The sequence below is a fragment of the Amycolatopsis sp. A1MSW2902 genome (assembly GCF_017312175.1).
Lineage (GTDB): Bacteria > Actinomycetota > Actinomycetes > Mycobacteriales > Pseudonocardiaceae > Amycolatopsis > Amycolatopsis nivea.
Genome location: NZ_QJPO01000001.1, coordinates 3,997,173 through 4,054,417, shown reverse-complemented (window position 1 = coordinate 4,054,417; position 57,245 = coordinate 3,997,173). Strand labels below are relative to the sequence as shown.

The 57,245-nt window shown below is 70.5% G+C and carries 53 protein-coding genes (2 of these 53 cut by a window edge); 34 read left to right on the top strand and 19 right to left on the bottom strand.

The features are described from left to right. Positions 1-1,287, bottom strand: partial view of an ABC transporter substrate-binding protein gene (locus tag DMP23_RS18670; protein WP_337824411.1) — the 5' portion only. The gene continues 291 nt to the left of window position 1, outside the view; 1,287 of the gene's 1,578 nt are visible here — the first part of the coding sequence; its start codon is at positions 1,285-1,287; its stop codon lies off the left edge, out of view. Positions 1,288-1,611: 324 nt separating this feature from the next. Between DMP23_RS18670 and DMP23_RS18665 the strand changes: the two genes are divergently transcribed. Next, the gene (locus DMP23_RS18665; RefSeq protein WP_337821853.1) at positions 1,612-2,832 is read left to right on the top strand and encodes an MFS transporter; all 1,221 of its coding nucleotides are present in this window, start codon (positions 1,612-1,614) and stop codon (positions 2,830-2,832) included. Position 2,833: 1 nt separating this feature from the next. On the opposite strand, the gene msrA is transcribed toward DMP23_RS18665, so the two are convergent. Further along, entirely contained in the window at positions 2,834-3,334 is a 501-nt protein-coding gene (msrA, locus tag DMP23_RS18660; RefSeq protein ID WP_134670001.1) for a peptide-methionine (S)-S-oxide reductase MsrA, read from the bottom strand. Between the two features lie 38 nt (positions 3,335-3,372). Next, entirely contained in the window at positions 3,373-4,260 is an 888-nt protein-coding gene (locus tag DMP23_RS18655; protein WP_275291938.1) for a LysR family transcriptional regulator, read from the bottom strand. 84 nt (positions 4,261-4,344) lie between these two features. Here DMP23_RS18655 and DMP23_RS18650 point away from each other — a divergent pair, with 84 nt between their 5' ends. From DMP23_RS18650 to DMP23_RS18640, 3 genes are all read left to right on the top strand, one after another. After that, positions 4,345-5,202 (top strand): EamA family transporter, encoded by an 858-nt coding sequence (locus DMP23_RS18650; RefSeq protein ID WP_337821852.1) that lies wholly within the window; start codon positions 4,345-4,347, stop codon positions 5,200-5,202. 124 nt (positions 5,203-5,326) lie between these two features. Further along, positions 5,327-6,358 (top strand): DUF3592 domain-containing protein, encoded by a 1,032-nt coding sequence (locus DMP23_RS18645; protein WP_337821851.1) that lies wholly within the window; start codon positions 5,327-5,329, stop codon positions 6,356-6,358. Positions 6,359-6,407: 49 nt separating this feature from the next. Next, on the top strand, positions 6,408-7,037 hold the full coding sequence (locus DMP23_RS18640) for a DsbA family oxidoreductase (RefSeq protein WP_337821850.1): 630 nt from the start codon (positions 6,408-6,410) through the stop codon (positions 7,035-7,037). Positions 7,038-7,284: 247 nt separating this feature from the next. Here DMP23_RS18640 and DMP23_RS18630 read toward each other — a convergent pair whose 3' ends face one another. Then, positions 7,285-7,776 (bottom strand): hypothetical protein, encoded by a 492-nt coding sequence (locus DMP23_RS18630; protein WP_037814340.1) that lies wholly within the window; start codon positions 7,774-7,776, stop codon positions 7,285-7,287. Between the two features lie 149 nt (positions 7,777-7,925). On the opposite strand from DMP23_RS18630, the gene DMP23_RS18625 reads away from it, so the two are divergent. Next, positions 7,926-8,381 carry a nuclear transport factor 2 family protein gene (locus DMP23_RS18625; RefSeq protein ID WP_337821849.1) on the top strand — a complete coding sequence of 152 codons (456 nt, stop codon included), beginning with the start codon at positions 7,926-7,928 and terminating at the stop codon, positions 8,379-8,381. 164 nt (positions 8,382-8,545) lie between these two features. On the opposite strand, the gene lepB is transcribed toward DMP23_RS18625, so the two are convergent. Together lepB and DMP23_RS18615 are read right to left on the bottom strand one after the other, a co-directional pair. Then, on the bottom strand, positions 8,546-9,430 hold the full coding sequence (gene lepB, locus DMP23_RS18620) for a signal peptidase I (RefSeq protein WP_337821848.1): 885 nt from the start codon (positions 9,428-9,430) through the stop codon (positions 8,546-8,548). Positions 9,431-9,776: 346 nt separating this feature from the next. Continuing rightward, positions 9,777-10,541, bottom strand: coding sequence for a crotonase/enoyl-CoA hydratase family protein (locus DMP23_RS18615; protein ID WP_134670014.1), 765 nt, complete (start codon positions 10,539-10,541; stop codon positions 9,777-9,779). Positions 10,542-10,633: 92 nt separating this feature from the next. On the opposite strand from DMP23_RS18615, the gene DMP23_RS18610 reads away from it, so the two are divergent. Together DMP23_RS18610 and DMP23_RS18605 are read left to right on the top strand one after the other, a co-directional pair. Further along, a complete protein-coding gene (locus DMP23_RS18610; protein WP_337821847.1) occupies positions 10,634-11,182 on the top strand; it encodes an HD domain-containing protein in 549 nt (182 codons plus the stop codon). Positions 11,183-11,267: 85 nt separating this feature from the next. Continuing rightward, the gene (locus DMP23_RS18605) at positions 11,268-11,702 is read left to right on the top strand and encodes a L,D-transpeptidase (RefSeq protein ID WP_037814335.1); all 435 of its coding nucleotides are present in this window, start codon (positions 11,268-11,270) and stop codon (positions 11,700-11,702) included. On the opposite strand, the gene DMP23_RS18600 is transcribed toward DMP23_RS18605, so the two are convergent. Both DMP23_RS18600 and DMP23_RS18595 read right to left on the bottom strand, forming a co-directional pair. Continuing rightward, entirely contained in the window at positions 11,703-12,860 is a 1,158-nt protein-coding gene (locus DMP23_RS18600; RefSeq protein ID WP_337821846.1) for an NAD(P)/FAD-dependent oxidoreductase, read from the bottom strand. Continuing rightward, entirely contained in the window at positions 12,857-13,174 is a 318-nt protein-coding gene (locus DMP23_RS18595; protein WP_037814333.1) for a bifunctional 3-phenylpropionate/cinnamic acid dioxygenase ferredoxin subunit, read from the bottom strand. The genes DMP23_RS18600 and DMP23_RS18595 overlap by 4 nt, the downstream gene beginning before the upstream one ends. Before the next feature lie 280 nt (positions 13,175-13,454). Here DMP23_RS18595 and DMP23_RS18590 point away from each other — a divergent pair, with 280 nt between their 5' ends. Beyond that, positions 13,455-14,576: an aromatic ring-hydroxylating oxygenase subunit alpha gene (locus DMP23_RS18590; protein ID WP_337821845.1), complete on the top strand. Its 1,122-nt coding sequence runs from the start codon at positions 13,455-13,457 to the stop codon at positions 14,574-14,576. 4 nt (positions 14,577-14,580) lie between these two features. Here the strand turns inward: DMP23_RS18590 and DMP23_RS18585 are convergent, their stop codons facing one another. Then, positions 14,581-15,243 (bottom strand): GntR family transcriptional regulator, encoded by a 663-nt coding sequence (locus DMP23_RS18585; protein ID WP_205670319.1) that lies wholly within the window; start codon positions 15,241-15,243, stop codon positions 14,581-14,583. 71 nt (positions 15,244-15,314) lie between these two features. Here DMP23_RS18585 and DMP23_RS18580 point away from each other — a divergent pair, with 71 nt between their 5' ends. From DMP23_RS18580 to DMP23_RS18545, 8 genes are all read left to right on the top strand, one after another. Continuing rightward, positions 15,315-16,559, top strand: a complete 1,245-nt coding sequence (locus tag DMP23_RS18580; RefSeq protein ID WP_337821844.1) for a sarcosine oxidase subunit beta family protein — start codon at positions 15,315-15,317, stop codon at positions 16,557-16,559. Between the two features lie 8 nt (positions 16,560-16,567). Next, complete coding sequence (locus tag DMP23_RS18575; protein WP_009078042.1) at positions 16,568-16,846, top strand: sarcosine oxidase subunit delta; 279 nt, start codon at positions 16,568-16,570, stop codon at positions 16,844-16,846. Then, positions 16,843-19,608: a 2Fe-2S iron-sulfur cluster-binding protein gene (locus tag DMP23_RS18570; RefSeq protein ID WP_337821843.1), complete on the top strand. Its 2,766-nt coding sequence runs from the start codon at positions 16,843-16,845 to the stop codon at positions 19,606-19,608. Before DMP23_RS18575 ends, DMP23_RS18570 begins: the two co-directional genes overlap by 4 nt. Further along, complete coding sequence (locus DMP23_RS18565; RefSeq protein WP_337821842.1) at positions 19,598-20,149, top strand: sarcosine oxidase subunit gamma; 552 nt, start codon at positions 19,598-19,600, stop codon at positions 20,147-20,149. The genes DMP23_RS18570 and DMP23_RS18565 overlap by 11 nt, the downstream gene beginning before the upstream one ends. Further along, positions 20,146-20,991 carry a formyltetrahydrofolate deformylase gene (gene purU, locus DMP23_RS18560; RefSeq protein ID WP_337821841.1) on the top strand — a complete coding sequence of 282 codons (846 nt, stop codon included), beginning with the start codon at positions 20,146-20,148 and terminating at the stop codon, positions 20,989-20,991. The genes DMP23_RS18565 and purU overlap by 4 nt, the downstream gene beginning before the upstream one ends. 19 nt (positions 20,992-21,010) lie before the next feature. Next, positions 21,011-23,434 carry a GcvT family protein gene (locus tag DMP23_RS18555; protein WP_337821840.1) on the top strand — a complete coding sequence of 808 codons (2,424 nt, stop codon included), beginning with the start codon at positions 21,011-21,013 and terminating at the stop codon, positions 23,432-23,434. A gap of 17 nt (positions 23,435-23,451) precedes the next feature. Next, positions 23,452-23,934 carry a hypothetical protein gene (locus DMP23_RS18550; protein WP_336158772.1) on the top strand — a complete coding sequence of 161 codons (483 nt, stop codon included), beginning with the start codon at positions 23,452-23,454 and terminating at the stop codon, positions 23,932-23,934. 138 nt (positions 23,935-24,072) lie between these two features. After that, positions 24,073-24,861, top strand: coding sequence for an aldo/keto reductase (locus DMP23_RS18545; protein WP_037814324.1), 789 nt, complete (start codon positions 24,073-24,075; stop codon positions 24,859-24,861). Between the two features lie 338 nt (positions 24,862-25,199). Here the strand turns inward: DMP23_RS18545 and DMP23_RS18540 are convergent, their stop codons facing one another. From DMP23_RS18540 to DMP23_RS18515, 6 genes are all read right to left on the bottom strand, one after another. Continuing rightward, positions 25,200-25,886, bottom strand: coding sequence for a substrate-binding domain-containing protein (locus tag DMP23_RS18540; RefSeq protein WP_078870511.1), 687 nt, complete (start codon positions 25,884-25,886; stop codon positions 25,200-25,202). Positions 25,887-25,975: 89 nt separating this feature from the next. After that, entirely contained in the window at positions 25,976-26,908 is a 933-nt protein-coding gene (locus tag DMP23_RS18535; RefSeq protein ID WP_337821839.1) for a 3-methyladenine DNA glycosylase, read from the bottom strand. Then, positions 26,905-27,948 carry a hemolysin family protein gene (locus tag DMP23_RS18530; protein ID WP_037814302.1) on the bottom strand — a complete coding sequence of 348 codons (1,044 nt, stop codon included), beginning with the start codon at positions 27,946-27,948 and terminating at the stop codon, positions 26,905-26,907. Before DMP23_RS18530 ends, DMP23_RS18535 begins: the two co-directional genes overlap by 4 nt. Then, a complete protein-coding gene (locus DMP23_RS18525) occupies positions 27,945-29,267 on the bottom strand; it encodes a hemolysin family protein (protein ID WP_443111349.1) in 1,323 nt (440 codons plus the stop codon). The genes DMP23_RS18530 and DMP23_RS18525 overlap by 4 nt, the downstream gene beginning before the upstream one ends. A gap of 771 nt (positions 29,268-30,038) precedes the next feature. After that, the gene (locus DMP23_RS18520; protein WP_443111274.1) at positions 30,039-30,614 is read right to left on the bottom strand and encodes a TIGR03086 family metal-binding protein; all 576 of its coding nucleotides are present in this window, start codon (positions 30,612-30,614) and stop codon (positions 30,039-30,041) included. 10 nt (positions 30,615-30,624) lie between these two features. Then, positions 30,625-31,212 carry a TetR/AcrR family transcriptional regulator gene (locus DMP23_RS18515; RefSeq protein ID WP_037814298.1) on the bottom strand — a complete coding sequence of 196 codons (588 nt, stop codon included), beginning with the start codon at positions 31,210-31,212 and terminating at the stop codon, positions 30,625-30,627. Between the two features lie 145 nt (positions 31,213-31,357). On the opposite strand from DMP23_RS18515, the gene DMP23_RS18510 reads away from it, so the two are divergent. The 4 genes from DMP23_RS18510 to pip are packed head-to-tail and all read left to right on the top strand — an operon-like array spanning position 31,358 to position 34,247. Further along, positions 31,358-31,714: a hypothetical protein gene (locus DMP23_RS18510; protein ID WP_043838036.1), complete on the top strand. Its 357-nt coding sequence runs from the start codon at positions 31,358-31,360 to the stop codon at positions 31,712-31,714. A 34-nt stretch (positions 31,715-31,748) separates the two neighbouring features. Then, positions 31,749-32,534: a WXG100 family type VII secretion target gene (locus DMP23_RS18505; RefSeq protein ID WP_275291955.1), complete on the top strand. Its 786-nt coding sequence runs from the start codon at positions 31,749-31,751 to the stop codon at positions 32,532-32,534. A gap of 24 nt (positions 32,535-32,558) precedes the next feature. Further along, complete coding sequence (locus tag DMP23_RS18500) at positions 32,559-33,287, top strand: ESX secretion-associated protein EspG (RefSeq protein WP_107051067.1); 729 nt, start codon at positions 32,559-32,561, stop codon at positions 33,285-33,287. A gap of 12 nt (positions 33,288-33,299) precedes the next feature. Further along, positions 33,300-34,247 (top strand): prolyl aminopeptidase, encoded by a 948-nt coding sequence (gene pip, locus DMP23_RS18495; protein WP_337821836.1) that lies wholly within the window; start codon positions 33,300-33,302, stop codon positions 34,245-34,247. Between the two features lie 214 nt (positions 34,248-34,461). Here the strand turns inward: pip and DMP23_RS18490 are convergent, their stop codons facing one another. Further along, on the bottom strand, positions 34,462-35,661 hold the full coding sequence (locus DMP23_RS18490) for a Glu/Leu/Phe/Val dehydrogenase dimerization domain-containing protein (RefSeq protein WP_238606623.1): 1,200 nt from the start codon (positions 35,659-35,661) through the stop codon (positions 34,462-34,464). A 120-nt stretch (positions 35,662-35,781) separates the two neighbouring features. On the opposite strand from DMP23_RS18490, the gene DMP23_RS18485 reads away from it, so the two are divergent. From DMP23_RS18485 to DMP23_RS18435, 11 genes are all read left to right on the top strand, one after another. Next, positions 35,782-36,708 (top strand): LysR family transcriptional regulator, encoded by a 927-nt coding sequence (locus DMP23_RS18485; protein ID WP_037814293.1) that lies wholly within the window; start codon positions 35,782-35,784, stop codon positions 36,706-36,708. 192 nt (positions 36,709-36,900) lie between these two features. Continuing rightward, complete coding sequence (locus DMP23_RS18480) at positions 36,901-38,163, top strand: glutamate-cysteine ligase family protein (protein ID WP_337821835.1); 1,263 nt, start codon at positions 36,901-36,903, stop codon at positions 38,161-38,163. Positions 38,164-38,225: 62 nt separating this feature from the next. Continuing rightward, entirely contained in the window at positions 38,226-39,575 is a 1,350-nt protein-coding gene (gene egtB / locus DMP23_RS18475; protein WP_337821834.1) for an ergothioneine biosynthesis protein EgtB, read from the top strand. Positions 39,576-39,579: 4 nt separating this feature from the next. Continuing rightward, on the top strand, positions 39,580-40,344 hold the full coding sequence (gene egtC / locus DMP23_RS18470) for an ergothioneine biosynthesis protein EgtC (protein ID WP_337821833.1): 765 nt from the start codon (positions 39,580-39,582) through the stop codon (positions 40,342-40,344). Then, on the top strand, positions 40,341-41,312 hold the full coding sequence (gene egtD / locus DMP23_RS18465; protein WP_337821832.1) for an L-histidine N(alpha)-methyltransferase: 972 nt from the start codon (positions 40,341-40,343) through the stop codon (positions 41,310-41,312). The genes egtC and egtD overlap by 4 nt, the downstream gene beginning before the upstream one ends. After that, entirely contained in the window at positions 41,305-41,775 is a 471-nt protein-coding gene (locus tag DMP23_RS18460; RefSeq protein WP_134668414.1) for a nitroreductase family deazaflavin-dependent oxidoreductase, read from the top strand. The genes egtD and DMP23_RS18460 overlap by 8 nt, the downstream gene beginning before the upstream one ends. A 489-nt stretch (positions 41,776-42,264) precedes the next feature. After that, positions 42,265-42,669 (top strand): Imm7 family immunity protein, encoded by a 405-nt coding sequence (locus DMP23_RS18455; protein WP_037814282.1) that lies wholly within the window; start codon positions 42,265-42,267, stop codon positions 42,667-42,669. Positions 42,670-42,791: 122 nt separating this feature from the next. After that, the gene (locus DMP23_RS18450; RefSeq protein ID WP_037814280.1) at positions 42,792-44,420 is read left to right on the top strand and encodes an alpha/beta hydrolase; all 1,629 of its coding nucleotides are present in this window, start codon (positions 42,792-42,794) and stop codon (positions 44,418-44,420) included. A 106-nt stretch (positions 44,421-44,526) separates the two neighbouring features. Then, positions 44,527-45,666: an EfeM/EfeO family lipoprotein gene (locus DMP23_RS18445; protein WP_337821831.1), complete on the top strand. Its 1,140-nt coding sequence runs from the start codon at positions 44,527-44,529 to the stop codon at positions 45,664-45,666. Next, a complete protein-coding gene (locus DMP23_RS18440; RefSeq protein WP_337821830.1) occupies positions 45,663-46,823 on the top strand; it encodes a Dyp-type peroxidase in 1,161 nt (386 codons plus the stop codon). The genes DMP23_RS18445 and DMP23_RS18440 overlap by 4 nt, the downstream gene beginning before the upstream one ends. A 17-nt stretch (positions 46,824-46,840) precedes the next feature. Then, positions 46,841-48,445, top strand: coding sequence for a phospholipase C (locus tag DMP23_RS18435; RefSeq protein ID WP_337821829.1), 1,605 nt, complete (start codon positions 46,841-46,843; stop codon positions 48,443-48,445). 627 nt (positions 48,446-49,072) lie between these two features. Here DMP23_RS18435 and DMP23_RS18430 read toward each other — a convergent pair. Both DMP23_RS18430 and acnA read right to left on the bottom strand, forming a co-directional pair. Beyond that, entirely contained in the window at positions 49,073-50,233 is a 1,161-nt protein-coding gene (locus DMP23_RS18430; RefSeq protein ID WP_443111348.1) for an IS30 family transposase, read from the bottom strand. Between the two features lie 204 nt (positions 50,234-50,437). Further along, a complete protein-coding gene (acnA, locus tag DMP23_RS18425) occupies positions 50,438-53,263 on the bottom strand; it encodes an aconitate hydratase AcnA (protein ID WP_240014254.1) in 2,826 nt (941 codons plus the stop codon). 344 nt (positions 53,264-53,607) lie between these two features. Here acnA and DMP23_RS18420 point away from each other — a divergent pair, with 344 nt between their 5' ends. After that, entirely contained in the window at positions 53,608-54,987 is a 1,380-nt protein-coding gene (locus tag DMP23_RS18420) for an NlpC/P60 family protein (protein WP_051728557.1), read from the top strand. On the opposite strand, the gene DMP23_RS18415 is transcribed toward DMP23_RS18420, so the two are convergent. Further along, a complete protein-coding gene (locus DMP23_RS18415; protein WP_337821828.1) occupies positions 54,977-55,771 on the bottom strand; it encodes a GNAT family N-acetyltransferase in 795 nt (264 codons plus the stop codon). The two genes, DMP23_RS18420 and DMP23_RS18415, sit on opposite strands and share 11 nt — an antisense overlap. A 66-nt stretch (positions 55,772-55,837) precedes the next feature. Here DMP23_RS18415 and mobA point away from each other — a divergent pair, with 66 nt between their 5' ends. Then, positions 55,838-56,392 (top strand): molybdenum cofactor guanylyltransferase, encoded by a 555-nt coding sequence (gene mobA, locus DMP23_RS18410; protein WP_337821827.1) that lies wholly within the window; start codon positions 55,838-55,840, stop codon positions 56,390-56,392. A gap of 112 nt (positions 56,393-56,504) precedes the next feature. After that, positions 56,505-57,245 carry the 5' portion of an AAA family ATPase gene (locus DMP23_RS18405; protein WP_037806526.1) on the top strand. It continues 324 nt past the right edge of the window, so 741 of the gene's 1,065 nt are visible here — the first part of the coding sequence; it begins with the start codon at positions 56,505-56,507; its stop codon lies beyond the right edge, outside the window.

Sequence of the window (57,245 nt, the reverse complement as noted above, 5' to 3'; positions counted from 1 at the left end):
GCGGGTGACGTTGTACCAGAGGAAATCGTAGTCGCCGGCCTGCTGCAGGCGGGTGACCTCGGCGTTGGTGTGCAGCTCGATCTTGAGGTCGAAACCGATCTTGCGCAGCTGCTGCTGGATCAGCTCCAGCACGCTCTGGTTCTGGTTGAACACCGGCGAGAACAGCACCGACGCGCCGAGCCGCTGCCCGTTCTTGGTCCGGATCCCGTCCGGGCCGGGGACCCAGCCGTCGGACTGCAGCAGCGCCCGCGCGCCCGCCGGGTCGTAGGCGAGTTCCTGGGACAGATCCGTGTACAGCGGCGTCGCGGAGCCGAGGATGCTCGTGGCGGGCTTGTAGTTCGGGGTGAGCACGGTGCTGGTGACTTCGGGCCGGTTCACGCCCTTCGACACCGCCTGGCGCACCTTCTGGTCGGCGAGGACGCCGCGGGTCACGTTCGCGTGCAGGTTGAACACGATGCCCGGGTTCGGCCGGACCGGCTCGGCGAACCCGTCGCCGGAGAACTGCGGTTCGTCCACCGGCTGCACGTCGGTGATCGCGTCGAGCTGGCCGGACGTCAGGCTGCCCGACCGCACGCCCGGCTCCGGCACCACGCGGAAGTCGATCTTGTCGACGTACGCCTCGCCCTGGTGCCGCCACAACGGCGAACCCCAGTGGTAGCCGGTGCGCTTGCTGAGCACGATGTTCTGGTTCGGCTTGAGGCTGGTGAACACGAACGGACCGGAGCCGATCAGTCCGGTGCCCTGGCAGCGCTGCTCGGCGGTGTGCCGGAACGCCGCGGGCGCGAGCACGCCGAGCGACATCGTCGAACTGGCCTGCAGGAACTGCGCGCTGGGCTGGGTGAAATCGAGCCGGACGGTCGCCGGGTCGACTACCGTCGCGCCGCGGTAGGCGGCGAGGTAGCTGGACCCGAGCAGAGCCTTCGCGCCGAGCGCCTTGATGCCGTCGAAGCTGGTCTTCACCGCAGCGGCGTCCACGGGGGAGCCGTCGGAGAAGGTCGCGCCGGGACGGAGGTGGAAGGTGAAGCTCGTGGAATCGGGGCTGACCGTCCAGCGGTCGGCGAGCCAGGGCGTGATCGCGCCGGTTTTCGGATCCTGGTCGGTGAGCGAATCGACCAGCTGACGGCCGACGTTCACCGAGGCGTTGGTGCTGACCTGCTGCGGGTCGATGCAGTCCGGATTGGACGAGATGCCCAGCCGGAGCGTGCCGCCCGGGCGCGGGGGACCGGCGTCCTGCGAGCCGGCCCCGCCCGCGGTGCCGCACGCGGCGAGCAGCAGCGGAAGGGCCAGCGCGAAGGCGGAACGGGACCGCGCGCGGGCGGGACGGCCGGGTCGGGGCGGGGTGTGGCGGGGCACGGAATTCCTCCAGCGGGGACGGAACGGATGCGTCCAGCTCACCTGTTCGCGGCGGTGCGCTGAAGCCTGTCCCAGCAGGTGAGCCGGTGTCCCGCGATCCGGCCGGGCGCGTCGGTTCCGGTTGACGGGCAAGGAAAGGCGTGGCCCGCGCCCGCGTGATAACCGGAGGGGTTTTGTTCGGCGAGAAGGTCCAGGGAACGGGAGCATCCGGCGGTGTGCTGCGGAAAACCGGTTGCGGCGCGGGGGAGACTGGCGGACATGGCGGGGCGGGATGGGAGCGGGTCGGCTTGGGTCCGGCTGCAAGCGGTGGCGGTGTCGGGTTCGACCTGTGAAGGGCTTTTGCTCGCGGCACTGCCCTTGCTGGCCGTTTCGATCACCACCGACCCGCGTGCGGTGTCGCTGGTGAACGTCGCCGGCCAGGCGCCGTGGCTGCTGCTTTCGCTGTTCGCCGGGGTGGTGATCGACCGGGTCCGGCGGACGACCGTGCTCGCATCCGCGTACGCGGTGCAGATCGTCGCCGCGCTCACCTTGGCGCTGCTCGGTTCCACCGGTTCGCTGAGCCTGCCCGCGCTGCTGGTGGTGGCGTTCGTGGTCACGACGGCGCAGGTGTTCGGCGACGGGGCGGCGGGCTCGGTGGTCCCCGAGGTCGTCACGCCGGATCAGCTCAACATGGCCAACTCCCGGCTGCAGGTGATCGACCGCGGCATGGTCCAGTTCGTGGTGCCTCCGGCGACCGGGCTGCTGATCGGCATCAGCGCGGGGCTGCCCGCGTGGCTGGCGGCCGTCGCTGCCCTGGTCGCGTTGCTGCTCGCGCGCGGGATCCCGTCGGCGAAACCGGTGCGGACGCCCGCGCATCCGCTGAAGGACCTCACGGCCGGGCTGCGCTATCTAGTCGGCACGCCGCTGCTGCGCTCGATCACCATCACGGTTGCGCTCGGGTCGTTCGCGGCGGCGGCGGGCAACTCGATGCTCGTCCTGTACGCCACGCAGGAACTGCATCTCGCGCCGTTCGGCTACGGCGTGCTGCTGGCCTGCCTGGCGGTCGGCTGGGTGGCGTCGTCGTTCTTCGTGGACCGGTTCGTGCGGCGGTTCGGCTACTCGACGGCGATGCGGATCGCGCAGGTGTGCGCGGTGCTGAGCCAGCTGCTGATCGCGATCGTGCCGCCGTGGCCGGTGCTGGTCGGCGCGGTGCTGATCTTCCTGACCTCGACGACGTTGATCTGGAACGTGTGCTCGCAGTCCAGCAGGCAGCGGTTCACGCCGTCGGAGCTGCTCGGGCGCGTGCTGACCAGCCACCGGGCGCTCGCCTGGGGCCTGACGCCGCTGGGCGCGCTCGCGGGCGGGTTCGTGGCCGTGCACTGGAGCTTGCGCGGGGTGTGGGTGATGGCGGCGGCGGTCCAGCTGCTCGGCACGACGCTGGTGTGGCGGCAGCTGACCCCGGCGGCGTTCCGGGACGCGGAGGCCGCGATGGCGCGCTGAGTCAGGCGCGCTTCGGCAGCTTCCAGCCGGGACGCGGGAAGTGGCAGGTGTAGCCGTTGGGGTAGTGCTGCAGGTAGTCCTGGTGCTCCGGTTCGGCTTCCCAGAAGTCCCCGGCGGGGGTCACCTCGGTGACGACCTTGCCGGGCCAGAGTCCGGAGGCGTCGACGTCGGCGATGGTGTCTTCGGCGATCTGCTTCTGCTCGTCGGTGGTGTAGAAGATGGCGGAGCGGTAGCTGGCGCCGATGTCGTTGCCCTGGCGGTTCTTGGTGCTGGGGTCGTGGACCTGGAAGAAGAACTCGAGCAGGGCGCGGAAGTCGGTCTGCTCCGGGTCGTAAGTGACCTCGATGGTTTCCGCGTGGGTGCCGTGGTTGCGGTAGGTGGCGTTCGGCACGTCGCCGCCGCTGTAGCCGACGCGGGTCGCGGTCACGCCGGGCTGGTGGCGGAACAGCTCCTCCATGCCCCAGAAACACCCGCCGGCCAGAATCGCCTTCTCCGTGGCCATTTCGCCTCCTCCGTGCCTGAACCGCTTCCGCCGCCATGCTAGTCGCCGGGCAGCAGCCCGAGGACGAGGGCGAGCGGCGGCCACGCGTCGCGCCCGTGCCGGGTGCAGGCGAAGGCCCGCAGCCGGACGTCCGGCCCGGTCAGCGCCACGACGGCGACGTCGGGCCGGGTCGGCCAGGACTCGGGCAGCAGGCCGACCCCGCCGCCCGCGGCGATCAGGTCCTGGACCAGGTCGAGGTTGTCCGCGCGGTGGGTGAAGCGCGGCGCGAACCCGGCCATCGACGCCAGCGTCCCGACGACCGTCTCGTCCGCGCCGTTGCGGGAGTTGCCGATCCAGTCGCGGTCGCGGAACGCGGCGAAGACCTCCAGCGTTCCGTTGCCCCGCAACCGTTTCGCGTCCGCGCGCGGCACCGCGAGACCCCACGGCGCCGTCCACAGCGGACGGACGGCGAGCGACGGATCGGCGGGCGCGGGCGCGAGGTTGTAGTCGTAGGTGAGGGCGAGGTCGACGTCGTCGGTCCGGAGCTGAGCGAGCGCTTCGGCGGGCTCGTGCTCGCTGATCACCACGCGGACCCGCGGATGCCGCTGCGCGAGGAGATCCGCGACCGGGAGCACCGCGTGCCGCACGCCGGTCCCGAACCCCGCGACCCGCACGGTCCCGGCGGGCTCGGCTTCCGGATCGAGGTCGACCCGGGCGGCCTCGACCGCGCCCAGGATGGTCACGGCGTGCTCGGCGAGCCGTCGCCCGGCGGGAGTGAGCCGCACGCGGCGGCCGTCCGGTTCGAGCAGCGCGACGCCGGTTTCCTTGGCCAGCACCGAGATCTGCTGGGAGACGGTCGACGTTGTGGTTTCGAGCACGTCCGCGACCGCGCGCATCGAGCCGAGCCGCGACAACTCGAGAAGGAACTGCAGCCTGCGGGTGTCCATCGCCCGATTGTCCAGGATATCCGGACGGTACGTCCAGGATTGGCACGTGGACACGAACGGTCCGGATGGGTTCTCCTGGACAGCGTGCTTCCCTCCACTCCCCGGACCGGTGTCGTCCTCGCCGTCGGCGCGATGCTGTCCGTCCAGCTCGGACTGGCGGTTTCGGTCAGCCTCGCGAACCAGATCGGGCCGACCGGCGTCGCGTGGCTGCGGCTCGCGTGGGCCGGCGTGCTGCTGCTGGTGCTCGTGCGGCCGCGACCGTCGGCGTTCCGCCGTCCGGCGTTGCTGACCTGCGTGGTGCTCGGCTTCGCGACCGCCGGGATGACGATCCTGTTCATGGTCGCCGCGACGCGGTTGCCGCTGGGCACGGCGAGCGCGCTGGAATTCCTCGGCCCGCTCACCGTCGCGATCATGCGCGGCCGCGGCGGAACCCGGGTGTGGCCGGTGCTGGCGGCGGCCGGAGTGGTGCTGCTGACCCAGCCGTGGCAGGGCGGCACCGACCTGATCGGCGTGGGCTGCGCGCTCGCGGCGGCGGTGTGCTGGGGCGCGTATATCGTGCTGACGCAACGGGTCGGCGACGAGGTGTCGGGCCTGCGCGGGCTGGCGGTGTCGATGCCGGTGGCTGGTCTGGTCGCCACCTTCGTGCACGCCCCGGCGGTGGTAGGCGACCTGACGTGGCCGCTGGTGCTCGCCGGGCTCGGGCTCGCGGTGCTCGTGCCGGTGGTGCCGTTCAGCCTGGAGATGATGGCGCTGCGGCGGTTGACGACCTCGGCGTTCGGGACGCTGATGAGCCTGGAGCCGGCGATCGCGCTCGTGCTCGGCTTGATCGTGCTGCACCAGGTGCCGAACGTCGCCGCCGCGGCCGGGATCGCGTTCGTGGTGGCCGCGGGCATCGGCGCGGAACGGACCGGGGCGCGGGAGCCGGTGAAAACCGCGGTCTAGGGCGGGTCTGGGAACCTCCGGGCCAAGGGTGAAGCCCCGCGCTGTCCGGCGGAGAATCGCTTTGGTCCCCGAGGGGTTTTCGGGCCTATTCTTGGCCGATGCGACTGGGCGGGGGGGCGGGGCTGTGCGGGGGACGTCGCGATGGTGGCTCGTTGCTGCGGTGCTGGGCGTGCTGGTGTTCGCGGTCTTCACCGCCGGGACAGCCTGGTCGCTGCTGTACCCCCGCTACGTGCTGGAAGACGGTGAGCTGGCGGCCGACTTCGCCGTTCTCGCCGGGTCGTTGTCCTTGGCGGTGTTCGGCGTCTTCCGTGCCAGTCGGCCGGACGGCCGGGTCTCGGCGCGGGCGGACAGGCGGTGGCTGCCGCCGCGCGGCAAGCACGACGGGCAGGCGGCGATCGACTTGGACGCCGAGATCCCGCGGCTGCGGGGCACCGGCGTCAGGGCGTGGGGATTCGCGGGGTGCTGGTTCGTCGTTCTCGTCGGATGCGTCGTGGGAATGGTCCGCATGGAGGCGTCGGCGGAGACCCTGCTGGCCACGGGAGCCCGGACCGCCGGGGAGGTGCTGAGCGTCGACGACCCCGTGAGCGGGCGCGGGGCTTCGTCGATGCGGGTGCGCTACGCGGCAGGCGGCACGAGCTGGACTGCCGAGATCGTGCGGAACTCCGGCCGGAGCTACTCGCCGGGCGAAAGCGTGACGGTGGTCTACGACCCGGCGGACCCCGAAGACGTGCGGACCACCGAGGAACAAAACGACAACCAGGCTCTCGTCGGGCTTTCTGTGGTGCCGGGGATTCTGGCTGTGGTCTGCTTGCCTTTCGCACTGGTGGCGGCCGTGGGGTGGCGCCGCCGGCACCGGGAGGTGCGCCGCACCGGTTGGCGCGCGGCGGAGGTGACGGTCGTGCCCGACCCCGCGCGCAGGTCCCGGCGTGGGCCGGTCGTCCTGGTGCGGTACCGCGACGGCTCCGGAATCCGCTTGCGCCAAGCCATGTCGACTCATGGGTGTGGCCTCGTGCGGGAGGCGCCGGCCTGGGTGGGCGGAACGGGACGGGACATGGTTGTGCTGTTCCCGCACGGCCGGTGGAGGCAACGGCCGAACGCCATGCCCGCCGTCGCCGAGTCCGAGCGAGTCCGGCGCTGGTCCGACCTGCTGTGGTGATCCGACCTCGCCTCCCGGTGCGCGGCGGAAGACGTTCTACGCTGGCGGCATGCAGGTGGAGATCTGGAGCGATGTCGTGTGCCCGTGGTGCTACCTCGGGAAGGCGCGGTTCGAGAAGGCGCTGGCCGGATTCGAGCACCGGGACGAGGTGACCGTGACGTACCGGTCGTTCGAACTGGACCCCGGGAAGACCGGGACCGAGCCGTTGCTGGACATGCTCACCGCGAAGTACGGGCCGCAGGCCGCCGAGATGGAGCAGCGGGTCGCCGGGCTCGCGGCGGCGGAAGGGATCGGCTACCGGACGGACCGGGAGATCGGCAACACCTTCGACGCGCACCGCCTGCTGCACCTGGCCCGCGAAAAGGGGCTGGAGAACGAGATGGTGTCCGCGTTGTTCCGCGCGAATTTCGCCGAGGCTCGGCCGGTGTTCACTTCGGACGTGCTGGCCGATGTCGCCGAGGAGGCCGGATTGCCGCGCAGCGAGGCCGAAGCGGTGCTGGCGGACCCATCCAGGTACGCGGAGGCGGTGCGGGCCGAGGAACGCGAAGCGGCGGAGCTGGGCGCGGGAGGGGTGCCGTTTTTCGTGCTGGGACGACGGTTCGGGGTATCCGGCGGGCAGTCGGTGGAGGTTTTCGCGCAGGCGTTGGAGAAAGCCTGGGCGGCGTCTGCGGGGAGCTGAGCCCGGCTGCTGGGAAGCAGCCGGGCGTCGGTTCCGGTGCGGTTATTCGGACCAGGTGCTGAGGCGTTCGAGCACCTGCGGGTCCGCAGTGACGGGTTCGCCGACCAGCGTGCGCCGGTCGTCGCGGCGGGGGAGGCGTGGGCAGTCGGTGGAGGTTTTCGCGCAGGCGTTGGAGCAGGCCTGGGCGGCGTCTGCCGGGAGCTGAGCCCGGCTGCTGGGGAGCAGCCGGGCGTCGGTTCCGGTGCGGTTATTCGGACCAGGTGCTGAGGCGGTTGAGCAGACGTTCGAGCACCTGCGGGTCCGCGGTGACGGGTTCGCCGGACACGGGTTCGTCGACCAGCGTGCGGCGGTCGCCTCGGCGCGGGAGGCGGACCTGTCCGGCGGAAATCCCGCCGGGCAGCGCCAGTTCGCACCACGTGGTGCGGCCGCCGCGTTCGCCGGGGCGTACGCCGATCCGTTCGTCGCGCGGCGGGGTCGGGGCGACGAGGTCGTCGTCGACCTCGATCACGAGCCGGTCCCCGCGCAGCTGCAGCCGGACGGTCACGAAGGCGGGCGCGGACGGGCTGCTCTGGTCGACGACGTCGCCGACGAGCCGGACCGCGGCGTTCGTGACCTGGTCCAGCATCGGCATCAGGGACCAGTCGGTCAGGATCAGGCGGACGAACAGCTCGGTGCACGGGACCGCGCTCGGCTGCGCCACCAGCCGGAGGTCGTCCACCTGGGTAGTGCGCGTGCTCAAGCGTCACCTTCCTCCTCGGCGAGCGGTCCGATCGGCCGGGACCGTGCGGGCATCATGCCACCGTCGCCGCACCGCGCTGCGGCGGGAGGGCGGTGTCCGGGAGAACCGCAGGTCACACGCCTCCGCCGCGGAACTCCTATGCTGGCCCGATGTCGGCAGAGTCGGCCCGGTGGGCGATCCAGGACTTGATCATGACCTACGCCGCGCGCATCGACGCGGGCGATCTGGCCGGAGTGGGCGAACTGTTCCGCGACGGCACCCTGCACAGCGGCGGCGGCCGGACCGGGCGGGAGGCCGTGGAGAACTGGTTCCGCGACATCCTCGTCATCCATCCCGACGGCACGCCGAGGACCCGCCACGTGACGACGAACGTCCGGATCACGGCGGGCGACGACACGGCTTCCGCGCACAGCTACTTCACCGTTTTCCAAGCCGCGGAAGACTTTCCGCTGCAACCGATCGCCGCCGGGCATTACGACGACCGGTTCGTCCGGCGCGGGGACGAGTGGCTGTTCGCGGAGCGGACGCCGGTGCTGCAGATGACCGGGGACCTGACGCGGCATCTGCGGATGGACGTCGTGCGGGCGGCCAGTTCCGCCGGGTAACGGGTGGTCCAGACCTCGCTCGGCGCGGCTTCGCTCCCGGCCCCGTAAACGTCCGTGAAGGACTCCTTGAGGGAATCTGATTCCCTCAAGGAGTCCTTCACGGACGCCCGCATCGTGGATCGAGCCTGGCGGCGAGGGGGCGTCGCAGGGCCGCACGCGAAGGGTCAGTCCTGTTTGCTCAGCTTCCGCCGCAGGCCACGCCCGGCGGCGAGCGTCGGGAACGCCAGCAGCGCCCCGGCCCCGAGCGGGATTCCCTGCTGCCACGCAGGGGCCCCGAGCGCGGCGGGCGCGGCTTGCGGGTCGTGGTCGCTGACGCCGCCCCAGCGCGACGGCGGCAGGACGATCACCCGCGCCTTGCCGATGACGTCGTCCACCGGGACGGTGCCGTTGACCCCACCGCCGCCTTGGCAGCGGGAGTCGCACGAGTTCTCGCGGTTGTCGCCCATCACCCAGAGGCTGCCCTTCGGGACAGTGACCGGGGCGAACGTCTGCCGTGCCGTCGGCGGCTGGTCGAGCCAGTGCACGTACGGCTCGTCGAGCGGTTTGCCGTCGACCAGGACGCGGCCCTGCGGATCGCAGCACTGGACGGTCTGGCCGCCGACGGCGATCACGCGTTTCACGAAGTCGCGCTCGTCCGGCGGCGCGAAGCCGACGAGGGAACCGAGGCCGCGCAACGTCTTCGTGAAGAAGTTGCCCGACTCCTGCGGCGCGATCTCGTTCGCGGTCCACGGCTGCGGGCCGCGGAAGACGATGACGTCGCCGGGGGCGGGGTCGGTGAAGTCGTAGGTGACGCGGTCGACGACGACCCGGTCGCCGAAGCAGCCGTCGCAGCCGTGCAGCGTCGTCTCCATCGACGCCGACGGGATCAGGAACACCTTCGCGACGAACTGCTGGATCAGGATCGTCAGCACCAGCGCGATCCCGATCAGGATCGGCAGCTCCTGCCAGAACGGGCGCTTGCGCCGCCCCTTCCTGGGCGGCTCCTCCGCGCCGGGACGGTCGGATCCGGACTCGCCGGGGGCGGGGACTGGGGGGATCGGGTCGGCCACGCCGTCAGGCTACCCAGATCCGCGCGCCCGGCGGCGCACCGCGCGCGGCCACGATCGGGGGGTCGTGCCGGTGAGCGGGACGGCAACCGGAGAATTCGCCCGCGGGGAAGGAAAACGGTCCGGAACCGGGGACGGATTCCGGAATCCAGCGCCAGCCGGAGCGCCGTGGCACGGTTTGCGTCACGGCGAGACCGGAGTGGGGCGTCGGTCGAGTGGGGTCAGCTGCTCGACGAATTCCGCGACTCGATGGCGCCACGTGTACCGGCTGTGCGCGAGCGCGGAGGCGAGGACGAAGGAAGAACCGACGCGGGTATGCACCTTGCGATGCAACGGTAATCGGACGCGACTACTTCTCGAACGACCCGTGCCTGCCCGCGCCCGCGGCGAACCGCGCGGCACCCGCGAGCGTGTCCGATTTCAAGGACCGAATCCCGTGCCGGAATTCGTTTTCCAGCGCGGACTCCTCGCTCAAGGACTCGCTTTCCAGCAATGCCGCCCGGTCCTCGCGCAAGCACGTCTGCGGAAACGCGGCGATGTCCCGTGCGAGGGCGATCGCGGCGGGCAGGGACTGCCCGGCAGGCACGACGCGGTTCGCCAAACCGATCCGGTGCGCTTCCGCCGCGTCGACCGGGCGTCCGGTGAGCACCAGGTCGAGCGCGTGGCTCCGGCCGATCAGCCGCGGCAGCCGCACCGTGCCGCCGTCGATCAGCGGGACTCCCCAGCGGCGGCAGAACACGCCGAACACCGCCGTTTCTTCGACGATCCGGAGGTCGGCCCAGATCGCCAGCTCCAGCCCGCCCGCGACGGCATGGCCGGACACCGCCGCGAGCACCGGCTTGCGCAGCCGCAGGCGCGTCGGTCCCATCGGGCCGTCGCCGTCCGGCTCGGTGCGGTTGCCGTGCCCTTCGCTGACCGCCTTGAGGTCCGCGCCCGCGCAGAAAGTCCCGCCGACGCCGTACAGCACCGCGACCGAAGCGTCCGAGGCGTCGAATTCCCGGAAGGCGTCGGCCAGCGCCTCGGCGGTGGCGCGGTCGACGGCGTTGCGGCGCTCCGGCCGGTTGATGCCGATGGTGGTGACCGGACCGTCGTGCTCGACCAGCACAGTGCTCACGCGGGGCCTCCTGGGGAAGAAGCGGCTGTCCGGGCAGCATGCCACGCCCCGTAGGCTCCGGCACTGGTGTCGGCACGGGAAGGGAGTGCGGAATGGACGGCCTGGCCGCGTTCGGGTTCGAGCTGGGGGTGCTCAAGCGGGTCCGCCGCGCGGGCTGGTGGCAGGCGGGCGTCCGCGACCCGGAGTCGGTGGCCGAGCACAGCCTCCGCGCGGCGCAGCTGGCGGCGCTGCTCGCCGCCGAGGAAGGCGCGAACCCCGAGCGCGCGGCGTTTCTCGCGCTGTGGCACGACACCCAGGAGACCCGCACCGGCGACCTGCCGCACACCGCCGCGCCGTACCTGACGAAGCCGGAACCGAGGGCGATCACGGCGGACCAGACCGCGGGCCTGCCTCGTGCGTCCGCGGAAACCGTGCAGTCGGCGGTAGACGAGTACGAAACGCGCGAGTCGCCCGAAGCGCGATGCGCTAAGGACGCCGACAAACTCGAGATGCTTTTCCAGGCGCTCGAATACCGTGCGACCGGAGTCTCCACAGTGGACGAATGGCTCGCGTCGGCGCAGGCAGGGCTCTTCACCGAAACCGCCCGGCGCGTCGCCGAAGCAGCCTTGGCGACGCCGCCGCTGGCGTGGCGCTCCCGTTAGAGCTCACCCACATGGGCGCACTTTTGGTTTAAGACTGACCTCTCTGGGAAAGATCCAAAGTACGACCATCTCGGGGAGGCACAGGATGAACCGGAAACTCACGGCAACACTGGCCAGTATCGCGGCGATGGCGGCAACGATCGGATTCTCCGCGACCGCGGAGGCGGCGGGCCCGCCGTGCGGCCCCCAGGCGAAGGCGTGCCTGAAGCTCTCGGCGAACACGGCGTGGCTGATGGACAACGGCAAGGTCACCCGCGGCGGCGTGCCGGTCACGGTCGGCAAGCCCAAGTACCCGACCCCGGTCGGCACGTTCCGCGTGCAGTACAAGGACATCGACCACTACAGCAAGCAGTTCCACGGTCCGATGCCGTACTCGGTCTTCTTCACCAACACCGGGGTCGCGTTCCACCAGGGCAGCCTGAAGGTCCAGTCGCACGGCTGCGTCCACCTCTCGCACGCCGACGCGGTGGCGTTCTTCAACGCGCTGCAGCCGGGTGACGTGGTGCAGGTCGTGCGGTGATCACCCGACGGGCATCGGCCGCCGCAGCGCTTGCCGGCGCAGGCGGCCGAACCCCCTCGGATTGTTGAGCCCGAACACCGCCACGGTCTGTCCGTCGCGGTGATAGGTGGCGAGGAAGGACTCGTCGTCCGGACTGCCGTCGGCGAAGCGCACCTCGTCCTCCGGCGCGGGATGTCCGGCGAGCTGGATGGTCCCGGCGTACTGATCGGACCAGACGTAGCCGCTCGGCTCGTACTCTCGGACCACTTGCCCGGCCAGCAGATTGGCGACCGCGACCGAAGCCTGTTCGGTCGCGTTCGTCCAGTGCTCGTGCCGCGTACCGACCGGCCCGTACGACGCGACGTCGCCCGCCGCGACCACGTTCGGCAGCGAAGTGACCAGACCGGCGTTGGTGCGGACGCCGTTGCGCACCGCCAGCCCGGAGCCGTCGAGCCACTCGACTGCCGGCACCATCCCGATCCCGGCGACAACCACGTCAGCGGGCAGATTCTCGCCGGTTTCCAGCTGTACCCCGGTGACCCGGCCGGAGAGCGTGGAAAGTCCGGCCACCGAGGCGCCACAGCGCAGAGTGACGCCGTTCCGGTCGTGCAGGCGCGCGCAGATCGAGCCGAGTTCCGGACCCAGCACGCGGGCCATCGGCGTCGGCAGCGCCTCCAGCACGGTGACCTCCAAGCCCAGGCTGTTGGCCGTCGACGCCACTTCGGCCCCGATGAACCCGCCGCCCACGACCACCACGCGCGCACCGGGAACCAGCTCGTCGCGCAGGGCGAGCGCGTCGTCCAAGGTGCGCAGAACATGAACTCCGGCAACGGATTCCGTCCCCGGCAAGGCGCGCGCACGGCCACCGGTCGCCAGGACCACGCCGTCCGCTTCCAGCTCCCCGTCCGACAGCACGAGGCGGCCGGTCGCCGGATCGAGCCGTTCCGCCCGGGTGCCGAGCCGGACGTCCAGCGAAGCCAGATCGTCGGCGTCGAGCAGGTCCAGCGACTCGCGCGACGCGGACCCGGCCAGGAACGCCTTCGACAGCGGCGGCCGGTCGTAGGGGAGATGCGGCTCTTCGCCGACGAGCACCACCCGTCCGTCGAACCCCTGGGCGCGCAGCTCCTGCGCGGCGCGGGCGCCGGCGAGCGAGGCGCCGACGATCGCGACCGTTTTCACGCGGCGTCCTCGGCGGCGTCGGCGAGCACGTAGATCACGCCCTCGTCGACGTGCACCTGGTACGTGCGCACCGGCTGCTTGGCTGGCAGGCAGGACGGCATCCCGGTGCGCAGGTCGAAGAGCGCCGCGTGCAGCGGGCACTCCACGAAGCAGCCTTCGAGCCAGCCGTCGGCCAGTGATGCGTCCTGGTGGGTGCAGGTGTCCCCGATCGCGTACAGCTCGCCGTCGGCGTTGAAGACGGCGATGGGTTCGGGCCCCGCGATCCGGACGGACTCGCCCGGGGGCAGCTCGTCCACAGTGCACGCGCGCAGCATTGATTCCTCCGAAGCCAGTGATTGTTGCGTATTGAGGAACACCCGACGTGATACGCAACAGAGTCTGGGCGTGCCGGAGGGGTGCCGTCAAGAGGTTCCGGGGTGGAGTTTTTCGGAGCGCAGTTCCGGATGAAAGCCCTGGTCGAGGGCGGTTCCCGCGAACGGGTGCGGCACCGCCGCGGGTGCTTGACAGCGCCCTCGCTGAGCCTCATCTTGTTCCGGAGAGGGCAACAAGACGCGTAATACGCAACTTCGATCGTGTGTGAGAGGAGCCCTGCCGGTGACCGCTGTCGACCTCCCGCAGAGCCTGCTGCCGACCCTTCCCGGGCCGCACTACACCGACCCGGCGATCTTCGCCCGGGAGCAGGAGCGGATCTTCGAAGCGGGGTGGTTCTGCGCGGTGCGCAGTGCCGACCTGCCGTCGCCCGGCTCGTTCGAGACCGTGCAGGTCGGTCGCGAAAGCGTGCTGATCGCGCGCGGCCGCGACGGGGCGTTGCGCGCGTTCCTGAACGTGTGCCGCCACCGCGGCGCGCGACTGTGCACCGACGAGAAGGGTTCGGTGAAGCGCGCTTTCCAGTGCATGTACCACGCCTGGACCTACGGTCTCGACGGAAAGCTTGTCGCCGCCCCGAATCTGACCGGGATGCCGGACATCGACCGCGTCGAATACGGCCTGACGGCGGTGCATCTGCGCGAATGGCTCGGCTACGTCTGGGTTTGCCTCGCCGAAGACGCACCGTCCTTTGCGGACACTGTGCAGGCGGACGTGAGCGCACGGCTCGGCGGTCCGGGCGAGATCGAGGCGTACGGGATCGAGAATCTGGCGCTGGGCCGGCGCATCGAGTACGACGTGCGCGCGAACTGGAAGCAGATCATCGAGAATTTCATGGAGTGCTACCACTGCGCGACGATCCATCCGGAACTCACCGAGGTGCTCCCGGAGTTCGCCGACGGGTACGCCGCGCAGTATTTCGTCGGCCACGGCGCGGAATTCGGCTCGGACGTCACCGGGTTCACTGTGGACGGAGGCGACGGTCTGCAGCGCCTCCCGGGCGTCGGCGAGCACCAGGACCGCCGGTACTACGCGATCACGATCCGCCCGCAGGTGTTCGTGAACCTGGTGCCGGACCACGTGATCGTGCACCGGATGTTCCCGCTCGCCCCGGACCGCACGCTCGTCCGCTGCGACTGGCTGTACCTGCCGGAGGTCGTGGAATCGGGCGCGGACCTCGACCGTTCGGTGGAGCTGTTCCACCGCGTGAACCAGCAGGATTTCGAGGCGTGCGAACGGTGCCAGCAGGCGATGGGCTCGCGCGCCTACGCCCGCGGCGGCGTGCTGGTGCCGAGCGAACACCACATCGGAGAGTTCCATGCCTGGGTGCGCGCCCAGGTCGGCGACTAGGACGCTAGATCAGCGCCCGGATCGCCTTCTCGAAACCGGTCACGTGCTCGAGCGTCAGCGCCGAAGCCTTCTTCGCGTTCCCCTCGGCGATCGCCGTCAGCAGCGGCGAGTGCTCGTCCACGTGCCCGGCCATGCCGCGCAGCCGGGGGAGGAACACACACCAGATCCGGGTCGCGAGGTTGTCGTAATGAACGAGCGTGTCCTCGAAGAACGGATTGTGCACGCAGCGGTAGATCGCCCGGTGGAGTTCGAGATCGGTGCGCAGGAGTTCGGCGTTTTCCCTTGGTGTGGCCGAATCCAGCTGGTCGCGCAGCCGGACCAGATGGGCGCGGTCCTCGTCGGTCGCGCGCGTGGCGGCGGACGCCGCGGCGGTCGGTTCGAGGGTGCGCCGGACCTCGGAGATGTGGGCGAGGTCGGAGATGTTGACGTCCGTGGCGAACGTGCCGCGACGCGGGTACGCGACCACGAGCCGTTCGGTTTCGAGGCGCTTCAGCGCTTCGCGGATCGGCGTGCGGCCCATGTCGAGGACGCTGCCCGCCCACTCCTCGTTGATCGGGTCGCCCGGCTTGATGTCGAGCATGACGAGGCGGTCGCGCAGGAACTCGTAGGCGCGTTCGGCCAGCGACGGTGCGGCGGCCGGGATGACGTGGTTGACCGGGGTGCTCACCCGGCTTACTCTACAGCGAAGATTGATATATCAGTAGTCGACCAGTTGTCCGATACAGGAGGCCAGCCGGAATGACCACGACGGACCAGCCCCGGCCGCCGGGCGCGGACCTTCCGGACCATCCGGATTTCCTCTGGCGGGACCCGGAGCCGCGGCGCGCGTACGACGTCGTCGTGGTGGGCGGCGGCGGGCACGGCCTCGCCACCGCCTACTACCTCGCCAAGGTGCACGGCATCACCAACGTCGCCGTGCTGGAGAAGGGCTGGCTCGCCGGCGGGAACATGGCCCGCAACACGACGATCATCCGCTCCAACTACCTGTGGGACGAAAGCTCGGGCATCTACGAGCACTCGCTCAAGCTGTGGGAGGGCCTCGCGGAAGACCTCGGCTACCCGATCCTGTTCAGCCAGCGCGGCGTGCTGAACCTCGCGCACAGCCTGCAGGACGTCCGCGACAGCGTGCGCCGGGTGAACGCCAACCGGCTCAACGGGATCGACGCGGAATGGGTCGACGCGGACGGGGTCAAGGAGCTCTGCCCGATCGTCAACACCTCGCCGGACGTCCGGTACCCGGTGCTCGGCGCGACCTACCAGCCGCGCGCCGGGATCGCCAAACACGATTACGTGGCGTGGGGTTTCGCCCGCGCGGCGGCCGCGATGGGCGTCGACCTGATCCAGAACTGCGAGGTCACCGGCATCGACACGCGGGACGGCAAGGTCGTCGCGGTCGAGACGAGCCGGGGCCGGATCGCCGCCGGGAAGGTCGCGCTGTGCGCGGCCGGGCACAGTTCGGTGCTGGCGCGGATGGCCGGCATCGACCTGCCGCTGGTGTCGCATCCGCTGCAGGCGCTCGTGTCCGAACTGCTCGAACCGGTGCACCCGACGGTGGTGATGTCGAACGCCGTGCACGTCTACGTTTCCCAGGCGCACAAGGGAGAACTCGTGATGGGCGCGGGCATCGACTCCTACGCCGGCTACGGCCAGCGCGGCGCGTTCCACATCATCGAGGACCAGATGGCCGCCGCGCTGGAGCTGTTCCCGGTGTTCGCGCGGGCGCACCTGCTGCGGACCTGGGCGGGCATCGTGGACGTGACCCCGGACGCCTCGCCGATCGTCGGGCTGACCCCGGTGGAGAACCTGTACCTCAACTGCGGCTGGGGGACCGGCGGGTTCAAGGCCACGCCGGGCGTCGGCGACTGCTTCGCGCACACCGTCGCGAAGGGCAAACCGCATCCGTACGCCGAACCGTTCACCCTCGACCGGTTCACCACCGGCGCGCTCGTCGACGAGCACGGCGCCGCCGCCGTCGCGCATTAGGAGCCACTGTGCAGCTGATTCCCTGCCCCTGGTGCGGTCCCCGCGAGGAGACCGAATTCCACTACGGCGGCCAAGCCCACGTCGCGTACCCGCAGGACCCGGCGGCGCTGTCGGACGAGGAGTGGGCGAAGTACGTCTTCTTCCGCGCCAACCCGAGCGGACCGCTCGCCGAGCGCTGGACGCACAGCGCGGGCTGCCGCCGCTGGTTCAACGCCGTCCGCGACACCCGCACCCACGAACTCGCGGCGGTCTACCGCCTCGACGAACCCCGGCCGGTGATCCCATGACCTTCCGCCTGCCCAGCGGCGGCCACGTCGACCGCGACACCCTGCTCCAGTTCACCTTCGACGGCCGTGTCCTCACCGGGCACCCCGGCGACACGCTCGCGTCCGCGCTGCTCGCCAACGGCGTGCACCAGGTCGCGCGGAGCGTGAAGCTCGGCCGCCCGCGCGGCATCATGGCGGCCGGCGTCGAAGAGCCGAACGCGGTGGTGCAGCTGGAAAAGCCGTTCCCCGAACCGATGCAGACCGCGACCACCGTCGAGCTGTACGACGGCCTGGTCGCGCGCAGCCTCTCCGGCCAGGGCCGGTTGGCGACCGAACCGGACCCCGCGCGGTACGACGCGAAGCACCTGCACTGCGACGTGCTCGTGGTCGGCGCCGGTCCGGCCGGGCTCGTCGCGGCCCGCACGGCGGCACGGGCTGGAGCGCGGGTCGTGCTGGTGGACGACCAGCCCGAACCCGGCGGTTCGCTGCTCGGCTCGAACGAGTACCTCGACCTCAAGCCCGCGATCGAGTGGGCCCGCGCGATCGCGGACGAGCTCCGCGCGACCCCGGACGTCGAAGTACTCGACCGGACCACCGCCTTCGGTGCGTACGACGACGGTTTCGTCCTGGCTGTGCAGCACCGGACGTCCGGCGCGGCCCGGCAGCGCGTCTGGCGGATCCGCGCGCAGCAGACCGTCCTGGCGACCGGCGCGCACGAACGCCCGATCGTGTTCCCGGACAACGACCGCCCCGGCATCCTCCTCGCCAACTCCGCACGGACGTACCTGCACCGGTACGGCGTCGTCCCCGGCCGTCGCGCCGTCGTGTTCACCATGGACGATTCCGCCTACGCCGCCGCGATCGACCTCGCCGACGCAGGCGTGGAAATCCCACTGGTGGTCGACGTCCGCCCGGCCGCCCCGGAAAACTGGGCCGCCGCCTGCGCGGAGCGGGGCATCGAAGTCCGGTCCGGGGCCGCGGTGACCGGGACGGAGGGGACTGAACGCGTCACCGGCGTGCGCGTCGCCGACGAACTGATCCCGTGCGACACGCTCCTGGTCTCGGGCGGCTGGACCCCTGCGGTCCACCTGTTCAGCCAGCAGCGCGGCCCCCTGCGCTACGAACCCGCGCTCGGCGCCTATCTCCCGGACGGCGACCTCCCGACCGCACGCGTGGCAGGCAGCGCCAACGGAACCTTCGACTTCGCCGGGTGCGTGCGAGAAGGCCGGGAGGCTGTAGCCGGGGTACCGGAGGAGAACCCGCTCCCGGTCTCGGACGCGCGTCCCCGCGAACTGGCCCCCGCCGTCGAATGGCAGATCCCCGGCGCGGAGTCCGAAGTGGACACCCGCTTCGTGGACCTCCAGCGCGACGCCACGGTCTCCGACGTGCTCCGCGCGACCGGCGCGGGCCTCACCTCGCTGGAGCACGTCAAGCGCTACACCACCATCGGCACGGCGCACGACCAGGGCAAAACCTCCGGCATGCTCGCCGCCGGGATCACCGCCGAAGCCCTCGGCGTCGACCTCGCGGACCGCCGCCCGACCACCTACCGCCCGCCGTACACGCCGGTCGCCTTCGCGGCGCTGGCCGGGCGGAACCGCGGCGAGCTGCACGACCCCGTCCGCGTCACCGCGCTGCATTCGTGGCACGTCGAGCACGGCGCGGAATTCGAGAACGTCGGCCAGTGGAAGCGCCCGTGGTACTACCCGCAGCCGGGGGAGGACCTGGATGCCGCGGTCCGGCGCGAATGCCTTGCCGCCCGCACCGACGTGGCCATGATGGACGGTTCCACCCTCGGCAAGATCGACGTGCAAGGCCCGGACGCCGCCGAGTTCCTCGACATGCTCTACACGAACCTGATGAGCACGCTCAAGGTCGGCCGGATCCGGTACGGCGTGATGTGCGGCGTCGACGGGATGGTGATCGACGACGGCACCGTCATCCGCGTGGCCGAGGACCGGTTCCTCGTCACCACGACCACCGGCAACGCCGCGATGGTGCTGGACTGGATGGAGGAGTGGCTGCAGACCGAGTGGCCGCACCTGCGCGTGTTCGCCACCTCGGTCACCGAGCACTGGGCCACCGTCGCGCTCGTCGGCCCGCGTTCGCGCGAGATCCTGGCCGGCCTCGCGCCGGAGCTGGACGTCAGCAACGACGCCTTCGGTTTCATGGCCTGGCGCGACGCCGAGGTGGCCGGGATCGCCGCGCGGGTGTGCCGGATCAGCTTCTCCGGCGAGCTCGCTTACGAGATCAACGTGCCCTCTTGGTACGGCCTCGCGCTCTGGGAAGCGCTGGCGGCGCAAGGAATCACGCCGTACGGCACCGAAACCATGCACGTCCTGCGCGCGGAGAAGGGCTACCCGATCATCGGCCAGGACACCGACGGCACGGTCACCCCGCAGGACCTCGGCATGAGCTGGGCGGTGTCCAAGAAGAAGGCCGACTTCCTCGGCAAACGGTCCTTCTCCCGGGCGGAAAACCTGCGCCCGGACCGCAAGCAGTTCGTCGGCCTGCTGCCGGCCGATCCGACGGTGCTGCTGCCGGAGGGTGCCCAGATCATCGAGACCGCGCACGTCCCGAAGCCGCCGGTCCGCATGCTCGGCCACGTCACCTCCAGCTACCCGAGCGCCGCGCTGGACCGCACCTTCGCACTCGCCCTCGTCCGCTCCGGCCGGGAACGGATCGGGGAGACGCTGTACGTCCCGGTCGGCGACGAGGTGGTGCCGGTGACGGTGACCGAATCCGTGCTCTACGACAAGGAGGGGACCCGCCGTGACGGCTAAGACCCTGTCTCCGCTCGCGGAGCACGCGAGCCTGCTCGCCGGCTGCGCGCCGGCCGTGCTCGCCGAGGAACGCCCGTTCGTCTCGCAGCTCAACGTCCGCATCCGCGAAGGCCACGACGCCGCGGCGGCCGTGCTCGGCACCGCACTGCCGGACGTCTGCCGGTTCACCAGCGGCATCGGCGACGTCCTGTGGCTCGGCCCGGACGAGTACCTCGTGCTCGGCGCACCCGAAGGCACCGAAGAAGCGCTGCGGGAAGCGATCGCCGTCGGCGCGGTGACCGACGTGTCCGCGCAGCGCACCACGGTGCGGCTGGCCGGACCGGCGGCCCGCGACGTCCTGGCGCACGGCTGCGCCGTCGACCTCCACCCGAAGGCCGCGCCGCCGGGCACCTGCGTCCAGACGCTGTACGCCCGCACCGGAATCGTCCTGCTGGTGCGGGAAGCGGGCGAGTTCACCGTGCTCGTGCGCCAGTCGTTCGCCCCCTATTTCGCCGCCTGGCTCGCCGACGCGGCGCTGGAATACCGAGAGGAGGAGTCTTGACCCAGTTCACCTTGACCCTGCACTGCCCCGAGCGCTCCGGGATCGTGCACGCCGTGACGACGTTCCTCGTGAGCAACGGCTGCGACATCGTCGAGCACCAGCAGTTCGACGACGACGTGCACGGGGAACTGTTCCTGCGCACCGAATTCGCCTGCGCCGGACCGGCCACTGTGGACGATCTCACCCGCGAGTTCGACGTCGTCGCCCGCGACTACGCCATGCGGTACCGGTTCTCCGACCGCACCCCGGACCGGCTGCTGGTGATGGTGTCGAAGGCCGGGCACTGCCTCAACGACCTCCTCTTCCGCTGGCGCGCGGGCGCGCTCGGCGCGGAAATCGCGCTCGTGGCGTCCAATCACGAGGACCTGCGCCCGATGGCCGAGGCAGCCGGGCTGCCGTTCGTGCACATCCCGGTCGCCCCGGCGACCAAGCCGGAGGCCGAACAGCGGCTGCTCGACCTGGTGCGGGAACACGACATCGACCTCGTCGTGCTCGCCCGCTACATGCAGGTCCTCTCCGACGAGCTGTGCCAGAAGCTGCAGGGCCGCGCGATCAACATCCACCATTCGTTCCTGCCCGGCTTCAAGGGCGCGAAACCGTACGCGCAGGCCTACGACCGGGGCGTCAAGTACGTCGGCGCGACCGCGCACTACGTGACCCCCGAACTCGACGAGGGCCCGATCATCGAACAAGAGGTGCAGCGGGTCGACCATTCGCACTCGCCGCGCGCGCTCGCGACCGTCGGCCGCGACGCCGAAGCCCTCGCGCTTTCCCGTGCGGTGCGCTGGCACTGCGAGCGGCGCGTTCTCCTCAACGGCAACCGGACCGTCGTCTTCCGCTGACCTATCCCAGGGAGTTCTCATGACCCGTGTCGTGATCATCGGCGCCGGAATCGTGGGCGCGAACCTCGCCGACGAGCTGACCCTGCGCGGCTGGACCGACGTCACCGTGCTCGACCAGGGCCCGCTGCCGCTGACCGGCGGTTCGACGTCGCACGCGCCCGGGCTGGTGTTCCAGACCAACCCGTCCAAGGCGATGACGGAATTCGCCGGCTACACCGTCGCGAAACTGCTCGACCTCGGCTGTTTCGAGCAGGTCGGCGGCATGGAGGTGGCCAGCACCGCCGCGCGCTGGGAGGACCTGAAACGCAAGCACGGCTGGGCGACGTCGTGGGGCGTCGAGGCGCGGCTGATCGACCCGGACGAGTGCGTCCGCCGCTGGCCGATGCTGGACGAGGACCGGATCTACGGCGCGTTGTACGTCCCGACCGACGGGCTCGCCGTCGCCTCGCGCGCGGTGGACGAGCTGATCAAACGGGCTTCCGCGCGCGGCGCCCGGTTCGTCGGCTCGACCCGCGTGACCGGCATCGAGCAGGCGCACGGCCATGTGACCGGCGTCAAGACGGCCGACGATGTGGTCCCGGCCGACATCGTGGTGTCCTGCGCCGGATTCTGGGGCCGGGAGATCGGCGAAATGGTCGGCATGACCGTGCCGCTGCTGCCGCTCGCGCACCAGTACGCGAAAACGGGCCAGCTCGCCGAACTGGCCGGGGCCGACCCGGTGCACCCGGCGCTGCCGATCCTGCGGCACCAGGATCAGGACCTGTACTTCCGCCAGCACGGCGACCGGCTCGGCATCGGCTCCTACGCGCACCGCCCGATGCCGGTGGACAAGTTCGCCGAACCGGGCGAGGTCACCGCGTCCGCGATGCCGTCGATGCTGCCGTTCACCGAGGACGATTTCGCGCCGTCGTGGGAGGAAAGCAAGCTCCTGCTGCCGGCGCTCGGCCGGACCAAGGCGGAGGAGGGCTTCAACGGCATCTTCTCCTTCACCCCGGACGGCGGTTCGCTCGTGGGCGAATCGAGCGACGTGCGCGGATTCTGGATCGCCGAGGCCATCTGGGTCACGCATTCCGCGGGCATCGCGAAGGCGGTCGCGGAGTCTATTGTGGACGGCCGTTCCGAAACCGATCTGCACGAACTGGACGTGCACCGGTTCGAGGACGTCCAGCTGGCCCCGGAGTACATCCGCGAAACCGCGCAGCAGAACTTCGTGGAGATCTACGACGTGCTGCACCCGCTGCAGCCCCGGCTTTCCCCGCGCGACCTGCGGGTCAGCCCGTTCCACGCCCGCCAGCGCGAGCTGGGCGCGGTGTTCCTGGAGGCGGGCGGCTGGGAACGGCCGCACTGGTTCGAGGCCAACGCGTCGCTGCTGAAAGACCTGCCGCACGACTTCCTCCCGCCCGCGCGCGACGCTTGGGCCGGGCAGTTCCACTCGCCGATCGTGGCGGCCGAGGCCTGGCACACCCGAAACCGCGTCGCGATGTACGACATGACGCCGCTGAAGCGCGTCGAGGTCAGCGGGCCGGGTTCGCTGGAGTTCCTGCAAGGGCTCACGACGAACCAGCTGGCGAAATCGGTCGGCTCGGTGACGTACACGCTGATGCTGGACGACGCAGGCGGCGTGCGCAGCGACATCACCGTGGCACGGCTGGAACCGGAGCTGTTCCAGGTCGGCATCAACGGCAACATCGACGTCGCCTACCTGCGCAGCCGCGCCCCGGAAGGCGTCCGGGTCGTCGACACCACCGGCGGCACCTGCTGCATCGGCCTATGGGGCCCGCTCGCCCGCGACCTGGTGCAACCGCTGTCGGCGGAAGACCTTTCGCACACCGGGCTCAAGTACTTCCGCGGCCGCCGGGCCCGGATCGCCGGGGTGCCGGTGACCGTCCTGCGACTGTCCTATGTGGGCGAACTCGGCTGGGAGATCTACACCTCCGCGGACAACGGCCAGTGTCTGTGGGACGCGCTGTGGCAGGCCGGACAAGGGTTGGGCGTCATCGCGGCCGGGCGCGGCGCGTTCAACAGCCTCCGGCTGGAGAAGGGCTACCGGCTATGGGGCACCGACATGACCACCGAGCACGACCCGTACGAGGCAGGGGTCGGCTTCGCGGTGCGCCCGGCGAAGGGCGAGTTCGCCGGGCGGGCCGCCATCGACGGCCGCAGCGAGGAAACCTCGGCGCGGCGGCTGCGCTGCCTCACCGTGGACGACGGCCGGACCGTCGTGCTGGGCAAGGAACCGGTGTTCGTGGACGGCGCCGCCGCGGGTTACGTCACGAGCGCGGCTTACGGCTACACGATCGGCCGTCCCATCGCGTACGCCTGGCTGCCCGGCTCGGCGGCGATCGGCGACCAGGTGGAAATCGAGTATTTCGGACGGCGAGTCGCCGCGACGGTAGCCGCGGAACCGCTGGTCGACCCCGGGATGGAGCGCATCCGGCGCTGAGTGGAAGGGACCCTGCCATGCGGGACCAGATCGTGAGCGACTTCCTGAACACCCTCGCCCGGCCCGCGATCCCGGCTCCGGCCGGGGCGACGGTCGCGGCCCTCGCCCTGGCCCAAGCGGCGGCCCTGCTCAGCCGGGCCGCCGGCGGCGACGCCGAAGCGGACCAGTTGACCCGGCACGCGTTGCGGCTGGCGGAGATCGACGCCCACGCCGTCACGCACGACGTGCCCGACCGCGCCCAGCCCGCCGCGGACGTGGTCGCGGTGGCAGTGGAGGTAGTCCGGGTGGCGGAACGGCTGCTGTCCATTGTGGACCCGACGGCCCTGCCGGACGTCTCCGCGGCGGCGGAAATGGCGCGTTCGTCCGCGATGACCGCACGGGTCGCCGTCGAAGCCCGGCACGGCGTCCTGCTGGCCGCGGAGCCGGACGAGATCGCCGAGAGAGCCGCCCGGGTCACGGAGGCGGTGCGGGTCCGTGAAGGACTCCTCGAAGGAATCTGATTCCCTCAAGGAGCCCTTCACGGACGTCGGGCGGCGGACCGCGGCGGGGGACGCGAGCGGCGGGGGCCGGACAGTGGCAAGATCTGCGGTGTTCCCCAGGAGACCCGTCCCCGAGAACACCGCAGTGAGGATCGCCGCATGGCTGTGCCGCCCCTGCTCACGCTGAACAATTCGGTCGTCATCCCGCAGCTCGGACTCGGCATGTACCAAGTCCGTCCGGACCAGGTCGCGAAGGTTGTCGCGACGGCGTTCGAAGCCGGGTACCGCAGCATCGACACCGCCGCCATGTACGGCAACGAAGCCGAAGTCGGCGCGGCGGTGCGGGAGTCCGGGCTGCCGCGCGAGGACGTCTTCGTGACCACCAAGGTCTGGAACACCGACCACGGCTACGACAACACCCTGCGCGCGTTCGACCGCAGCGCCGAAGCCCTCGGCCTCGGCCCGGTCGACCTGTACCTGATCCACTGGCCGAAACCGGAGCTGGACCGCTACGTCGAGACCTGGCGCGCGCTCGAACTCCTGCTCAACGAGGGCCGCGTCCGGGCGATCGGCGTGTCGAACTTCGGCGTCGACCACCTGCGCCGCCTGCTCGACGAGACCGACGTCGTGCCGGTGGTCAACCAGGTCGAACTGCACCCGTGGCAGCAGCAGGCCCCGCTGCGCGCGTTCCACGCCGAGCACGGCATCGCGACCGAGGCGTGGAGCCCGCTGGCCCGCGGCCGGAACCTGAACGACCGGGTGATCACGGCGCTGGCGGCGAAGTACGGGAAGACGCCCGCCCAGCTGGTGCTGCGCTGGCACCTGCAGCTGGGCATCATCGCGATCCCGAAGTCGGCGACCCCGTCGCGGATCCGGGAGAACGCGGACGTGTTCGACTTCGAACTCGCCGAGGACGACCTGCTGGCCCTGGCAGAACTCGACTCCTGAACGGCTGGTCGGGAAGCGCGAATGCCCGCCGCTGCGGCTCCGGGAATCAAGGCATGCCCAGGATGCGCCGCACTGCCTCAGCCCAGGGGCGCGTGCGCGTCGCAGCGGCGGCAGCCAGCTGTGCGGGTTTTGGCGACTTCCTCGCGGCCCGGAAACACCACACCGCCCCAGCCGAGGGCGGAGGCGGTGCTTGCCGTTCGAGGTTCAGGCGGTGCATGCCCGTCGTTGCGGTGCCAGGCTGCTGCGCGGGTTCTGGCGATGTCCTCGAGGCTTGCCCCAGATACACCGCACCGCCCCAGCCCAGGCGAGGGCGGAGGCGGTGCCAGCGGGTCAGAGAGTCAGGAAGCGCGGATGCCCGCCGCCGCGAAGTCGGCCAGCTGGGCCGGTTCCTTGAGGAACGCGCGGAAGCTCTGCGTGCCGCGCTGCTGGACCTCGTCGATCGTCTTCCCGGACAGGCCGACGAACGGGTAGTCCGCGGGCGGGCCGGAGCCGATCGGCATCGCGGGGGAGCCGATGACGTCCGGCTTGGACTTCGAGAGCTGGGTCACCCAGTACGACGATTCGGGGATCCAGCCGTCGGGCAGGCCGCCGATCGTGTCGAGCGAGGATTTGCCGGTGAGCGCGTTCAGCACCTCGGAGGCGGGCTTGCTCTGCACGGCCACGTGCACGCAGCTGCCGTGGACCTGGGTGAGGTCCTGGTTCCAGCGCGCCGCCGCGGTCTCGACCGGCTTGGCGATCTGCGGGGTCACCACGATCCGGACGTCGGTGCGGCCGCCGTTGCAGCTGGCGGCCTGCGCCTCGGCGCGGTTGTTGAGCACGCTGTCGGCCCAGTTCCAGCCGACCACGCCGAGCGTGGCCAGCACCACGAGCCCGACGGCCACGAGAGGCCACTTCGCGATCCGCCTGCGAGGCGCCTTCTTGGCGACGATCCGGTGCGACCCGGTCGTCTCGCTGCGGCCGGCGGGCCGCTTCGGCGGGTCGAGAGGGTGCGGCACCGGCTCCTCGGGCAGGCTGTGACGCCCCATCGTTGTCCTTTCGTGACCTGCACAACACGCTCAGTTATGCAATCGAACCGTTATCACTCTATCAGGCCAGCGACCTGCGGTGAATACCGTTACGCAGAGTTGTCAGCTCCACGGCCGGGCGACTCCGGCACGGGATCCGGCGGCTGGGCCGGGTCGGCGAGAAGGTCGCGGCAGAGGCCGATCAGACGGGCCCGCAGCGGCGCGGCCCGCTCGGCGAATCCGGCCTGGGCGCGGGCGTAGGAGGCCCGCCCTTCGGCGGTCTCGATCGGCACCGGCCGGTAGCCGTAGTCCGCTAGATCGTACGGGCTGGCCCGCATGTCCAGTTCACGGACGTCCGCGGCGAGCGCGAAACAGTCGCCGACCAGCTCCGCGGGCACGAACGGATCGAGCTTGTAAGCCCACTTGAAAAGATCCATGTTCGCGTGCAGGCAGCCCGGCTGCTCCAGCGCGACCTGCGATTCCCGGGTCGGCTCCAGCGTGTTCCGCGGCCGCGCCGGACCGGTGAAGAACCGGAACGCGTCGTAGTGCCCGCACCGGATGTCCATCGATTCCACGACCCGGTCGGTCCCGGCCGAGCCGAGCCGCAGCGGGACCTGCGCGTGCCGGACGGAGTCCGCGGGCTCGCGGTAGACCATGGCCCATTCGTGCAGCCCGAAGCAGCTCAGCCGCGGCGCTCGCGAAGCCGTGGCCGACAGCAGCTTCAGCACGAACTCCGCGGTGCGCGCCCGGCGGCCGGTGAACGCCGCCGGGTCGAGCATCACCCCGGCCTCGGTCTCGACGTAGGCCGGACGCTCGAGGAACCGCCGCGCGGACGCGCCCTCGAGCACCACGCCCGGACCCGGCTGCCAGCGTTCGAGATGCCCCGGCCGGTGCGAGTAGTACGTGAACAGGAAATCCAGCACGGGGTGTTTCTTGCCCCGTGCCCGGCGTTCCTGGTGCGGCCCGGTCCACGCGCGCATCCGCTCGGCGTGCGCGTGCTCCCGGGCCTGCCAGTCCGCCTCGGCGAGCACGACCACGCTCATGCCGCCACGTGGGTGCCGTCGCGCACGGTCCCCACGTACTCCTCGACGAGGTCCTCCAGCGCCACCACGCCGACGGCCGCGCCGGAAGCGTCGAGCGCCCGCGCGAGGTGGCTGCCTTCCTTGCGCATGGCCGAAAGCGCGACGTCGAGCCGCGCGTCCGACCGCAGTTCGGTGAGCGGCCGCGTCTTGTCGTCCGGCACCACCGTGTCCGGGTCCTGGCCGACGAGGTCGAGCACGTCCTTCACGTGGATGTAGCCGGTGAGCGAACCGTCGTCGGTGCACACCGGGAAGCGCGAGAACCCGGTGGTGGACACCGCCCGCTCGACGTCGCCGAGCGTCGGCCCGCAGGGGAGCGTCGTGAGCTCCGAGGTGGGCACCAGCACGTCCGCGACGGTCTTCGCGACCGACGACAGCGTCTGCGAAAGCCGCCGGTGCTCGGACTGGTCGAGCAGCCCTTCCTGGCGCGATTCGCTGAGCAGTTCGGCGAGTTCGTCGGAGCTGTACGCGGTCTCCAGCTCGTCCTTCGGCTCCACCTTCATCAGGCGCAGCAGCGAGTTCGCGACGAAGTTGAGGAACGCGATGACCGGGTTCGCCACCTTCACCCACGCCACGTGCACCGGCACGAGCCACAGCGCGAGCCGCTCCGGTTCGGCGATCGCGAGGTTCTTCGGCACCATCTCGCCGATCAGCACGTGCAGCATGGTGATGAACGCCAGCGCGATCGCGAACGAAATCGGGTGCAGCAGCTGGTCGGGCAGGCCGAGCAGATCGAAGAACCCGGACAGCCGGTGCGCGACCGCGGGTTCGCCCAAGCGGCCGAGCAGCAGCGAGCAGATGGTGATCCCGAGCTGCGCCCCGGCGAGCATCTGCGAGACGTGCTTGCTCGCGTTGATCACGATCTGCGCGCGGGTCTTTCCCTGTTCCAGCAACGCTTCCAGCCGGTCGCGGCGCGAGGAGATGAGGGTGAATTCCGCGCCGACGAAGAACGCGTTGGCCAGCAGCAGGACCACGACGAGGGCGATGTTCAGCCAGTCGCTCACGCGGTCACCTCGCGTTCGGCCGGGCGCACCTGGACCTCGGCGACGCGGTGCCGGTCCATGCTGGTGACCGCCAGCCGCCAGCCGTCGACCTCGACGGCGTCGCCCTCGGCCGGGATCGCGCCGAGCCGCTCCAGGATCAGCCCGGCGATCGTTTCGTAGTCGCCCTCGGGCATCCGGAACCCGGTGATGTCGCGGACCTCGTCCGCGCGCAGCTGCCCGGACACGAGCCAGCGGTCCGCGCCGAGCTGCTGCGCGGCCGGGGCCTCGCGGTCGTCGTGCTCGTCGCGGACGTCGCCGATGATCTCCTCGACGACGTCCTCCAGCGTGACCAGCCCGGCGGTGCCGCCGTACTCGTCCACCACGATCGCCAGCTGGTAGCGCGAATCGCGCAGCCGGTTCAGCAGATCGTCGCCGGGCAGCGATTCCGGCACCGTCGGCACCGGCCGCATCGCCGACCGGATCCGCGTGGTCGCGCGGTCCGCGGCCGGGACGGCGAACGCCTGCTTGACGTGCACCGCGCCCTGGACGTCGTCGAGATCCTCGGTGTAGACGGGGAACCGCGAGAACCCGGTGCGCCGCGAGATGTCGATGAGGTCGTCGATCGTGTCGTCCACGGTGAGCGATTCGACCTGCACGCGCGGGGTCATCAGCTCGTCCGCGGTGCGGTCGCCGAAGCGCAGGGAGCGGTCCAGCAGCTCCGCGGTGGACGTGTCGAGCTTCCCGCTTTCCGCGCTGGAGCGGACGATCGAGCCCAGCTCCTGCGGCGACCGCGCGGAACGCAGCTCCTCCTGCGGCTCGATGCCGAACTTGCGGACGAGGAAGTTGGCGCTGTTGTTCATCAGCGTGATGAGCCAGCGGAACAGCGCCGAGAACCGGGCGTGGTAGCCGGAAACCGCGCGCGCGGTCGGCAGCGGCCGCGCGATCGCGATGTTCTTCGGCACCATCTCGCCGAGGATCATCGACAGGAACGTGGCCAGCACCAGCGCGACCGCCACCGCGACCCCGGACGCCGCCGAAGCAGGCAGGCCGGTCGCGTCGAGCAGCGGGCGGACCAGGTCGCCGATGAGCGGTTCGGCGAGGAAACCGGTGATCAGCGTGGTGAGCGTGATCGCGACCTGCGCGCCGGAGAGCTGGAAGCTCAGCGTGCGGTGCGCCTTCTGGACGGTGCGCGAACGCTTGTCACCGACCTGGCGGACGTTCGCGTCGACCGTGCTGCGCTCGAGCGCGGTCAGCGAGAACTCGGCCGCCACGGCGAGACCGGTGCCGATCGTGAGAAGAAGGAAGAGCAGCACGCCGAGCACGGAAAGCAGGACGTGGATCACAGCGCACCGTCCGGGACGGCGGAACGGACGGCGGGCGGAAAGCCGGGTCGATGCGGACCCGGCCCGGTACTGTCACCGGGCGATGGCGCAGCGCGCACGGATGGAAGTCACTCCTCGGCATAACGGGTTTGTAGTGCGACGATGCCGACAATCGTACCGGGTCCGGGCAGCCGTGCGGCGACAGGACGCGAACCTGGCGCCCGTTTTTCCGCCCGCCGCCGCGGGAACCGCGCTCCCGCCTGCGGCATCCCGGGCCGCTGACGTGCCCCAAGCCCTCGCGTCGCGTTGAGGTTTTCTGGACAGGGTGATGCGCGGCGCTCGCCAGCGATGCGGAACTCCGGCGGACGAGACGCGCCGGACGGCTTCCCTCCCGCTGCGGTCCGTGAAGGGCTCCTTGAGGGAATCAGATTCCCTCAAGGAGCCCTTCACGGACCTCGCCAAACGCGCCCGCCCGCCGCGGCAGGGCGAGAACCCCGCGGGCGCAGTGCGCGAAGCTGCCCGTTGCCGCTGCCTGCCCCTTTGCCGTTGCCCGTCCCGCGGCCGCTGCCTGCCCCGCGGCCGCTGCCTGCCGCTCGTTGCCTCTGCCCTTGCTGCCTGCTCTGTTTGCCCGGGCCCGCCTCTCCGCCTGCTGCCGCTGCTCGCCGCGCCTGCGTCTGGCTGCTGGACGCGGCCGGACTGGCGGAAATGTCCGTGAGGGGTCCCCTCACGACCTCAACGAGACCACGCCACCCGCCCGAACGCTGCCGCGCGTCCGTCCACAGTGGTGCTTCAGCGCGGCCGACGTCCCAGCAAAGCCACCAGCCGGTCCGGAGCCGCCGCGCTGCGGCCAGCCGCGACTGGCGGGTCGAACAGCCCGAGCCCCTGCCAGTCGTCGATCATCGGGCGCAGCACGTCGAGCAGCCGCCCGGCGAGGACGTCCGGGACCGGGTTCGGGCGGCCGAGCGCGGTGGCGAGGTCCCAGCCGTGCACGGCGAGGTCGAGCGTCATCTGCCAGCCGTACTCCTCGGCGGGCACCAGTCCGAACGAGACGTGCACGGTGCGGCGCAGCGCGCCGGGGGAGAGCCACGCTTCGCGGGCGGCGGCGGACGCCTTCTCCCACACCGAGAGTGGGTCCTCGCCGAGGACGTCTCCGTCGTAGCGGGTGCCGACCTCGTCAAGCGTCGCTCCGGCGAGCAGATGGGGTACCCAGAGTTGTTCGACGGCCAGATGATTCACCAGATCGCGTACCGACCAATCGGTGCACGGCGTGCCGCGGGCCCAGTCGCCGGGACCGGCGGCGCGCACGGCGGCGTCGAACACGTCCAGTGCGCTGCCGTGGGCGGCGAGGAGATCCACGGGGCACATTGAACACGATTCAGCTGCGCGCGCCCGGCCGGTGTCGTCGCACGGTCTCTTCGACCAGGTCCAGCACCGGGCCCAGATCGTCGCCCGGAAGCCCCATCGCGAGGTGCGACACGAGCCCTTCCAGCACGAGTTCCAGGAACGCGGTCAGCACGCTGACGTCGACGTCGTCGCGCAGGTTGCCTGCCTTGCGCTGCCATTCGAGACGGTCGCGGGTGGCCTCGGTCAGCTGCTGCGAGCGTTCCGCCCACCGGCCGCGGAACTCCGGGTCGGTGCGCAGCCGCCGCGACACCTCCAGCCGGGTGCCGAGCCAGTCCGCCGGATGTTCGCTGTTCCCGGCCAGCAGGTCGCGCATGACCTGGACCAGGCCCTGTTCGGCGACGACGTCGGCCATCCGCACCGCGTCGTCCTCGGCGAGGGCGAGGAAGAGCGATTCCTTGTCGCGGAAGTGGTGGAAGATCGCCCCGCGCGACAATCCGGTGGCTTCTTCCAGACGGCGGACCGTGGCACCCTCGTAGCCGTAGCGTGCGAAACACACGCGCGAGCCGTCGAGGATCTGCCGGCGGCGTGCGTCGAGGTGATCCTGGCTGACCCGTGGCATCCTGAAATCCTGACATCGAGGACCGGGTTCTCGCAATCCGTACGTACGTACTGTGACGAGACGGCGGAACGGATGCGCGCCGTCACACTGGCGGGTTCTCGGCTGACACGACCGGGCCGGTTGACTACGCTGTGCACATCACGACGTGAGCACCGGAAAGGGAGCGGCCTTGGTCATCGGCGAGTCGGGCCGTGCGCGCGGCGGTTTCGCCATGGACGCGGCGGAGCTGACCGCGGTCATCCGGTTGTGGGAGGACCAGCTCGCGAAGATCGCCGCCGACGGCCGCGCGATCGACGAGATCCTCGCGGTCTTCGCCGCCCCCGGCTCGGACCCGGCGAGCACGGAGTACGCCGCCGCCGGCGCCGACTCCCTGCACACGCTGCGCGACCAGAACGAGGCGCTGCGCCGGTACGCCGCCGGATACCTCGACAAGCTGCGCGCCGCGCGGGACCGGACGACCGAGGCGGACCAGGCCGGCGCCGACCTCAGTCGCGGCCGGTAAGCGGACGGCCCCGGCCGCGCACGAAGGGAACCAGGTGGACGGCAAGCAGATCTTCGACAACTTCCGCGGCGGCGACACGTCCGGTTTGCGTGCCGCCGCGGCGAAGGTCCAGGAGCTTTCGGCGGCCTACCTGGAGCGCGCGCAGAGCGTGAAAGAGCTTCAGGAGCGGATGGCGCGCTCGTGGACCGGCGATTCCGCGGATGCCGCGAAGGCGGGTGCGGGACCGGTCGAGGCCGGGTTCCGGGAGTCGGTCGACCCGCTCGACCTCACCAGCGCGTCGATGGACACCCAGGCCAGCAGCTTCGAAAGCTCCCGGCACGCGGTCGTCGACGTGCCGCCCCGCCCTGAGCGGCCGCAGCCGTGGGCCGGGCCGTTGCAGGCGGTGCTGCCCGCGTCGGCCGCGCCAGTGTCCTTTCAGGACAGCATCGACCGGTTCCACGGCGCGAACGAGAACAACGTCCGGGTGATGGAGCAGTACCACGGCGTCACCGCGAACACGAAACGCGTGCTGCCGAAGCAATACGGCCCGATCGTCGCCGACGGCGTCGCGGTCCGCCGGACCACTTCGGACAGTACGGCCACGCAGACCGCCGCGAGCCACGACCGGAACGGCCCCGGTGCCGCGGTGCTGCCCGCTCCGGTGAGCGAGCCGTCCCAGCGCGGCTCGGGCCCGGCGGTCGGCGGCGCGCCCGTCGCGGCGGGCGGCCCCGGCGACGGCCTGCACTGGCGGCCGGAGTACCTCCTCGAGTCCGATCCGGAGGGCGCGTTCGGGGCGGACGGTTCGGCGACCCAGCCGGTTCTCGGCGACGAGGAGGAGTAGCCGGTGGCCGATCCGGCGGGACGGGTGGACGTCCCGGTCGAAGCGCTCGCGGCGCTGGCCGAACGCGAGCAGGTGGGCCGGTTGCACGTGACGCTGCGGCCGGATCCGGCGTGGCTGTCGGAAACCGAACGCGACGAAGCCGCCAAGCGGGTGGACGACGCGCTGGCGCTGGCCGGCCTGGTCGACTCGCGCGGCCGGGCCACGGTGGACTTCCTGGACTGGCTGCCGCTGCTCGTGCGCCCGGTGGTCGAGTACTACGGCTGGGTCGCGACCGGCGACCGCACGTACGGCGTGCTCGCCGCGGCCAGCGGACTGCAGGCGGTGCTCGCGGTGTCGGACGGCGAACACGTCGGCGTCCAGGAGATCGACCGCGAACGCGTGCTGGAAACGCTGGTGGAGCAACTGCCCGCGGTGGGCCCGGGCGGCGGCTACGTGCGCACCGTGCGCGTCGCGGACCTGACCGAAGCCGCCCGTCGCGGCGAGGACGCTTTTCCGTTGGACCCGGTGCTGTCGGACGTGCTAACCCTGGTGCAGCGTCCGGTGCACGGAAGCGGAGAGCTGTACGCGGGACGACGCGACGACGTCGGCCGGTACGTCCGGTTGGAAGAACCCCTGCACTACGCGGACACGGACTGGGGCCGGTACCTGAGCTACACCGTCGGGGCCGGGCCGGACGCGGAAATCCGGATCGGGCCGGCCGGCCCGGCCGAACTGTGCGGTGCGCTGCGGGCTCTGGAGCGCACCCTGAACTGAGGGGACGCTGCGGTGCGCTATCCGGAAATCGAACCGTACGACAGCGGCCTGCTGGACGTCGGCGACGGCCACCGGGTGTACTGGGAAACCTGCGGCAACCCCGAGGGCAAACCGGTCGCCGTCCTCCACGGCGGCCCGGGAACCGGCTGCAGCGAAGGCATGCGGCAGTTTTTCGACCCGGCAAAATATCGAATCGTCCTGCTGGACCAACGCGGCTCCGGCCGCAGCACCCCGCACGCAGGCGACACCGTGGAAGCGCTGAAGGCGAACACCACCAGCCACCTGATCGCAGATCTGGAATTGCTGCGGGAAACCTTGAAAATCGACCGCTGGCAACTCTTCGGCGGCTCCTGGGGCTGCGTACTGGGCCTGGCTTACGCGGAACAGCATCCCGAACGAGTGACGGAAATCGTCATGATGGGCCTGGCCACCGACCGTCAGATCGAAATCGACCAGCTGACCGGCGGCCTCGCAGAAATGTTCCCGGAAGCCTACGCAAGCTTCCGCGACGGCGTACCGGAAACCGAACGAGACGGCGACCTGTCAGCGGCCTACTACCGCCTGCTCACCGACCCGGACCCCGCAGTGCACGAGCCAGCCGCACAACGTTGGTGCGCTTGGGAATCCGCCATGCTCCCCGGCGTCCCACCGTCCCCGAAATTCGAAGACCCCCGCTTCCGCCTGGCCTTCGCCCGATTGGTCACCCACTACTTCTCCCAAGGCTGCTTCCTGGAAGACGGCGGAATCCTCCGCAACGCAGGCAAACTGGCCGGAATCCCGACAGTACTGGCACAAGGCATCCTGGACCTGAGCAGCCTGGCAGGCACCCCCTGGCTCCTGGAACAAGCAATCCCGGGCGCAGAACTAATCCTGGTAAGCGGCGCAGGCCACACGACAGCAGTCCCCTCGATGGAAAACACCCTAATCGCAGCCACCGACAAATTCGCCACCGACCGCTAAAACACCACACACAACCGCCACCGATGCACCCACGAGCGCTGCACCCACACCACCCCCGCACCCCGATACGAAGCCAAAATGCGGTCTGAGGGTGCTTGTCAAGGCATCTTCCCAGCCTTGACAAGCACCCTCAGACCGTCATCACAATCAGCTTCGGGGCGCCCCACGCAACCAACAGGCGCAATGTCGCCGCCAGGCGACGAGCCGCCGCCCCCTACGGAATCATCAACGCAGGCACTCCCGTCGGACTCAACGCGTCCGCATTCCGCGCCTCCCGAGCAGCTTCAGCCTGCCGCAACGCAGTAACCCGAGGCGGAACCCGATCCAAATGCCACTCCGCCAACACCAACGCCACCTTGGCCTGCATCTCCGTCCGCAACCGCAAGAACGAATCAGCCGGATCCGCCCCGACCTCCCCGAGCAGCAACCACCAAGCCCAAGCCGCAGCCCCGGCATTGGCGATAAAGTCCGGAATCACCGCAACCCCACGAGCCGACAACGCCGCCTCGGCCTCCGGAGTAGTAGCAGCGTTAGCCGCCTCCACCACCACCTTGGCCTTGACGAGATTCTCGTTGTCCACCCGCAACGCGTAAGAAATAGCCGCCGGAACAAAGATATCCGCCTCAGCAGCCACCACCGCCTCCCGCGGCAGCGACTGGACCCCTTCCGGCAACCGCCTCCGGTCAACCTCCCCGAACCGGTCCCGCAACTCCAGCAACGCGGGAATGTCCAACCCCTCCGGGTCGTACAACGTCCCAGCCGCATCCGCGACAGCCACGACCTTCATCCCCGCCTCGTGCAGGTACCAAGCCGCGCCGCCGCCCATCGTCCCGATGCCTTGGATAGCGACAGTCGTCTCCGGAACAGCCCACCCCCAGGTGTTGGCCGCCCCGAGACAAGCCTGCGCCACCCCGTACCCGCCGATCACGTCCCCGAGCAACTGCCCGCCGGGAACCGGCGCGTTCAGCCCAGCCTGAACACGCCGAAGCGTGCGCGCCGGATCAGCCGACCGGCGGATCGCGGCGTGGTACGACTGCTCCAGCCCGAGCGTCGCGAAAACTTCGTCGATGAGATGCTGCGGCACCCCCAGGTCCTCCGCGGTCACCCAGCTGGAGTCCAGCCAGGGACGCAGGAACTCGCAGAACCGGGTGAGCACACCGGTAGCGCGCGGGTCCTTGGGGTCGAAGTCGATGCCGCCCTTCGCGCCGCCGACCGGGAGGTTGAACGCGGCCGTCTTGTTCGCCATGCCGCGCGCGAGGTCGGCCACCTCGTCGACCGTGCAGCCGGCGCGCATTCGCGTGCCGCCCGTGGCGACGCCGGAAACCAGGCTGTGCACGACCAGGTAGCCGCGCGCGCCCGTGACCGGGTCCGTCCACGTGAGCTTCATCAGCGGTTCGGCGATCCGCGTGTCCATCGAGCCACTCACCTCCTCGAGTCCTTGGCAGCGCGCTTCGCCGCCTGCTTCCGAGGGTGCTGCCACTTCGGGGGCCGCGTCCATTTACCGAATGTGCACGAAGTTGTTTAGGGTTCGTACATGGAGCTTTCGTTGCACCGCTTGAGGATGCTCCGCGAACTGCACCGCAGGGGCACGGTCACCGCGGCTGCCGCGGCGTTGCATTACACCGCTTCGGCGGTGTCGCAGCAACTCGCGCAGCTGGAACGCGACGTCGGCGCGAAGCTGTTCGAACGGCTCGGCCGCCGGGTCCAGCTGACCGAGCTCGGCATCCTGCTCACCGAGCACGCCGAGGAGATCCTGGGCTCGGTCGAGCGCGCGACGCTCGCGCTGGAGGAAGCGCAGGGTTCGATGTCCGCGCGGCTCACCGCGGGAGTCTGGGCGTCGGTGGCGTCCGGTTTGCTGCCGACCGCGCTCACCGCCCTGGCCGCGGATTACCCGGGAATCCAAGTGCGGACGAAGGAACTGGCCCCGGAGGCGACCGCGGACGCGGTGCGGGACGGCTCGCTGGACCTGTCGTTCGTCATCGACTACTCGGATGCCCCGATGGAGTGGAGCGACGGGCTGGAGCGCGCGGTCGTGGCGGTGGAACGGCTGCACGCGGCGGTCCCGGCGGGCGCGCTGCAGTCGGCCACGGTGCCGCTCGACGCGCTCGCGGAGCATCCGTGGATCCTGGCGAGCCCTAAGTCCCATTTCGGCCGCGCGATCCGGATTGCCTGCCAGCGGCACGGTTTCCAGCCGAAAATCAATCACGAGGTCGAGGAGCAGTCGACCGCGATGGCGATGGTGGGCGCCGGGCTCGGCGTCACCCTGGTGTCCGATCTCGGCCTGCGGCTGCTGCGCCCGCCGGGGATCGATGTCGTCGCACTGGCCCCGCCGCTGCTGCGGACGGTGTCGATCGCTTATCGCCGCACGGAGATCCGGCGGCCGGCGTTGCACCTGGTGGTGGCGGCAGTGCAGAAAGCGGCGGCGGAGCTGGGACTGGGGACCGAGCCCGCTCTGCCGTGAGCCCGGGGTGCCCCGGATGGAGCAGTGCCCGCCAGGTTGATCCATTCGGTGAAGTCCCAGGTCAACCAGGATTACGGGTTCCTTATCGATCGTCTCCGGCGCTTCTCGGCCCTGTTTTTGTCGGACCCCGCGTGTAGCGTCGCGAAGCGACGAGGTCCGGCCCCGCGGACCTCCTGATGGGGACGGCGACAGATGACTGCAGTGCACGACTTTCCGGACAGATCGGGGAGTGCGGCGAACCGGACCGCGCGGGTGCTCGCTGACCGCGCGGAGGGGGAGCGGTACGTCGCGTCGGTCTGTTTCAAGCACGGCCCGCCGAGACTGCTCGGGGTGGAACTGGAGTTCACCGTGCACCATTCCGGCGACCCGGTCCGCCCGCTCGACCCCGATGTCCTCGCGACGGCGCTCGGCCCGCACACCCCGCGGACGCTGCGCCCCGACAGTCCCGCGATCCCGCTCCCGGCCGGCGCGCCGGTGAGCCTGGAACCGGGCTGCCAGGTGGAGATCTCCGCTCCGCCGCAGGCCTCGCTGCGTGCCCTGCACGCGGCTGTGGAGGCCGATCTCGCTCATCTCACCGGTCTTCTCGCCCGCCACGGCCTCGAACTCGGGGCCGCGGGCATCGACGAACACCGTCCGCCCCGGCGCGTTCTGCGCACGCCCCGCTACGCCGCCATGGAACGCCGGTTCGCCCCGATCGGGGCGGGCGGCATCACCATGATGTGCAGTACCGCGGGGCTGCAGATCTGCGTCGACGCGGGCGAAGCGCACGAGGTCGCCGCGCGCTGGGCGGCCGCGCACGCGATGGGCCCGCCGCTGCTGGCCCTGTTCGCGAATTCCCGCGTGCACGCCGGAACCGACACCGGATTCGCGTCGGCACGCTGGCTCGCGGTCATGGAAACCGAACCGGTCCGCACCCAGTCGCCCGAACCCGGGGACGACCCGGCGCGCGAATGGGCCCGCCGGATGATGGACACGCCGCTGATGGTGTTCCCGCGCGGCGAACGGCCGTGGGACGCGCCGGAGGGGCTGACCTTCGCCGAGTGGATCGCCGGCCGGGGCGCGGCCACCGTGCTGCGCCGCCCGACGGCCGCGGACCTCGACTACCACCTCACCACGATGTTCACCCCGGTGCGGCCGCAGGGCTACCTCGAACTGAGGTACCTGGACGGGCAGCCGCCGGGGGAATGGCTGCCGCCGGTCGCGCTGGTCACCGCGCTGCTGGCGAATCAGTCCACTGTGGACAAAGTACGCGAGGTGTGCGCGCCCGCGGCCGGCCGCTGGGCCGACGCCGCCCGGTGCGGGATGGCCGACGCGCAGCTGGCGGCGGTCGCCAGGGAGCTGGTGGAACTGGGCGTGGCCGAGCTGCCCGCCACCGGGCTTCCGGACGACACCGTCGCCCGGCTGGCCGCCGGGCTGCGGACGCGGGCCGCCGGGGTCCCGCGCCAGGACCGATGAGCAGGACCGAGAACACCGCCGGGCGGGGAGCCCGGCGAACCGGACTCGAGGAGTCAGGAGCCATGAGCACCATCCCCGAACAGAACCCGTTGCTGGAGCTGAGCCCGCAAGACCTGCGGGCGCACGCGGCCGCGGCCCTCACCCGGGCGCGCGAGCGCAGCGTGGCCCTCACCGACGCGGTCGACGACGAGGACCTCGTGCGGCAGCATTCGAAGCTGATGTCGCCGCTCGTGTGGGACCTCGCGCACATCGGCAGCCAGGAAGAACTGTGGCTGGTCCGCGACGTCGGCGGCCGGGAGCCGCTGCGGCCGGACATCGACGACCTGTACGACGCCTTCCAGCACGCCCGCGCGGACCGCCCGGCGCTGCCGCTGCTCGGCCCGGCCGAGGCACGGGCGTACGTGAAGGAAGTTCGCGAAAAGGCGTTCGACGTCTTGGAAACCGCCCCGCTGGAAGGCAGGCGGCTCACCGAGAGCGCCTTCGCGTTCGGCATGATCACCCAGCACGAACAGCAGCACGACGAGACCATGCTGGCCACCCACCAGCTGCGCAAGGGCGAACCGGTGCTGCACGCGCCGGAGCCGCCGCGCGCGCCCGCCCGGAAGCTGCCCGCCGAGGTGCTCGTGCCCGGCGGCCGGTTCACCATGGGCACCACCGCCGAACCGTGGGCGCTGGACAACGAGCGCCCGGCGCACGAGGTCGACGTGCCCGCCTTCGTCCTCGACACCACGCCGGTCACCTGCGGGGCGTACGTCGAGTTCCTGGAATCCGGCGGTTACCACGACCAGCGGTTCTGGAGCGAGCCCGGCTGGGCCTGGCGGCAGGAGCACGACATCACCGCGCCCCGGTTCTGGCGTCGCGAACCGGACAGCTGGTGGCGCACCCGTTTCGGCGTGCGCGAGCGCGTTCCGGAGAACGAGCCGGTCGTGCACGTGTCGTATTACGAGGCGGAGGCGTACGCGCGCTGGGCGGGCAAGCGGCTGCCCACCGAGGCGGAGTGGGAGAAGGCCGCCCGGCACGACCCCGAGAGCGGACGGTCGCGGCGATTCCCGTGGGGCGACGAGGAACCGACCGCCGAGCACGCCAACCTCGGGCAGCGCCACCTGCGCGCGGCCGAGGCGGGCGCGTATCCGGCCGGTGCGTCGCCGCTGGGCGTGCACCAGCTGATCGGCGACGTCTGGGAGTGGACGAGCACCGATTTCCACGGCTACCCGGGCTTCGCGGCGTTCCCGTACCGGGAGTACTCCGAGGTGTTCTTCGGACCGGAGTACAAGATCCTGCGCGGCGGGTCGTTCGGCACCGACGCGGCGGCGATCCGGGGCACGTTCCGCAACTGGGACTACCCGATCCGGCGGCAGATCTTCTCCGGTTTCCGGTGCGCGCGCGATCCGCGCCCGGGCGAGGCAGGCTAGCCGGATGTGCCGTCATCTCGCCTATCTCGGCGCGCCGGTGTCCCCGGCGGAGCTGATGTTCGCCGCGCCGCACGCGCTGCTCGTGCAGTCGTACGCGCCGCTCGACATGCGCGGCGGCGGTTCGGTGAACGCCGACGGCTTCGGCCTCGGCTGGTACCCGGAGCCGGGTTCGCCGCCGCAGCGCTACCGCCGCCGCGAACCGCTGTGGACCGACCAGACGCTGCCCGCGCTGGCCGCGTCGGTGCGCACTCGCGCGTTCGTCGCGGCGGTGCGCAACGGCACCACCGGAATGCCGGTCACCGAAGCGGCCGCCGCGCCGTTCGCCGAGGGCCGCTGGCTGTTCAGCCACAACGGCGTGGTGCGCGGCTGGCCCGGTTCGATGCGCGGGCTGGCCGGGCGGCTGGACGTCACCGAGTTGTTCACGCTCGAAGCGCCGACGGATTCAGCACTGCTGTGGGCGTTGCTGCGCGCCCGGCTGCGCGCGGGGGAGGAGCCGCTCGAAGCGGTGACCGGCCTCGTGCGGGAGGTCGAGGCGGTCGCCCCGGGCTCCCGGCTGAACCTGCTGCTCACCGACGGCGAACTGCTCGTCGGCACCGCCTGGACGCACGCGTTGTCCGTGCGCCGCACCGAAACCGGCGTGGTGCTGGCGTCCGAGCCGTGCGATCCGGACCCGGCCTGGACCGCCGTGCCCGACCACCACGCCGTGCGCGTCACCGCGGCCGGCGTCGACGTCCTTCCCCTGACCCTGGAACGGAGCACCGCCCGATGACCGAAGCGGACCTGGAGAGCCATCGCCGCGACGTGACCGCCGAACTGCGCGCGGACGTGCGCGAGGGGCTCACGGCCGACCAGAAGTGGTTGCCGCCCAAGTGGTTCTACGACGCCGAAGGCAGCAAGCTGTTCGAGAAGATCACCGCGCTGCCGGAGTACTACCCGACCCGCAGCGAGCGCGAGGTGCTCGCGGCACGGGCGGCCGAGGTCGCCGAACGCACCGGCGCGCACACGCTCGTCGAGCTGGGGTCGGGGTCGAGCGAGAAGACCCGGCTGCTGCTGGACGCGCTCACCGCGCACGGCACGCTGGAGGCGTTCGTGCCGATGGACGTGTCGGAAACCGCGCTCGCCGAGGCCGCGGCGGCGATCACGGCGGACTACCCGAAGCTCGAGGTGCGCGGGGTGGTCGGCGACTTCACCCAGCACCTGCAGCTGCTGCCCGGCACCGCGCCGCGGGTCGTCGCGTTCCTCGGCGGCACGATCGGCAACTTCCTGCCCGACGAGCGAGCCGAGTTCCTGCACTCGGTGCGCGACGTGCTCGGCGAGGGGGAGTGGCTGCTGCTCGGCACCGACCTGGTGAAGGACCGGGAAACGCTGGAACGGGCCTACGACGACGCCGCGGGCGTCACCGCGGCGTTCAACCGCAACGTGCTGCGCGTGATCAACGCCGAACTGGGCGCGGACTTCGACCCGGACGAGTTCGACCACGTCGCCTACTGGAACGCCGACCGCGAGTGGATCGAAATGCGGCTGCGCGCCCGGCGCCGGACGGAGGTGCAAATCCCCGGCGCGGACCTGATCGTGCCGTTCGCCGAGGGCGAGCACATCCGCACCGAGGTGTCCGCGAAGTTCCGCCCCGGCGGCGTCGAGGCGGAACTGAACGCCGCCGGGTTCGCGCTCGAGCGATGGTGGACAGACTCACAGCAGCGGTTCGGGGTGAGTTTGGCAAGATCAGTGCGTGCGTAACCCTCTCGCGGCACTTGCCCGCAAGCTCGGCACCCAGCGCCGGCTGATGGGCGCCTCGCGCGCCATCATCGCGACCGACCGGCAGCTGCACCGGTGGTTCGGCGGCCGGATCAGCCTGGTCGGCCTGGCCGGACTGCCGTCGCTGCGCCTCACCACCACCGGACGGCGCAGCGGCCTCCCGCGGAGCACGAACTTGCTGTACTACCCCCACGGCAGCGAGTTCGTGCTCACCGGCTCCAACTGGGGCCGTCCGAAGAACCCGGCGTGGACGCACAACCTCCGCGACAACCCGAAGGCGACGGTCGCGCTGCGCGGCCGCGAGATCGAGGTCAAGGCGCGGGAACTGGAAGGCGCGGAGTACGACCGGATGTGGGCGGAACTGCTCGAATTCTGGCCGGGCTACGAAATGGAACGCGCCACGGCGGGGCGGGAGCTGCCCGTATTCGTGCTGACCCGCTGCTGACGATCGAGCGGTGAGCGGAATCGAGCTGCTGGGCTCCGCACGGGTTTGCGAAACCAGCCGTGAGCGTGCTTGGCCCCCGCGGGGAGGCAATGCGCGAGAGAGTGCGCGTGGCCGGTTGCTGGAAATCGTCGCTGACCGCGGATCAGCGCGATGCGTCCAATCGGAGCAAGGCTGTCGCGTCTCCGGGCGGGGTGGTCGCGATCCCGATCTGGGTGTCGGCGTTGGGGTTGACGTCCGCCGTCGTGTCAGCTGCCCGGCGGACCCGGTGACCTCGAAGCAGAGTTTGCCGTTGCCCGCCGAGCCGATCCGGTCGGTGGAGCGGACGATGGTCAGACCGACAGTTTCGGGCGCGGGGCAGGGTCTGTAGAGAACGCGGCCGTCGCCGCTGATCAGCTGCACGTGGTCGCTGGCGAGGATCGCCGCGGCAGCCGCTGGCAGCAGTACGGTATCGAGCCTGTTGTCAAAATCGGACCTATCTCGGAGATCTGAATGTATGTGGTGCACGGCTGGTTCGAGCTGTGGGAATCCCCGGCCGAGCCGGAGTGGGGCGAGGAGAAGTTCGACGAGCTGGTCGAAGAGGTCCGGGCGCGGATCGCCGGCACCGACTTCGGAACCAGCGAAGTGACGATGAAGATCTTCAACGGCATCTACGTCCTGAGGGTGGACGGGGCTCCCAACCACCGCGGGACGGAAATACCCGAGGTGATCGGATTCCTGGAGTACGTCGCCCGGCTGCTTCCCGGGTCGCACGGGCTCCTGTACGAACGAGACGAGGAGGCTACCGACGCGCCCGGGCAGAACGGGTTCCGGGTCCGGGTCATGGCGCGCGGGGAACTGAGTCTCCGGCTGGACCCGTTCCTCTCGCCGATCCAGCCCGTCGTCGAGGATCCCTGATCGGCGGTCGCTCCGCAGAACCCCGCACATCCTCCTTTTGGCCGGTGCCCGGCTTGGCCGGATTGTGCCAGTCTCGGTGACGCCCCGTAATCAGACGGGTGCGCAACCAGGGGAGATTCCACGTGCGCGGAGCGAAAAGAGCACGAGCCGGAGCACTGGTCGCGGCGATCGCGGCCGCGCTGACCGGGCTGGCGGGCACTGCCGTCGCGGCGCCCGCCGGTCCGGCGGCGCAGCAGGCCACACCCGCGGAGATCGCGCGCACCGCGCCGGTCAGGTGGGAGGACTGCACCAAAGACCAGCTGCGCGGGGTCCCGGAAGACCAGGTGAAGCTGTACAGCTGCTCGCGTTACCGCGTGCCGGTCGACCACGACGACGCGTCGCTCGGCAGCATCGACATCGCGCTGATGAAGCGCGCCGCCAGGGTTCCCGGGCAGCGGATCGGGTCGCTGTTCCTCAACCCGGGCGGTCCGGGCGGGTCCGGGCTGCGGATGCCGATCGCGGGCGACCGCTACTTCCGCCCGCAGGTGATGGACCGCTTCGACCTCGTCGGGTTCGACCCGCGCGGCGTCGGGGCCAGCAATCCGCTGCGCTGCTTCACCACCGCCGAGGACGCCGCGGACGTGCAGAACGAGATGGTCCCGGTTCCGTTGTCGCGCAAGGAAATCTCCGGCACGCTCGCCGCGTACCGCGACTACGGCCAGTTCTGCCGCCGCAACGCGGGCGCGCTGCTCGACCACATGTCCACCCGCGACGTCGTGCGCGACCTCGACCAGTTGCGCGCCGCCGTCGGCGACAAGCAGCTGACCTACACCGGGTTCTCCTACGGCACGCTCGTCGGCTCCACCTACGCGGCGATGTTCCCGAAGCAGACGCGGGCGATCGTGATCGACGGGAACGTTGACCCGCAGCTGCGCACCAACGACGGCGTCACCTACGACCTCGCGCGGGCGCAGGGCTTCGAGATCGCGCTCGCCGGTTTCCTCGACCGCTGCGCCCAGGCCGGCGACAAATGCGCGTTCAGCGCGGGCGACCCGCGCGCGAAGTTCGACGAGCTGCGCGAGCACGTGCGCACCGACCCGATCACGCTGCCCGACGGCACGAAGATCGACCTCGGCGCGTTGACCGGCGCGGTGTCGAGCTCGCTGTATTCGCCCGCCTCGTTCGGCGAGCTGGCGGAGGGCTTGCAGCAGGCGTACTCGGTGCTGCATCCGTCGTTGCAGGCGCAGTCCGCGCGGAAGGGCACCTTGTCCGCGGGCCGCGGCGGTCTGCTCGACCTCGCCCCGGACAGCCCGTACACCGGCGACGACTCGTACTTCGCGGTGAACTGCGCCGACAAGCCGATGCGGATCCGGCAGGAGCAGGTGCCGGGCATCGCGGCCAAGGCGGACCGGGAATCGCCGACTTTCGGCCGCTACCAGGTGTTCTCCGACATCGCCGCGTGCCCGGTGTGGCCCGCCGCGAAGACGTCCGACCCGTACCGCGGGCCGTGGCGCGCGAACACCGCGACGCCGGTGCTGGTGGTCAGCAACTTCTACGACCCGGCCACCCGGTACCGCTTCGGCCAGCGGATGGCCGAGGAACTGGGCAACTCGCGGCTGCTGTCGGTCGACGCGTTCGGCCACTGCATCCTCGGCAAGGCGCGCGGGGTGGACGACGCGACCGCCGCGTACCTGATCGACCTGAAGGTGCCCGCCGCCGGCCAGGTGTTCCAGCCGGACCAGCAGCCGTTCACGACGCCCGCGAAGGGCTGATCGGTTGATCTTCGGCCCGGAATCGGGCATATCGCCACAACCCTCTTGTCAGCGCCCGGCGGATCGGTGAAAGTGTCCGCCAGAAGTTCACCTGAGGGGGGTTGACGTGCGGCGCTGGGCGGGCGGGTTCGGCGCGGCCGCGGTCCTTGCCGGGACCGCGGCGCTCGCCGGGTGTTCCGGCTCGCCCGCCCAGCCCGGTCCGGTCGAGGTTTCGCGCTCGGCCTGCGGCGACGGCTGGACCGCGCCGCCGGCCGGGCCGCAGACCCTGCAGGTCCGCAACAACGCCGCCGTCACGATGGAGATCGAACTCGTCGACCCGGCCACCGGGACGGTCTTCGGGGAACTGGAAGGCGTCGGCCCCGGCACGACGCGCGCGTTGCCGGTGAACTTCGGCAACGGCGCGTACGCCCTGCGCTGCGCCCCCGAAGACGGCACGCCCTTCGTCGGCCCGACTGTGCAGGTCACCGGCGGCGCGGACCGCCCGGGCCCGGCAGTGGTGCCGGTGACCAACGCGGATTTGCTCGGCCCGCTCAAGCAGTACCACTCCTACGTCGCCGACGGCCTCGGCACGCTCACCGGCCAGACCGCGGCGCTGGCGCAAGCCGTTCGTTCGGGCAATCGCGGTGCGGCGCAACAGGCTTGGCTTACCGCGCACCTCACCTACGAACGGCTCGGCGCCGCTTACGACGCCTTCGGAGACTCGGACGGGGCGATCAACGGCACCACCGCCGGGCTGCCGGGCGGTGCCGCCGATCCGGGCTTCACCGGCTTCCATCGCCTCGAGAACGGCTTGTGGCACAACGAAGCGATGCCCGCGCTGAGCCCGATCGCCGATCAGCTCGACCAGGCGGTCCAGAAGCTGCGCACGTCGTTCGCCGACGCCCAGATCGACCAGAACGATCTCGGCCTGCGCGCGCACGAGATCATGGAGAACACCCTCCAATTCGAGCTGACCGGCCGCACCGACTACGGCAGCGGCTCCACCCTGGCGACCGCCCGCGCGAACCTCGCCGGGACCCGTGCGGTGCTCGACGTGCTGCGCCCGCTGCTGACGACGAGGTTCCCCGGCTTGAAGGATCTCGACGCCTGGATCGCCCGCACGGACCACGATCTCCAAGCGGTTGCCGGGAAACCGCTCTCCGCTCTCGACCGGAAGCAGCGGCAGCGGATCAACGCCGACGTCTCGGAGCTGACCGAACGCCTGGCCCCGGTCGCGGCGATCGCGGAGCCGAGGAGAGTCTCGTGAGCCTGGGACGGCGCGCGTTCCTGCGCGGAGCGGCAGCCGCCGGGGCGGGCGCGGGTCTGGTCGGCCTGTCCGGAAGCGCGACGGCGGCCGGGGGAGCGGTGCCGTTCCACGGTCCACATCAGACAGCCGTGCTGGCGGAACCGGCGAGACATTCGGTCGTCGCCGCGTTCGACGTCGTCGCCGAGAATAGCGCCGAACTCACCGCCCTGCTCAAGGAACTGACCGACCGCGCGCGTTTCCTCACCGGCGGCGGTGCCCCCGCGTCCGTCGGGATCACCGGACCGCCCGCGGATTCCGGCGTGCTCGGTCCGGAAGTCCCGAAAGGACAGCTGTCCGTGCTGGTGGGCGCGGGCGCGTCGCTGTTCGACGACCGGTACGGGCTCGCCGCGCGCAAACCGCCGAAGCTCAAGCAGATGCCGATGTTCCCGGACGACGCGCTCGATCCGCAGTGGTGCCACGGCGATCTGTCCCTGGTGCTCAACGCCGCCGAACCGGACACCGTGCTGCACGCGCTGCGCGACATCGCCCGCGCGACCCGGGGCGGGATGCAGCTGCGCTGGAAGATCGACGGGTTCAGCTCGCCGCCGCGTCCGTCCGGGACCCCGCGCAACCTGCTCGGGTTCAAGGACGGCACCGCGAATCCCGGACCGTCCGAAGCGGACAGTCTGGTGTGGACCGACGACGGCGGCAGCTACCAGGTCATCCGGCTGATCCGGATGCTGGTCGAGTTCTGGGACCGGGTCTCGCTGTCGGAGCAGGAGAACATGATCGGCCGCCGCCGCGACACCGGCGCCCCGCTCGACGGTGCGGCCGAGCAGGACGCGCCGCGCTACGCCGACGACCCGATCGGCACGGTCATCCCGCTGACCAGCCACATCCGGCTCGCGAACCCGCGCACGCCGCAGACGGACGGACAGCGGATCCTGCGCCGCGCGGTCAATTACGACCGCGGCGTGGACTCCAACGGCAACCTCGACATGGGCCTCGTCTTCACCTGTTACCAGCGCGATCTCGAGCAGCAGTTCGAGGCCGTGCAGAAGCGGCTCGCCGGCGAGCCGCTCACCGACTACGTCTCGCCGTTCGGGGGCGGGTATTTCCACCTGTTCCCGGGCGTGACGAATCCGGCCGACCACTACGGCCGGGCAGTGCTGGGCTGAGCGGAAGGAGTTCTGCAGTGAAGCGGACCAGGAAGCGGGCCACCGCGGCGGCCGCGCTGGCGGCGACCGCGGCGCTGGCCGCGGCGTGCGCGAGCAGTTCGGCGTCGACCTCGGCCCCGGCGCACGCGATCGCCGCCGAGACGTTCACGACGTCGACGCCGATCAAGCACGTCGTGGTGATCTTCGGCGAGAACATCGCCTTCGACCATTACTTCGGCACCTATCCGAACGCGACGAATGAGAACGGCACTCCGTTCCACGCCGCGCCCGGCACCCCGAAGGTCAACGGCCTGACTCCGGAGCTGCTGCAGCACAACCCGAACGCTTACAACCCGAAGCGGTTGAGCCCCGACCAGGCGCTCACCTGTGATCAGGCGCATGACTACAAGAAGGAACAGGCCGCGTTCAACGGCGGCAAGATGGACAAGTTCGTCGAATACACCGAGAAGGACAAGTGCACTGGGCAGCCTGTGTTGTTCGGCGAGCCCGGGCTGGTGATGAATTACTTCGACGGCAATACTGTTACTGCGATGTGGAATTATGCGCAGCATTACTCGTTGAATGACAACTCGTTCAATACTGTGTTCGGGCCGTCGAGTCCTGGGGCGATCAATCTCGTGTCGGGGCAGACGCATGGGTTGCAGCCGGTGGATTCGGTTACGGGGGAGCCCAAGGTTGATCCGCACACTGCGGCTTCGCCGGATGCTCATGGGGTCGGGACGATGATTACCGATCCGGATCCGGCGTTCGACGATTGTTCGGACAAGAATCACACTGCTAAAGATAATCTTGGGGCGTTCCAGGGGCGGAATGTCGGGGATCTGCTGAATGCTCGCGGGGTTACTTGGGGCTGGTTCGAGGGTGGGTTCCGGCCTACTGGTGAGGCTAACGGGTATGCCGTTTGCGGGACTAAGCATCCGAACGTGGGTGGTCAGGCGTCCGTTGACTACAGTCCGCATCACGAGCCGTTCCAGTACTACCGGTCGACGGCTAATCGGAAGCATCTTCCGCCGTCCTCGTTGCATGCGGTGGGGCAGCAGGATCAGGCTAATCATCAGTATGACGTCCGGGACTTCAATGATGCGCTCGCTGCGGGGACGATGCCTGCGGTGAGTTTTCTGAAGGCTCCGGAGTATCAGGACGGGCATGCTGGGTATTCGGATCCGTTGGACGAGCAGGCCTTTGTGGCTGAGGAGGTCAATCGGATCCAGGCATCGCCGCAGTGGAAGAATACGGCGATCGTGTTGGCTTATGACGATTCGGACGGTTGGTATGACCATGTTGCGCCGAAGATTCTCAACGGCTCTCACGATTCGGCGCAGGATGCTGCGATTTGTTCGTCGAGGCCGGTTAAGCTGGGCGGGTTCGCGGATCGGTGCGGGTATGGGCCTCGGTTGCCGTTGCTGGTGATTTCGCCTTATAGCAGGGTTAATTATGTTGATCACACTATGACTGATCAGACTTCGGTGTTGCGGTTTATTGAGGACAACTGGCATTTGGGGCGGATTGGCGGCGGGTCGTTTGATGTGATGGCGGCTCCGTTGACGGGGATGTTCGATTTTTCCCATGCTAAGGCGAAGTCGTTGAAGTTGGATCCTCGGACTGGGGCGGTGGTTGGTTAGGGGCGCTGCGGTTACTGGGCGGCTCGTCGCCTGGCGGCGACATTGCGGCCCTTGGTTGCGTGGGGCACCCCGAAGCCCATTGTGATGACGGTCCGGGGGTGCTTGTCAAGGCGGGAAAGATGCCTTGACAAGCACCCCCGGACCGCATTTTTGGCTTCGTATCGGGGTGCGGGGGTGGTGTGGGTGCCTCGATGGTTGGGTGCATTGGCGGCGGTTTTAGGGCTGGGTGCCTTGATGCGTTGGGCGCATTGGCTGCGGTTTTCGGGCCGGGTGCCTCGATGGTTGGGTGCATTGGCTGCGGTTTTCGGGCGCGCGGGTGGGTGCGTGGTTGGGATGGGGTGTGCGGGTGTCGGTTGGGGTGGGGGTAGCGCCCCAATGTGGCATTGGGTGCGTCTGACGCACCGAACGCCGCATTGGGTGCATGCGATGCACCCAATGCCGCATTGGGGGCGCATCGCGGCGGCGGGGGCGGCGGGGCGGAGCCGGGGCCGGGGCCGGGTGGTCCGTGAAGGGCTCCTTGAGGGAATCCAAGTCCGTGAAGGAGGCCCTCACGGCCGGCGGGCGGGTCGTGAGGGGAACCCTGGGGGAATCAGGGTGGATTCGAGGGGTTGTTGCAACGCGGGTGGTTCAACTGGTTTCGGCGAGGAGTGTAGCGAGGCGTTCGGCTGGGGTGTCCCAGTTGAGTGTTTTGCGGGGTCGGCGGTTGAGTTGTGCGGCGACGGCGGCGAGGTGTTCGGGGGTGTGGACTGAGAGGTCGGTGCTTTTGGGGAAGTACTGGCGCAGCAGGCCGTTGGTGTTTTCGTTGCTGCCGCGTTGCCAGGGGCTGTGGGGGTCGCAGAAGTAGACGGGGATGCCGGTGGCGACGGTGAATTCGTGGTGGCGGCCCATTTCGCTGCCCTGGTCCCAGGTCAGGGATCGTCGCAAGTGCGCGGGCAGGGTCGCGGCGGTGTCGGCGAGGGCGTCGCGGACGGCGTCGGCGCCGCGGCCGTCGGGCAGCGCGACGAGCAGGGTGTAGCGGGTGGAGCGGTCGACGAGGGTGGCGATGGCGGAAGCGTTGTCCTTGCCGATGATCAGGTCGCCTTCCCAGTGGCCGGGGACGGCGCGGTCGGCGGCTTCGGCGGGCCGGTCGCTGATCATGACCATGGGTTCGGCGAAGCGGGGCCGGCGTTGTTCGCCGCTGGCGCGGGGTTTGCGCATGGTGCGGCCGGTGCGCAGGGCGCGGGCCAGCTCGCGGCGCAGTTCGCCGCGGCCTTGGACGTAGAGGGCCTGGTAGATCGTTTCGTGGGTCACGTGCAGCTCCGGCCGGTCGGGGTGGTCGCGGCGCAGCCGGGCGGCGATCTGCTCCGGGCTGAATTTGTCGGTCAGCATCGCCTGCACCCGGTCCCGCAGTTCGGGGCAGGCCGCGATCTTGCCTGTTTTCGGTCGCGGGCGCCGTGCCCGGGCGAGGTCGTGGGCGGCGTGGGGCCGGTAGTCGCCGCAGGGGCGGGCGTTGCGGGCGATCTCCCGGCTGATCGTGGACGGGCTGCGGCCCAGCTCGGCCGCGATCGCCCGCCGCGAGCGGCCCGCCGCCAGCCCGTCCGCGATCGCGATCCGCTCGCCCGCGCTCAGGAACCGGCCCGAGTCCGGCCCGGGCCGCGCGGCCGGGCGCGCGGTCGCGCCCGCCCGGCTCGGTCGCCCGTGCCGCCAATAGTGCCCGGTCCTGCGGTCGACCCCGACCCTGCGGCACGCCTCGACCGTGCCCACGCCCTCCGCCACAAGATCAAAATAGCGGCGGCGTTCCGCCGCCAGCCTCACCCGGCCCCGCGGAGCCCGACCACGCCCGACCACGACCACTGCAACCCCTGCCCAACTCAGGCGTTGCAACCACCACTAGAACCCAAGCTGGTTCCGTCAGGGTTCCCCTCACGCACGGCGGCGAAGCGGGCGAAGCCGGAAACAAGTGTGGCCCGCTCCGAAAGATCGGAGCGGGCCAGCAACCTGGGAGTCAGACCGTCAGGACTGGGTCATCTTCCGCAGCACGTACTGCAGGATGCCGCCGTTGCGGTAGTAGTCCGCTTCGCCGGGGGTGTCGATGCGGACGACCGCGTCGAACTCGACCTTCGAGCCGTCTTCCTTCGTGGCCGTTACGTGGACCGTTCGGGGCGTTTCGCCCTCGTTCAGCTTCGTGATGCCTTCGATGTCGAACGTCTCGGTGCCGTCGAGCTTCAGCGACGACGCCGATTCTCCCTCCGGGAACTGCAGCGGGATGACGCCCATGCCGATCAGGTTGGAGCGGTGGATGCGCTCGAACGACTCGGTGATCACCGCGCGCACGCCCAGCAGGCTGGTGCCCTTGGCCGCCCAGTCACGCGAGGAACCGGAGCCGTACTCCTTGCCGCCCAGGACGACCAGCGGGGTGCCTGCCGCCGCGTAGTTCTGGGCCGCGTCGTAGATGAACGCCTGCGGGGCTCCCTCGACGGTGAAGTCGCGGGTGTAGCCGCCCTGCACGTCGTCCAGCAGCTGGTTGCGCAGCCGGATGTTCGCGAACGTGCCGCGGATCATGACCTCGTGGTTGCCGCGGCGCGAGCCGTAGGAGTTGAAGTCCTTGCGCTCGATGCCGTGCTCGACCAGGTACTGCGCGGCCGGCGTGCCGGGCTTGATCGCGCCGGCGGGGGAGATGTGGTCGGTGGTGACCGAGTCGCCCAGCTTCGCCAGCACCCGGGCGCCGGAGATGTCCTGCACCGGGGCCGGTTCGGCGGTCATGCCGTCGAAGTACGGGGGCTTCCGGACGTAGGTGGACTCGGCCTCCCACTCGAAGGTCTTGCCGGTCGGCGTCGGCAGCGACTTCCACCGCTCGCCGCCGTCGAACACGTCGGCGTAGTCCTTCTTGAACATCTCCTGGGTGATCGCGGAGTCGATGGTCTCCTGGATCTCCTGCGGCGACGGCCAGATGTCCTTCAGGAACACGTCGTTGCCGTCGCTGTCCTGGCCGAGCGGCTGGGTCGCGAAGTCGAAGTCCATCGTCCCGGCCAGCGCGTACGCGATGACCAGCGGCGGGGACGCCAGGTAGTTCATCTTGACGTCCGGGTTGATCCGGCCCTCGAAGTTCCGGTTGCCCGAGAGCACCGAGACCGCGGTGAGGTCGTTCTCCTGGATCGCGGCGGAGATCTCGTCCGACAGCGGGCCCGAGTTGCCGATGCACGTGGTGCAGCCGTAGCCGACCAGGTGGTAGCCCAGCTTCTCCAGGTACGGCCAGAGACCGGCCTTGTCGTAGTAGTCGGTGACGACCTGCGAACCCGGCGCCATCGACGTCTTGACCCACGGCTTGACCGACAGGCCCTTGTCGACCGCGTTGCGCGCGAGCAGCGCCGCGCCCAGCATGACCGACGGGTTCGAGGTGTTGGTGCACGAGGTGATCGAGGCGATCACCACGGCGCCGTGGTCGAGCACGAACTCGCCGCGGTCGGCGGTGGACACCTTGACCGGCTTGGTCGGGCGCCCGGTGGCCCCGTTCGCCGCGGACTGCACCGGCACCGCGGTCTCGTCCTGGAACGACAGCGCGGCCGGGTCGGAGGCCGGGAAGGTCTCCTCGACGGTCTCGTCGACGTTGGTGTGCGGGGTCGGCTGCTCGTCCTCGGCGTAGTCGTGCACCGACTTGCGGAACGAGGACTTCGCGTCGGTCAGCTCGATGCGGTCCTGCGGGCGCTTCGGGCCGGCGATCGACGGGACGACCGTCGACAGGTCCAGCTCGAGGTACTCGGAGTACTGCGCCTCGTGTGACGGGTCGTGCCAGAGGCCCTGCTCCTTGGCGTACGCCTCGACCAGCGCGACCTGCTCGGCCGAACGGCCGGTGAGCTTGAGGTAGCGGACGGTCTCCTCGTCGATCGGGAAGATCGCCGCGGTGGAGCCGAACTCCGGGCTCATGTTGCCGATGGTGGCGCGGTTGGCCAGCGGCACCTGGGCGACGCTCTCGCCGTAGAACTCGACGAACTTGCCGACCACGCCGTGGCGGCGCAGCATCTCGGTGATCGTGAGCACGACGTCGGTCGCGGTCACGCCCGCCGGGATCTCGCCGGTCAGCTTGAAGCCGACGACGCGCGGGATCAGCATGGAGACCGGCTGGCCCAGCATGGCCGCCTCGGCCTCGATGCCGCCGACGCCCCAGCCCAGCACGCCGAGGCCGTTGACCATGGTGGTGTGCGAGTCGGTGCCGACGCAGGAGTCGGGGTACGCCTGGCCGTTGCGGGCCATGACGGTGCGGGCCAGGTGCTCGATGTTGACCTGGTGCACGATGCCGGTGCCCGGCGGGACGACCTTGAACTCGTCGAAGGCGCCCTGGCCCCAGCGCAGGAACTGGTAGCGCTCGCGGTTGCGCTCGTACTCGATCTCCACGTTGCGCTCGAAGGCGTCCGCGCGGCCGAACACGTCGATGATCACCGAGTGGTCGATGACCATCTCGGCGGGCGCGAGCGGGTTGACCTTGTCCGGGTCGCCGCCGAGGGCGGTCACGGCCTCGCGCATGGTGGCCAGGTCGACCACGCAGGGCACGCCGGTGAAGTCCTGCATGATCACCCGGGCGGGCGTGAACTGGATCTCGATCGACGGGTCCGCGTTCGGATCCCATCCGCCGAGCGCGCGGATGTGGTCGGCGGTGATGTTCGCGCCGTCCTCGGTGCGCAGCAGGTTCTCGAGGAGGATCTTCAGGCTGTAGGGCAGCCGGGCGGCGCCTTCGACCTTGTCCAGGCGGAAGATCTCGTACGAGTTCTCTTCCACCTGCAAGGTGTCCTTGGCGCCGAAGCTGTCCTTGCTAGGTGCAGTCACGTCTAACTCCAGTGGCATGGATTCCACGCCGCCGCCGGCGTGTCCTCCCGGGTCAGTTCGGTGTCGGTCTCCGGGTCGTCGGGATCGACCCGCGCGAGTCTTGCGCACCCCCACCGTAGAACCGGAACCGGGAGGGCACACCTCGTCTTCTCGACCCAAACAGTACGCGTGTCCTGTATTTCGTTCAAGACGACACGCGGAGTGACGTGCGCCATCCGGACACGCGGTCCCGCCAGGTCCCCCGAACAGGGGAAATGATCTCCGCGGTGTGTAAGTTCTTCCTGAGGCTTGTGATAGTGGTGTGACTGCAGAGGTACGCGGTGTGCCCGCGGGACGGCAGCGGGCGAGCGGAGGTGGCGGGCGTGAGGGTCCGGCGTGGACAGTCCGGGACGGCGGGCGCGCTGGTGCGCGGAGCCGGGGCCCGGCGCGGGCTGGCGATCGCGACGGTCACCCTGGCGGCCCTGCTCGGCGCGACGAGCACCGGGCTCGCGGTGCCCCCGCCGCCGCCGAACCCGAGCGACTCCTCGATCGACTCCGCCAAGGGCGACGCGAACGCGAAGGCCGGCGAGGTCGGCAGGCTCACCAACCAGCTCGCGCAGGCCGAGCAGAAGCTCAGCGCGCTGCAGGACAACGTCGAGCTGAAGCAGGAACAGGCCATGAAGGCCCTGGTCGACCTGCAGACCGCGCAGGACGAGGCGACCCAGGCGCAGAACGACGCGAAGTCGGCGCGCCAGGAGGCGGACGCGGCGGTCGGCGCCATCGAGAAGGCCCGCGCGGACGCGAAGAAGTTCGCCGCCGCGAGCTTCGAGCAGGGCAGCACGATCGGGTCGATCTCGGCGTACCTGACCTCGGACAGCCCGAAGGACCTGCTCGCCCGCGCCCAGCTGCTCAACTCCATCGGCGGCTCGCGGCTCAACGCGATGGACCGGCTCCAGCAGGCGCAGACGGAGAAGGCCAACAAGGACTCCGCCGCGCGCAAGGCGCTGGAGCTGGCGCAGCAGAAGCAGGACGCGGCCACGCGGGCGAAGGGCACCGCGGACGCCGCGCAGTCCGCCGCCGTGTCCGCGCAGCAGGCCCAGGCCGCGCAGAACACGCAGCTGGAAGCCAACAAAAACGCCGTCGAGCAGCAGCTGTACGCCGCGCAGGCGAAGGTCAACGGGCTGCAGGGGCAGCGCCAGCGCTACCAGGACTGGCTCGCGCAGAAGCAGCGCGAGGACGAGGAGCGCGCCCGGCAGGCGGCCCTGCGGGCAGCCGCGGCGAACAACGACGACGGCGGCGACAACGGCGGCGGAAGCCGCGGCCGGCCGTCCCCGGCGGCGGGCAGTTCGATCGAGGCCGTGATCGCGCGGGCGCTGTCCAAGGTGGGCATGCCGTACGCGTGGGGCGGCGGCAACGGCAGCGGCCCGACCCGCGGCATCCGCGACGGCGGCGTGGCCGACCGGTACGGCGACTACCGCAAGATCGGCTTCGACTGCTCCGGCCTGATGATCTACGCCTTCGCCGGCGTGCAGGGCCTGCCGCACTTCAGCGGCTACCAGTACACCTCCGGCCGCCGCGTCCCGCTGTCGCAGATGCGCCGCGGCGACATGCTCTTCTGGGGCGGCTCGGGCGGCATCCACCACGTCGCGCTGTACCTGGGCAACGGCCAGATGGTCGAGGCCCCGCAGTCGGGTTCGTACGTCCGCGTGACGTCGGTCCGCTACGGCGGGATCATGCCGTACGCGACGCGCCTCATCGGCTGAGCGGGCTCCACACGTAGAGCGTCGTCTCGGTCACCGCGGTGAACCCGAGCCGTTCGAGGATCGGACGGCTCGTGGGCAGCGCGTCGACCTGGAGATAGGCGACCCCGCGAGCCCGGGCCGCGCCGACCCGGTGCGCGACGAGGGCGCGGTAGAGGCCCCGGCCGCGCCATTCCGGGAGCGTCGCGCCGCCCCAGAGTCCGGCGAATCCGGTGCCGGGCACCAGTTCCAGCCGGGACGCGGCGACGAACCGGCCGTCCGCTTCAGCCACGACATGCGTGGTGGTCCCGGCGTCGGCACGGGCCCGGGCGAGCAGATCCGCGGCGACCGCGGCTTCGTCGTGACCGAACACCGAGGCCGACAGGGTCGCGATGCGCAGCAGGTCGTCGCTGCTGTCGGCTTCGCGCACGACCACGTCGGTGGACGGCGGAGCGGAGGCGGCAACGGCGTCCAGCGGCGCGATCAGGACGGTTTCGGTTTCCTCTGGGACGAATCCGGCCGCGAGCAACCGCTCGGGCAGCTCCGCGGGACGGTCGTGGCTGCGGGTCTTCCACTCGAACTCCTCGCCGCGCGCGGCGAAGAACGCGCGCTGGCGGGCGATCAGGTCGTCGAGCGCGCCGCCGGTCACGCCGAGGTCGGGCGGTCCGGAGACAAACCCGCGGCGGCCGCCGGTGAGGCGCGCGAGCGGGCCGTCGGCGGTCAGCTGCTGCCCGGGTTCGGCCTGGGTCAGTTCGGCTCGGCGGACTTCGCGGTCGTAAGCGGCGAGCAGCCGCGCGGCGTCGGGCACGCCCGGGAATTTAACCCGGACGACCCCGCAGCGCGCGCGGGTTTCCGGGGCGGGCACGCTGGGTGCATGACTGAGAGCGCCCGGTTCGCCGGGATCGTGCTGGCCGGCGGGTCCGCGCGGCGCCTGTCCGGAGTGGACAAGCCGGAGCTGCGGGTCGGCGGGATCTCCTTGCTGGGCCGGGCGGTCGAGGCGCTGTCCGGAGCGGATCCGGTCGTCGTGTGCGGTCCGCAGCGGCCGGGGTACGACACCGTCGTCTGGACCCGCGAGGCCGTTCCCGGCGCGGGGCCTGTGGCGGCGCTGGCCGCTGGGCTCGAAGCGGTCGATGCGGACATTGTCGTGCTGCTCGCCGCTGATCTCCCCGGCATCCGGCGCTCCACAGTGGACCGGCTGCGGTCCACTGTGGTCAGCGCGGACGGCGCGGTGCTCGTCGACGCGGCAGGGGAGCGACAGTGGCTGGTGAGCGCCTGGCGCACGGCGGCTCTGCGCGAGGCGATGCCGGAGCGTCCGGAAAACGCGTCGCTGCGCCGGACGCTCGGCGGATTGCGGATCGCCGAGGTCGCCGCGGGGCCCGGCGAGAGCGACGACATCGACACGCCGGAGGACCTGGAAAAGCACCGCTGACAGGGGCTTCACAGCTGTCACACCGGCGATGCGATTGGCTACCGTCGCGGGAAGTTCTCGACCCAGTAGGGTCGCGGGCGAGCACGCAGACGCGGAAACCCCTGGAGGAAGAGTGACCGAGCCCGGCTTCGCCGAGGGAGCGAACGGGCAGCAGCCCGGCACCCCGGCGCGGGACGCCCAGCTGCTGGAACGCACCGTGTTCGAGGTGAAGCGCGTCATCGTCGGACAGGACCGGCTGGTGGAGCGCATGCTCGTCGGGCTGCTGGCGAAGGGGCACCTGCTGCTCGAGGGCGTGCCCGGGGTCGCGAAGACGCTCGCGGTCGAGACGTTCGCGCGCGTGGTGGGCGGGTCGTTCTCCCGCGTGCAGTTCACCCCCGACCTGGTGCCCGCCGACATCCTCGGCACGCGCATCTACCGCCAGGGCGCCGAGCGCTTCGACGTCGAACTGGGCCCGGTCGTCGCGAACTTCGTGCTCGCCGACGAGATCAACCGCGCCCCGGCGAAGGTGCAGTCGGCGATGCTCGAGGTGATGGCCGAGCGGCACGTGTCGATCGGCGGCAAGACCTTCCCGATGCCCGATCCGTTCCTCGTGCTGGCCACGCAGAACCCGATCGAGAACGAGGGCGTCTACCCGCTGCCGGAAGCCCAGCGCGACCGGTTCCTGTTCAAGATCCTGGTCGAGTACCCCTCCGCCGAGGAGGAGCGCGAGATCATCTACCGGATGGGCGTCACGCCGCCGGAGCCGCACGAGGTGCTGAGCCCGGCGGAGCTGGTGCGGCTGCAGGGCGTCGCGTCGCAGGTGTTCGTGCACCACGCGCTGGTCGACTACGTCGTGCGGCTGGTGCTCACCACG

What these genes read in the sequence shown, in the direction of transcription:
- DMP23_RS18665 (WP_337821853.1), top strand. Translation starts at nt 1,612, where the DNA reads ATGGCGGGGCGGGATGGGAGCGGGTCGGCTTGGGTCCGGCTGCAAGCG.
- msrA (WP_134670001.1), bottom strand. Translation starts at nt 3,334, where the DNA reads ATGGCCACGGAGAAGGCGATTCTGGCCGGCGGGTGTTTCTGGGGCATG.
- DMP23_RS18655 (WP_275291938.1), bottom strand. Translation starts at nt 4,260, where the DNA reads ATGGACACCCGCAGGCTGCAGTTCCTTCTCGAGTTGTCGCGGCTCGGC.
- DMP23_RS18640 (WP_337821850.1), top strand. Translation starts at nt 6,408, where the DNA reads ATGCAGGTGGAGATCTGGAGCGATGTCGTGTGCCCGTGGTGCTACCTC.
- DMP23_RS18625 (WP_337821849.1), top strand. Translation starts at nt 7,926, where the DNA reads ATGTCGGCAGAGTCGGCCCGGTGGGCGATCCAGGACTTGATCATGACC.
- DMP23_RS18610 (WP_337821847.1), top strand. Translation starts at nt 10,634, where the DNA reads ATGGACGGCCTGGCCGCGTTCGGGTTCGAGCTGGGGGTGCTCAAGCGG.
- DMP23_RS18605 (WP_037814335.1), top strand. Translation starts at nt 11,268, where the DNA reads ATGAACCGGAAACTCACGGCAACACTGGCCAGTATCGCGGCGATGGCG.
- DMP23_RS18595 (WP_037814333.1), bottom strand. Translation starts at nt 13,174, where the DNA reads ATGCTGCGCGCGTGCACTGTGGACGAGCTGCCCCCGGGCGAGTCCGTC.
- DMP23_RS18580 (WP_337821844.1), top strand. Translation starts at nt 15,315, where the DNA reads ATGACCACGACGGACCAGCCCCGGCCGCCGGGCGCGGACCTTCCGGAC.
- DMP23_RS18570 (WP_337821843.1), top strand. Translation starts at nt 16,843, where the DNA reads ATGACCTTCCGCCTGCCCAGCGGCGGCCACGTCGACCGCGACACCCTG.
- DMP23_RS18555 (WP_337821840.1), top strand. Translation starts at nt 21,011, where the DNA reads ATGACCCGTGTCGTGATCATCGGCGCCGGAATCGTGGGCGCGAACCTC.
- DMP23_RS18550 (WP_336158772.1), top strand. Translation starts at nt 23,452, where the DNA reads ATGCGGGACCAGATCGTGAGCGACTTCCTGAACACCCTCGCCCGGCCC.
- DMP23_RS18545 (WP_037814324.1), top strand. Translation starts at nt 24,073, where the DNA reads ATGGCTGTGCCGCCCCTGCTCACGCTGAACAATTCGGTCGTCATCCCG.
- DMP23_RS18540 (WP_078870511.1), bottom strand. Translation starts at nt 25,886, where the DNA reads ATGGGGCGTCACAGCCTGCCCGAGGAGCCGGTGCCGCACCCTCTCGAC.
- DMP23_RS18535 (WP_337821839.1), bottom strand. Translation starts at nt 26,908, where the DNA reads ATGAGCGTGGTCGTGCTCGCCGAGGCGGACTGGCAGGCCCGGGAGCAC.
- DMP23_RS18520 (WP_443111274.1), bottom strand. Translation starts at nt 30,614, where the DNA reads ATGTGCCCCGTGGATCTCCTCGCCGCCCACGGCAGCGCACTGGACGTG.
- DMP23_RS18515 (WP_037814298.1), bottom strand. Translation starts at nt 31,212, where the DNA reads ATGCCACGGGTCAGCCAGGATCACCTCGACGCACGCCGCCGGCAGATC.
- DMP23_RS18490 (WP_238606623.1), bottom strand. Translation starts at nt 35,661, where the DNA reads ATGGACACGCGGATCGCCGAACCGCTGATGAAGCTCACGTGGACGGAC.
- DMP23_RS18485 (WP_037814293.1), top strand. Translation starts at nt 35,782, where the DNA reads ATGGAGCTTTCGTTGCACCGCTTGAGGATGCTCCGCGAACTGCACCGC.
- DMP23_RS18480 (WP_337821835.1), top strand. Translation starts at nt 36,901, where the DNA reads ATGACTGCAGTGCACGACTTTCCGGACAGATCGGGGAGTGCGGCGAAC.
- egtB (WP_337821834.1), top strand. Translation starts at nt 38,226, where the DNA reads ATGAGCACCATCCCCGAACAGAACCCGTTGCTGGAGCTGAGCCCGCAA.
- egtC (WP_337821833.1), top strand. Translation starts at nt 39,580, where the DNA reads ATGTGCCGTCATCTCGCCTATCTCGGCGCGCCGGTGTCCCCGGCGGAG.
- egtD (WP_337821832.1), top strand. Translation starts at nt 40,341, where the DNA reads ATGACCGAAGCGGACCTGGAGAGCCATCGCCGCGACGTGACCGCCGAA.
- DMP23_RS18455 (WP_037814282.1), top strand. Translation starts at nt 42,265, where the DNA reads ATGTATGTGGTGCACGGCTGGTTCGAGCTGTGGGAATCCCCGGCCGAG.
- acnA (WP_240014254.1), bottom strand. Translation starts at nt 53,263, where the DNA reads ATGCCACTGGAGTTAGACGTGACTGCACCTAGCAAGGACAGCTTCGGC.
- mobA (WP_337821827.1), top strand. Translation starts at nt 55,838, where the DNA reads ATGACTGAGAGCGCCCGGTTCGCCGGGATCGTGCTGGCCGGCGGGTCC.